This window comes from Rhizobium sp. H4 (genome assembly GCF_003013335.1).
Taxonomy (GTDB): domain Bacteria; phylum Pseudomonadota; class Alphaproteobacteria; order Rhizobiales; family Rhizobiaceae; genus Rhizobium; species Rhizobium sophoriradicis.
Genome location: NZ_PSOW01000005.1, coordinates 1 through 56,869, shown reverse-complemented (window position 1 = coordinate 56,869; position 56,869 = coordinate 1). Strand labels below are relative to the sequence as shown.

The 56,869-nt window shown below is 61.7% G+C and carries 54 protein-coding genes (1 of these 54 cut by a window edge); 25 read left to right on the top strand and 29 right to left on the bottom strand.

Annotated elements, in window-relative coordinates; genetic code table 11:
• The 5 genes from C4N04_RS09115 to lysS form a co-directional block, all read left to right on the top strand.
• On the top strand, positions 1 to 63 hold the 3' end of the coding sequence (locus C4N04_RS09115) for a TetR/AcrR family transcriptional regulator (protein WP_106795904.1). The gene continues 618 nt to the left of window position 1, outside the view; the window shows 63 of its 681 coding nt (coding positions 619-681); its start codon lies beyond the left edge, outside the window; it ends in the stop codon at positions 61 to 63.
• Positions 64 to 171: 108 nt separating this feature from the next.
• Positions 172 to 1,011, top strand: a complete 840-nt coding sequence (locus C4N04_RS09110; RefSeq protein WP_106795903.1) for an AraC family transcriptional regulator — start codon at positions 172 to 174, stop codon at positions 1,009 to 1,011.
• A gap of 219 nt (positions 1,012 to 1,230) precedes the next feature.
• Positions 1,231 to 1,980 (top strand): TerC family protein, encoded by a 750-nt coding sequence (locus C4N04_RS09105; protein ID WP_039622327.1) that lies wholly within the window; start codon positions 1,231 to 1,233, stop codon positions 1,978 to 1,980.
• Between the two features lie 244 nt (positions 1,981 to 2,224).
• Positions 2,225 to 3,691 (top strand): glutamate--tRNA ligase, encoded by a 1,467-nt coding sequence (gltX, locus tag C4N04_RS09100; RefSeq protein WP_106795902.1) that lies wholly within the window; start codon positions 2,225 to 2,227, stop codon positions 3,689 to 3,691.
• A gap of 22 nt (positions 3,692 to 3,713) precedes the next feature.
• On the top strand, positions 3,714 to 5,210 hold the full coding sequence (gene lysS, locus C4N04_RS09095; RefSeq protein WP_096763723.1) for a lysine--tRNA ligase: 1,497 nt from the start codon (positions 3,714 to 3,716) through the stop codon (positions 5,208 to 5,210).
• Between the two features lie 66 nt (positions 5,211 to 5,276).
• On the opposite strand, the gene C4N04_RS09090 is transcribed toward lysS, so the two are convergent.
• A complete protein-coding gene (locus C4N04_RS09090; RefSeq protein ID WP_106795901.1) occupies positions 5,277 to 6,023 on the bottom strand; it encodes a hypothetical protein in 747 nt (248 codons plus the stop codon).
• A gap of 179 nt (positions 6,024 to 6,202) precedes the next feature.
• Here C4N04_RS09090 and C4N04_RS09085 point away from each other — a divergent pair, with 179 nt between their 5' ends.
• From C4N04_RS09085 to C4N04_RS09055, 7 genes are all read left to right on the top strand, one after another.
• The gene (locus C4N04_RS09085) at positions 6,203 to 7,111 is read left to right on the top strand and encodes a LysR family transcriptional regulator (protein ID WP_038691418.1); all 909 of its coding nucleotides are present in this window, start codon (positions 6,203 to 6,205) and stop codon (positions 7,109 to 7,111) included.
• Between the two features lie 120 nt (positions 7,112 to 7,231).
• Positions 7,232 to 8,392 (top strand): ABC transporter substrate-binding protein, encoded by a 1,161-nt coding sequence (locus C4N04_RS09080; protein WP_106795900.1) that lies wholly within the window; start codon positions 7,232 to 7,234, stop codon positions 8,390 to 8,392.
• A gap of 230 nt (positions 8,393 to 8,622) precedes the next feature.
• Positions 8,623 to 9,609, top strand: coding sequence for an ABC transporter ATP-binding protein (locus C4N04_RS09075; RefSeq protein WP_106795899.1), 987 nt, complete (start codon positions 8,623 to 8,625; stop codon positions 9,607 to 9,609).
• Positions 9,606 to 10,568 carry an ABC transporter permease gene (locus tag C4N04_RS09070; RefSeq protein WP_106795898.1) on the top strand — a complete coding sequence of 321 codons (963 nt, stop codon included), beginning with the start codon at positions 9,606 to 9,608 and terminating at the stop codon, positions 10,566 to 10,568. The genes C4N04_RS09075 and C4N04_RS09070 overlap by 4 nt, the downstream gene beginning before the upstream one ends.
• Positions 10,558 to 11,370, top strand: coding sequence for an ABC transporter permease (locus C4N04_RS09065; protein ID WP_039622341.1), 813 nt, complete (start codon positions 10,558 to 10,560; stop codon positions 11,368 to 11,370). Before C4N04_RS09070 ends, C4N04_RS09065 begins: the two co-directional genes overlap by 11 nt.
• A gap of 13 nt (positions 11,371 to 11,383) precedes the next feature.
• Positions 11,384 to 12,811, top strand: a complete 1,428-nt coding sequence (locus tag C4N04_RS09060) for a gamma-aminobutyraldehyde dehydrogenase (protein ID WP_106795897.1) — start codon at positions 11,384 to 11,386, stop codon at positions 12,809 to 12,811.
• 186 nt (positions 12,812 to 12,997) lie between these two features.
• On the top strand, positions 12,998 to 13,171 hold the full coding sequence (locus tag C4N04_RS09055; protein ID WP_004678026.1) for a DUF1328 domain-containing protein: 174 nt from the start codon (positions 12,998 to 13,000) through the stop codon (positions 13,169 to 13,171).
• A gap of 79 nt (positions 13,172 to 13,250) precedes the next feature.
• Here C4N04_RS09055 and C4N04_RS09050 read toward each other — a convergent pair whose 3' ends face one another.
• The 3 genes from C4N04_RS09050 to tal form a co-directional block, all read right to left on the bottom strand.
• Positions 13,251 to 13,694, bottom strand: a complete 444-nt coding sequence (locus C4N04_RS09050) for a DoxX family protein (protein ID WP_106795896.1) — start codon at positions 13,692 to 13,694, stop codon at positions 13,251 to 13,253.
• Positions 13,695 to 13,788: 94 nt separating this feature from the next.
• Positions 13,789 to 14,457: a DUF1345 domain-containing protein gene (locus tag C4N04_RS09045; protein WP_086156474.1), complete on the bottom strand. Its 669-nt coding sequence runs from the start codon at positions 14,455 to 14,457 to the stop codon at positions 13,789 to 13,791.
• A gap of 93 nt (positions 14,458 to 14,550) precedes the next feature.
• Positions 14,551 to 15,513, bottom strand: a complete 963-nt coding sequence (gene tal, locus C4N04_RS09040; RefSeq protein WP_106795895.1) for a transaldolase — start codon at positions 15,511 to 15,513, stop codon at positions 14,551 to 14,553.
• Between the two features lie 422 nt (positions 15,514 to 15,935).
• On the opposite strand from tal, the gene C4N04_RS09035 reads away from it, so the two are divergent.
• A complete protein-coding gene (locus tag C4N04_RS09035) occupies positions 15,936 to 16,916 on the top strand; it encodes a sugar-binding transcriptional regulator (protein ID WP_096763731.1) in 981 nt (326 codons plus the stop codon).
• Between the two features lie 22 nt (positions 16,917 to 16,938).
• On the opposite strand, the gene C4N04_RS09030 is transcribed toward C4N04_RS09035, so the two are convergent.
• Both C4N04_RS09030 and C4N04_RS09025 read right to left on the bottom strand, forming a co-directional pair.
• Complete coding sequence (locus C4N04_RS09030; protein ID WP_106795894.1) at positions 16,939 to 17,811, bottom strand: bifunctional helix-turn-helix domain-containing protein/methylated-DNA--[protein]-cysteine S-methyltransferase; 873 nt, start codon at positions 17,809 to 17,811, stop codon at positions 16,939 to 16,941.
• 77 nt (positions 17,812 to 17,888) lie between these two features.
• Positions 17,889 to 18,386 carry a DUF2244 domain-containing protein gene (locus C4N04_RS09025; protein ID WP_096763733.1) on the bottom strand — a complete coding sequence of 166 codons (498 nt, stop codon included), beginning with the start codon at positions 18,384 to 18,386 and terminating at the stop codon, positions 17,889 to 17,891.
• Between C4N04_RS09025 and nth the strand changes: the two genes are divergently transcribed.
• Positions 18,385 to 19,191 (top strand): endonuclease III, encoded by an 807-nt coding sequence (gene nth / locus C4N04_RS09020; RefSeq protein WP_170961445.1) that lies wholly within the window; start codon positions 18,385 to 18,387, stop codon positions 19,189 to 19,191. The genes C4N04_RS09025 and nth overlap by 2 nt on opposite strands.
• Here the strand turns inward: nth and C4N04_RS09015 are convergent.
• Complete coding sequence (locus tag C4N04_RS09015; protein ID WP_096763735.1) at positions 19,156 to 19,734, bottom strand: TetR family transcriptional regulator; 579 nt, start codon at positions 19,732 to 19,734, stop codon at positions 19,156 to 19,158. The genes nth and C4N04_RS09015 overlap by 36 nt on opposite strands.
• Before the next feature lie 80 nt (positions 19,735 to 19,814).
• Here C4N04_RS09015 and C4N04_RS09010 point away from each other — a divergent pair, with 80 nt between their 5' ends.
• On the top strand, positions 19,815 to 20,240 hold the full coding sequence (locus tag C4N04_RS09010) for a VOC family protein (RefSeq protein ID WP_096770572.1): 426 nt from the start codon (positions 19,815 to 19,817) through the stop codon (positions 20,238 to 20,240).
• Between the two features lie 3 nt (positions 20,241 to 20,243).
• On the opposite strand, the gene C4N04_RS09005 is transcribed toward C4N04_RS09010, so the two are convergent.
• On the bottom strand, positions 20,244 to 20,957 hold the full coding sequence (locus tag C4N04_RS09005) for a sulfate transporter family protein (protein WP_039622358.1): 714 nt from the start codon (positions 20,955 to 20,957) through the stop codon (positions 20,244 to 20,246).
• Positions 20,958 to 21,192: 235 nt separating this feature from the next.
• Here C4N04_RS09005 and C4N04_RS09000 point away from each other — a divergent pair, with 235 nt between their 5' ends.
• Positions 21,193 to 22,047, top strand: a complete 855-nt coding sequence (locus C4N04_RS09000) for a MurR/RpiR family transcriptional regulator (protein WP_038691442.1) — start codon at positions 21,193 to 21,195, stop codon at positions 22,045 to 22,047.
• 137 nt (positions 22,048 to 22,184) lie between these two features.
• On the opposite strand, the gene C4N04_RS08995 is transcribed toward C4N04_RS09000, so the two are convergent.
• From C4N04_RS08995 to C4N04_RS08955, 9 genes are all read right to left on the bottom strand, one after another.
• Positions 22,185 to 23,768 (bottom strand): FGGY-family carbohydrate kinase, encoded by a 1,584-nt coding sequence (locus tag C4N04_RS08995; protein WP_077990803.1) that lies wholly within the window; start codon positions 23,766 to 23,768, stop codon positions 22,185 to 22,187.
• On the bottom strand, positions 23,768 to 24,457 hold the full coding sequence (locus C4N04_RS08990) for an HAD family hydrolase (protein WP_038691446.1): 690 nt from the start codon (positions 24,455 to 24,457) through the stop codon (positions 23,768 to 23,770). Before C4N04_RS08990 ends, C4N04_RS08995 begins: the two co-directional genes overlap by 1 nt.
• A 58-nt stretch (positions 24,458 to 24,515) precedes the next feature.
• Positions 24,516 to 25,997, bottom strand: coding sequence for a mannitol dehydrogenase family protein (locus C4N04_RS08985; RefSeq protein ID WP_077990804.1), 1,482 nt, complete (start codon positions 25,995 to 25,997; stop codon positions 24,516 to 24,518).
• An 83-nt stretch (positions 25,998 to 26,080) separates the two neighbouring features.
• Positions 26,081 to 27,079, bottom strand: a complete 999-nt coding sequence (locus C4N04_RS08980) for an ABC transporter ATP-binding protein (RefSeq protein WP_077990806.1) — start codon at positions 27,077 to 27,079, stop codon at positions 26,081 to 26,083.
• Between the two features lie 16 nt (positions 27,080 to 27,095).
• Positions 27,096 to 27,926: a carbohydrate ABC transporter permease gene (locus tag C4N04_RS08975; protein WP_039622366.1), complete on the bottom strand. Its 831-nt coding sequence runs from the start codon at positions 27,924 to 27,926 to the stop codon at positions 27,096 to 27,098.
• Between the two features lies 1 nt (position 27,927).
• Positions 27,928 to 28,800 (bottom strand): sugar ABC transporter permease, encoded by an 873-nt coding sequence (locus C4N04_RS08970; protein ID WP_038691454.1) that lies wholly within the window; start codon positions 28,798 to 28,800, stop codon positions 27,928 to 27,930.
• 135 nt (positions 28,801 to 28,935) lie between these two features.
• Complete coding sequence (locus C4N04_RS08965) at positions 28,936 to 30,246, bottom strand: sugar ABC transporter substrate-binding protein (RefSeq protein ID WP_077990808.1); 1,311 nt, start codon at positions 30,244 to 30,246, stop codon at positions 28,936 to 28,938.
• A gap of 145 nt (positions 30,247 to 30,391) precedes the next feature.
• Positions 30,392 to 31,345, bottom strand: a complete 954-nt coding sequence (locus tag C4N04_RS08960; protein ID WP_096763740.1) for a sugar-binding transcriptional regulator — start codon at positions 31,343 to 31,345, stop codon at positions 30,392 to 30,394.
• A gap of 114 nt (positions 31,346 to 31,459) precedes the next feature.
• Positions 31,460 to 32,038: an exopolysaccharide biosynthesis protein gene (locus tag C4N04_RS08955; RefSeq protein ID WP_170961448.1), complete on the bottom strand. Its 579-nt coding sequence runs from the start codon at positions 32,036 to 32,038 to the stop codon at positions 31,460 to 31,462.
• 280 nt (positions 32,039 to 32,318) lie between these two features.
• On the opposite strand from C4N04_RS08955, the gene C4N04_RS08950 reads away from it, so the two are divergent.
• Entirely contained in the window at positions 32,319 to 33,236 is a 918-nt protein-coding gene (locus C4N04_RS08950; protein ID WP_106795893.1) for an ROK family protein, read from the top strand.
• 259 nt (positions 33,237 to 33,495) lie between these two features.
• Here the strand turns inward: C4N04_RS08950 and C4N04_RS08945 are convergent, their stop codons facing one another.
• From C4N04_RS08945 to C4N04_RS08905, 9 genes are all read right to left on the bottom strand, one after another.
• Positions 33,496 to 36,645, bottom strand: coding sequence for an efflux RND transporter permease subunit (locus tag C4N04_RS08945; RefSeq protein ID WP_096763742.1), 3,150 nt, complete (start codon positions 36,643 to 36,645; stop codon positions 33,496 to 33,498).
• A gap of 24 nt (positions 36,646 to 36,669) precedes the next feature.
• On the bottom strand, positions 36,670 to 37,809 hold the full coding sequence (locus C4N04_RS08940; RefSeq protein ID WP_106795892.1) for an efflux RND transporter periplasmic adaptor subunit: 1,140 nt from the start codon (positions 37,807 to 37,809) through the stop codon (positions 36,670 to 36,672).
• Positions 37,810 to 37,858: 49 nt separating this feature from the next.
• Complete coding sequence (locus C4N04_RS08935) at positions 37,859 to 38,467, bottom strand: TetR family transcriptional regulator (protein WP_077990815.1); 609 nt, start codon at positions 38,465 to 38,467, stop codon at positions 37,859 to 37,861.
• A gap of 227 nt (positions 38,468 to 38,694) precedes the next feature.
• Complete coding sequence (locus C4N04_RS08930) at positions 38,695 to 39,126, bottom strand: OsmC family protein (RefSeq protein WP_004668726.1); 432 nt, start codon at positions 39,124 to 39,126, stop codon at positions 38,695 to 38,697.
• A 146-nt stretch (positions 39,127 to 39,272) separates the two neighbouring features.
• Positions 39,273 to 40,052, bottom strand: a complete 780-nt coding sequence (locus C4N04_RS08925) for an SDR family oxidoreductase (RefSeq protein WP_106795891.1) — start codon at positions 40,050 to 40,052, stop codon at positions 39,273 to 39,275.
• Positions 40,052 to 40,942, bottom strand: coding sequence for an aldose 1-epimerase (locus C4N04_RS08920; RefSeq protein ID WP_106795890.1), 891 nt, complete (start codon positions 40,940 to 40,942; stop codon positions 40,052 to 40,054). Before C4N04_RS08920 ends, C4N04_RS08925 begins: the two co-directional genes overlap by 1 nt.
• Positions 40,939 to 41,889, bottom strand: coding sequence for an L-arabinose ABC transporter permease AraH (gene araH, locus C4N04_RS08915; RefSeq protein ID WP_106795889.1), 951 nt, complete (start codon positions 41,887 to 41,889; stop codon positions 40,939 to 40,941). The genes C4N04_RS08920 and araH overlap by 4 nt, the downstream gene beginning before the upstream one ends.
• 17 nt (positions 41,890 to 41,906) lie before the next feature.
• On the bottom strand, positions 41,907 to 43,412 hold the full coding sequence (gene araG / locus C4N04_RS08910; RefSeq protein ID WP_106795888.1) for an L-arabinose ABC transporter ATP-binding protein AraG: 1,506 nt from the start codon (positions 43,410 to 43,412) through the stop codon (positions 41,907 to 41,909).
• A 68-nt stretch (positions 43,413 to 43,480) separates the two neighbouring features.
• The gene (locus C4N04_RS08905; RefSeq protein WP_106795887.1) at positions 43,481 to 44,464 is read right to left on the bottom strand and encodes an arabinose ABC transporter substrate-binding protein; all 984 of its coding nucleotides are present in this window, start codon (positions 44,462 to 44,464) and stop codon (positions 43,481 to 43,483) included.
• A 210-nt stretch (positions 44,465 to 44,674) separates the two neighbouring features.
• Between C4N04_RS08905 and C4N04_RS08900 the strand changes: the two genes are divergently transcribed.
• The 4 genes from C4N04_RS08900 (at position 44,675) to C4N04_RS08885 (ending at position 47,993) form a co-directional block, all read left to right on the top strand.
• Entirely contained in the window at positions 44,675 to 45,430 is a 756-nt protein-coding gene (locus tag C4N04_RS08900; protein ID WP_106795886.1) for a FadR/GntR family transcriptional regulator, read from the top strand.
• 65 nt (positions 45,431 to 45,495) lie between these two features.
• Complete coding sequence (dgoD, locus tag C4N04_RS08895; protein ID WP_106795885.1) at positions 45,496 to 46,644, top strand: galactonate dehydratase; 1,149 nt, start codon at positions 45,496 to 45,498, stop codon at positions 46,642 to 46,644.
• 94 nt (positions 46,645 to 46,738) lie between these two features.
• Entirely contained in the window at positions 46,739 to 47,134 is a 396-nt protein-coding gene (locus tag C4N04_RS08890; protein WP_077990828.1) for a DoxX family protein, read from the top strand.
• A 79-nt stretch (positions 47,135 to 47,213) separates the two neighbouring features.
• On the top strand, positions 47,214 to 47,993 hold the full coding sequence (locus tag C4N04_RS08885) for an SDR family NAD(P)-dependent oxidoreductase (RefSeq protein ID WP_106795884.1): 780 nt from the start codon (positions 47,214 to 47,216) through the stop codon (positions 47,991 to 47,993).
• 18 nt (positions 47,994 to 48,011) lie between these two features.
• Here the strand turns inward: C4N04_RS08885 and C4N04_RS08880 are convergent, their stop codons facing one another.
• The gene (locus C4N04_RS08880) at positions 48,012 to 49,232 is read right to left on the bottom strand and encodes an adenylate/guanylate cyclase domain-containing protein (RefSeq protein ID WP_106795883.1); all 1,221 of its coding nucleotides are present in this window, start codon (positions 49,230 to 49,232) and stop codon (positions 48,012 to 48,014) included.
• 199 nt (positions 49,233 to 49,431) lie between these two features.
• On the opposite strand from C4N04_RS08880, the gene C4N04_RS08875 reads away from it, so the two are divergent.
• The 4 genes from C4N04_RS08875 to C4N04_RS08860 all read left to right on the top strand — a co-directional run bounded on the left by C4N04_RS08875 (position 49,432) and on the right by C4N04_RS08860 (position 55,120).
• The gene (locus C4N04_RS08875) at positions 49,432 to 50,601 is read left to right on the top strand and encodes a phytanoyl-CoA dioxygenase family protein (RefSeq protein ID WP_106795882.1); all 1,170 of its coding nucleotides are present in this window, start codon (positions 49,432 to 49,434) and stop codon (positions 50,599 to 50,601) included.
• A 191-nt stretch (positions 50,602 to 50,792) separates the two neighbouring features.
• Positions 50,793 to 51,614: an SDR family oxidoreductase gene (locus tag C4N04_RS08870; protein WP_106795881.1), complete on the top strand. Its 822-nt coding sequence runs from the start codon at positions 50,793 to 50,795 to the stop codon at positions 51,612 to 51,614.
• Positions 51,615 to 51,708: 94 nt separating this feature from the next.
• Positions 51,709 to 52,620, top strand: coding sequence for an SMP-30/gluconolactonase/LRE family protein (locus C4N04_RS08865; protein ID WP_106795880.1), 912 nt, complete (start codon positions 51,709 to 51,711; stop codon positions 52,618 to 52,620).
• A 253-nt stretch (positions 52,621 to 52,873) separates the two neighbouring features.
• On the top strand, positions 52,874 to 55,120 hold the full coding sequence (locus C4N04_RS08860; RefSeq protein ID WP_106795879.1) for a glycoside hydrolase family 2 TIM barrel-domain containing protein: 2,247 nt from the start codon (positions 52,874 to 52,876) through the stop codon (positions 55,118 to 55,120).
• 49 nt (positions 55,121 to 55,169) lie between these two features.
• Here C4N04_RS08860 and C4N04_RS08855 read toward each other — a convergent pair whose 3' ends face one another.
• Positions 55,170 to 56,285: an ABC transporter ATP-binding protein gene (locus C4N04_RS08855; RefSeq protein WP_106795878.1), complete on the bottom strand. Its 1,116-nt coding sequence runs from the start codon at positions 56,283 to 56,285 to the stop codon at positions 55,170 to 55,172.
• 3 nt (positions 56,286 to 56,288) lie between these two features.
• Positions 56,289 to 56,869, bottom strand: a 581-nt coding sequence (locus C4N04_RS08850) for a carbohydrate ABC transporter permease (RefSeq protein WP_158775534.1), incomplete at its 5' end; no start/stop codon positions are given.

Below are 56,869 nucleotides of genomic sequence, written 5' to 3'. Positions count from 1 at the left end.
ATCCGCGGTGCGATCAAGGTCTTCATGGCGGCCTATGGCGCCCGCCGGCCCGCCACCGTCTGACGTCCTTTCTTGACGGCCGCCCTCCATCGGCCAAAACTCCGCAACAACGATCAAACCCGGCCGGCAGCTTTTTTCTAAGAAGGAAGCCGCAACCAGGAGAGATAAGGGATGAGCGCCATCGCACGGGCGATCTGGTTCATAGAGAGCCATTTCGAAAGCGATATATCGCTGGAAGAGATATCGGAAGCAGCCGGATTGTCGCGCTACCATCTGTCGCGGGTCTTCGGGCTGGTCACCGGCCACTCGATCAGCGGCTACATCAGGGGGCGGCGCCTCAGCCGCGCCGTGCCCGACTTGGTCAGCGGCTCATCCACCATCCTCGAGGTTGCGCTTTGCGCGGGCTACGGCTCCCACGAAGCTTTCACCCGTGCCTTTCGTGACCAGTTCGGCATGACGCCGGATGCGGTGCGCAGACAGGGGCACACCCGTAACCTCGTCTTACTGGAGCCGATCAGAATGGACCCCGCCCACCTCAGCGACCTCGAAGCGCCCCGCTTCGAAACCCTTCAACCACTGCTTCTTGCCGGCTTGGAGGAAACCTATCCCTATGGCGGCAATGCGGCCATCCCCTCTCTCTGGCAGAAGTTCAATGGCCATTTCGGCCATATATCAGGCCAGAAGGGCAACGTCGCTTACGGCATCTGCACACATATCGACGGCGAAGCGGAAAAATTCCGCTATATGGCCGCGGTCGAGATCTCCGATGCCGGCGATCTGCCCGCCGATTTTACCACGCTCAAGCTTCCCGGCCAGCGCTACGTCGTCTTCACCCATCGCGGTCATGTCTCCGGCATTTCCGCGACGATGAACCGGATTTTCGGCACATGGTGGCCGACCTCCGGCCTGGAGCACGGCGAGACGCCGGACATGTTCGAACGCTACGACGAGCGCTTCGACCCCTATACCGGCACGGGCGTCACCGAAATCTGGTTGCCGATCAGAACATGATGCCGAAAAGTGTGAGCGGTTTTCGGACGAAAGCATGCTCTAACTCTTTAAATTAGAACGGGATTCAAATTTAAGGCCGACCCGGCCTTAAATCATCCCGTTAGAGGGAATAAAAGTCACATCGATTTCGTATATCCCCTTGCGGCGCTTGCGCGGCCAGCCGCCGACACTACATTGCGGGGCGTCATCGCTCATGTGACGCAAAGGGGAAATACGCTGATGCAGGAAATTATGACGCTCATTCAGGATCCGGCCGCCTGGGTGGCGCTCATCACGCTGGTGGTGATGGAAGTCGTTCTCGGCATCGACAATCTGATCTTCATTTCCATCCTCACCAATAAGCTGCCGCCCGAGCATCGGGAGAAGGCACGCAAGATCGGCATCGGTCTCGCCCTCATCATGCGCCTGGCGCTGCTGGGCACCGTCGCCTGGATCGTGCAACTGACCGAACCGCTTTTCGAGGCCTTCGGACACGGCTTCTCCTGGAAGGACCTGATCCTGATCGCCGGCGGCCTGTTCCTCGTCTGGAAAGCCACCAAGGAAATTCACCACAGCGTCGATCCGATCGATCATGAGGAGGATTTCATCGCCACCTCGGCCACCACAGGCTTTGCATCGGCCATCGGCCAGATCCTGCTGCTCGACCTGGTCTTCTCCGTCGACAGCATCATCACCGCCGTCGGCATGACACCGCATCTGCCGATCATGGTGATCGCCGTCATTGCCGCCGTCACCGTGATGCTGGTCGCGGCAACTCCGCTCGCCAACTTCATCGAGAGGAATCCGACGATCGTCATGCTGGCGCTCGCCTTCCTGCTGATGATCGGCACGACGCTGATCGCCGAAGGCATGGGCTTCCACGTGCCCAAGGGTTACGTCTACGTCGCCATGGCCTTCTCGGCGCTGGTCGAGGTGCTGAACATGTTCGCGCGCAACGCCCGCAAGCGGAAACGCGAAGGCGCTCACTGAGAATGGGATTGGGAGGGCGCGTCGCAATCGCCGCGCCCTCCCTCGCCGTCATCGGGCCTGTGCGGGCGCGGTTTTTCTTGACGCGCCGAATTGAATATGGCCTAAGGCCAGCCGAACGGACGATCGGCGGATAGTGCGGGCGCATGCCCTTTTTCCGGCCGGTTTGCCGAAGATATCTGCATCCTTCCGGCCGAACGTCGCTTTCCCGCGAAAACCGTCCGGCATTCATTGACGGGCACACACAATGACAGTTTCCGGCACAGCTACCGGCGTTCGCGTCCGCATCGCTCCCTCGCCGACCGGCGAGCCGCATGTCGGCACCGCTTACATCGCTCTCTTCAACTACCTTTTCGCCAAGAAGCACGGCGGCGAGTTCATCCTGCGCATCGAGGATACCGATGCGACGCGCTCGACCCCTGAATTCGAGACGAAGGTGCTGGACGCGCTGAAATGGTGCGGGCTGGAATGGAAGGAAGGCCCCGATATCGGCGGCCCCTATGGCCCCTATCGCCAGTCCGACCGCAAGCCGATGTACCAGCCGTACGCGCAGGAGCTCCTCGACAAGGGCCACGCCTTCCGCTGTTTCTGCACGACCGCGCGGCTGGAGCAGATGCGCGAAGCGCAGCGCGCCGCCGGCAAGCCGCCGAAATATGATGGTCTCTGCCTCAGCCTGACGGCGGAGGAAGTGACGTCGCGCACCGCCGCCGGCGAAGCCTCGGTCATCCGCATGAAAATCCCGGCCGAAGGCTCCTGCGATTTCACCGACGGCGTCTATGGCGATGTCTCCATCCCCTGGGATTCCGTCGACATGCAGGTGCTGATCAAGGCCGACGGCATGCCGACCTATCACATGGCCAACGTCATCGACGACCATCTGATGCAGATCACCCATGTGGCCCGCGGTGAGGAATGGCTGGCTTCGGTGCCGAAGCACATCCTGCTCTATCGCTATTTCGGCTGGGACCAGCCGGTCTTCATGCATCTGTCGCTGATGCGCAATGCCGACAAGTCGAAGCTGTCGAAGCGCAAGAACCCGACCTCGATCTCCTATTATTCCGCGCTCGGCTATATCCCCGAAGCGCTGATGAACTTCCTCGGCCTGTTCTTCATCCAGATCGCCGAAGGCGAGGAACTGTTGACGATGGATGAGCTGTCGGAAAAGTTCGATCCCGACAACCTCTCCAAGGCCGGCGCCATCTTCGATATCCAGAAGCTCGACTGGCTGAACGGCCGCTGGATTCGCGAAAAGCTCTCCGAAGAGGAGTTCCAGGCGCGCGTGCTGACCTGGGCAATGGAAAACGATCGCCTGAAGGAAGGTCTGCGCCTGTCGCAGACACGCATTTCCAAGCTCGGCGAACTGCCCGATCTCGCCGGCTTCCTGCTGAAATCAGATCTCGGCCTGCAGCCGTCAGACTTCGCCAAGATCAAATCGCCGCCGGAAGAGATTCTCGAGATCCTCAACACCGTTCAGCCGGATCTCGAAAAGATTCTGGAATGGAATGTCGAGACGATCGAGGCGGAACTGCGCGCCATCTCCGACCGCATGGGCAAGAAGCTGAAGGTCGTGGTCTCCCCGCTCTTCGTCGCCGTCTCCGGTTCGTCGCGCTCGCTGCCGCTCTTCGATTCCATGGCGATCCTCGGCCGCTCGGTCGTGCGCCAGCGCCTGAAGCTCGCCGCGCAGGCGGTCGCCGCCCTCGTCGGCTCGAAGTAAGAACAGTCAGAGGATTTCGACAGTGGCTGACAACAAGACCGAAAACACTCTTTCCTCCGACGCGACCGAAGTGCGCGCCCAGAAGCTGAAGCTGCTGCGCGAACAGATCGGCGACGTCTATCCGGCGCATTTCCACCGGACGATGACCAATGCCGAGCTGACTGCGAAATACGAGAACCTAGAGCCGGATGTCGAGACGCAGGATGTGGTCACCGTCGCCGGCCGCGTCTATTCCTCGCGCAATTCCGGCATGTTCATGGATATCCATGACGCCTCCGGCAAGATCCAGATCTTCTCGCACAAGGACGTCACCGGCGAGGAAGCCCGCGCCCTGCTGCCGATGATCGACATCGGTGACATCATCGGCGTCACCGGCGTCGTGCGCCGCACCAAGCGCGGCGAGCTGACGATCAACGCCCAGAAGATCGAAATGCTAACCAAGTCGCTGCTGCCGATGCCGGAAAAGTGGCATGGCCTTTCCGACATCGAGCTGCGTTATCGCAAGCGCCATCTCGACATCATGACCAACGAGGATTCGAAGCTGCGTTTCCAGCAGCGCTCGAAGATCGTCTCCGGCATCCGCCGTTTCATGGAAAATGACGGCTTCATGGAAGTCGAGACGCCGATGCTGCAATCGATCTATGGCGGCGCCACCGCCGAGCCGTTCAAGACGCATCACAACACGCTGAAGCTCGACATGTATCTGCGCATCGCGCCGGAACTGTTCCTGAAGCGCACGCTGGTTTCAGGGTTGACCGACAAGGTCTTCGAGATCAACCGCAACTTCCGCAACGAAGGCGTCTCCACCCGGCACAATCCGGAATTCACCATGATGGAGTGTTACTGGGCCTATGCCGATTACGAGGACATGATGGACCTCGTCGAGCGGCTATTCGAGACCCTGGCGCTCTCCATTCACGGCACGACGGAATTCGACTTCGGCGACAAGCGGTTGTCCTTCAAGGGACCGTTCAAGCGCGTGCCGATGCCCGCTGCCGTCAAGGAAGCGACCGGCATCGATTTCCTGGCGATCAAGACCGACGAGGAAGCGCGCGCCGCCGCCAAGGCTGCCGGCTTCGCGGTCGAAAAGGATTGGACCTGGGGCGAATGCCTTGCCTTCATTTTCGAGGAAAAGGTCGAAGCCACGCTGATCCAGCCGTCGCATGTCATCCATTTCCCGAAGGACATCTCGCCCTTCGCCAAGGAAGTGCCGGGCGAGCCGCGCCTGGTCGAGCGCTTCGAAACCTATTGCAACGCCTGGGAACTCGGCAACGCCTTCTCGGAACTCAACGATCCCGAAGAGCAGCGCCGCCGCATGGTTGAGCAGCTCGAACAGGCGCATGCCCGCGGCGAAAAGGAAAAGCAGCTGGATGAGGAATTCCTCGATGCGATCGACCAGGGCATGCCGCCGGCCGGCGGCCTCGGCATCGGCGTCGACCGCCTCATCATGCTGCTGACCAATGCACCGTCGATCCGCGACGTCATCCTCTTCCCGGCCCGCCGCAGCAAGGCCGACTGACCCTCAGAAACACGGAAAAATAAAGCGGAGTGCCGGCTGGAGCTCCGCTTTTTTCATGCCGCCGGTTCAGTGTGTCTTGGGGGCATCCGCCGGCGGTTCTTCTGCCGGCGCTTCGGCTGGGGCGTCGGCACCGTGGCCGCCTTCGGCGGCAGGCGCCGCTTCGGTTTCGGCCGCTGGCGCTACGCCATGCCCGCCGCCTTCGGCCTTCTTCGCCTTCTCTCCGCCCTTGGTGGAGGCAACGGCAACCGGATCGACGCAATCCTCCGGATCCTTGAAGGAAGCGCTGATCATGGCAATCTCGTCGGCCGGCATGTCGATGCGCTCGCCGAAGAACAGCCCATTTTCGCTGGCCTTGCCGTCGTAGTAGCGCGCCGTATAGGGTTTGTCGTCGAGGCCCGGAACGGTCTTGTCGGGATGCGGGATATAGACGACGTCGGCGCCGATTGCCCGGCCGCGAATATCGGCGCGCAGCGTCGGGCCGTTCTCGTCGAGCACCACCACCTGTACCAGATCCGGTTTCTGCGCGGCATAAACGGCCTGGGCGACACGCAGCGCGGTCCTGACACGCGTCATGCCGTCGGTCGGTTCGGTCTTGATGTATTTCCGCACCCAGACGTGATCCTGCTTCTTGATCGTCACCAGGTTGACGTCGGAGCATTTGAGCCCGGAACCGCCGCCGGCGGCAACACCCATCAGCCTGTCCTTGCCAACATAGACGGCTGCGCCGCCGGAAACGCCCATGAGAAGAGCGACTCCACCGATGATGATTGCCAATTTCCGGGAAGGCCGGAATATGCGCAGTAAGGCCTTCACGCCAACTGCTCCGCCATCTCAAACTCCAACGCAGGACAGGTGCTGGGAATGCTAGAGAAATGACGTTTCCGAAAGTTTAAGTGAGCCTGCCAAGCCTGCCCCATTTTGAAAAAACACCAAAAAAGGTCCGCCTTTTTCAACCGCTTGCCACTGCACATTCCGCCATGCTCTAAACGCTGATGGCCTTCACGCTTCGCCAGATCCAATATTTTGTCGCCGTCGCCGAACAAGGTTCGGTGACACGCGCCGCGCAGAACCTTTCGATCTCGCAATCCTCGGTGACCGAGGCACTGAAGGAGCTCGAAACCGACCTCGGCGTCGAGCTCTTCGAGCGCCATCCGCGCGGCCTAACGATCACCCACAACGGACACCAGTTCCTCCGTCACGCGACGAAGATCCTAGCCTCGGTTTCCGACGCGCGCACCAGCTTCTCCGGCCGGCAGAGCGCCCTTTCCGGCACTTTGAACATCGGCGTCACCTCGCTGGTCGCCGGCTACGTCCTCTCCGATTTGCTGGCGCGATACCGGCGCGCCTGTCCTGGAGTCGAGGTCAGTGCGATCGAGGACAATGGCGGCTATCTCGAACACCTCCTGGTCGGGGGCGAACTCGATGTCGCGGTCATGGTGATATCGAACCTGCGCGACCGCATGGCGCTGCAGGCGGAAATCCTCGAAACCTCGCCCTATCGCCTATGGCTGCCGATGGGCCATCCGCTGGTCTCGGCCGATATTATCTCGGTCGCCGATATCGCCCGCGAACCGCTGATCATGCTGACAGTCGACGAAATCGAGGAAAATACCGGCAAGCTGCTGTCGGCCCTTGGCGCCCGCCCGCATGTCGCCTTCCGCACCCGCTCGGTGGAGGCGGTGCGCAGCCTGGTCGCAACGGGCGCAGGCGTGGCGTTGCTTCCCGATCTCGTCTACCGCCCATGGTCGCTGGAAGGCGACCGCATCGAGAGCCGCGACGTCTCCGGTTCGTTGCCGGTCGTGCAGGTTGGCATGGTCTGGCGCAAGGGCTCCAGCCTGCCGCAGGCGGCACGGGATTTCGTTGGTATTGCCGAAAGCATGCGCTCCGGCCGCATGCGTTGAAATCGGAATTTCCGATATCGCCTTTCTGATAAATGAATTTGCGAAAGCGGCTTTTTCGGATCACCTTCGTAATCGGGAACGAACGGCCACGAAAAGTGGCACCAAACCGGGAGACGGATGATGACGAATCTCTTGAAATCCTGCACGGCAGCGCTCGCCTGCCTGAGCTTCGCGACACAGGTGGTCGGAGCCGAACCGCTGAAGGCCTTGGGCAAGGGTGAAGGCGCTGTCAGCATCGTCGCGTGGGCCGGCTACATCGAACGCGGCGAAACCGACAAGAATTACGATTGGGTCACCGGCTTCGAAAAGGAGACCGGCTGCAAAGTCTCGGTCAAGACCGCCGCCACCTCCGATGAAATGGTCTCGCTGATGAACGAGGGTGGCTTCGATCTCGTCACTGCATCGGGCGACGCATCGCTCCGCCTTATCGCCGGCAAGCGCGTCCAGCCGATCAACACCGACCTGATTCCGAGCTTCAAGAATGTCGACCAGCGCCTGCAGGACGGCCCGTGGTACACGGTCGGCGGCGTGCATTACGGCGTGCCCTATCTCTGGGGCCCGAATGTGCTGATGTACAATACCGATGCCTTCAAGGACAAGGCGCCGACCAGCTGGAACGTCGTCTACGAGGAGCAGACCCTGCCGGATGGCAAATCGAACAAGGGCCGCGTCCAGGCCTATGACGGCGCGATCTATATTGCCGATGCCGCCATGTATCTGATGGCCCACAAGCCGGATCTCGGCATCAAGGACCCCTACGAGCTGACCGAAGATCAGTACAAGGCCGCTCTCGACCTGCTGCGCGGCCAGCGCAAACTGGTCTCGCGCTATTGGCACGACGCCATGATCCAGATCGACGACTTCAAGAACGAAGGCGTCGTCGCCTCCGGCTCCTGGCCCTTCCAGGTCAACCTTCTGCAGGCAGACAAGCAGAAGATCGCCTCCACCTTCCCCGAAGAAGGCGTCACCGGCTGGGCCGACACGACGATGCTGCACGTCGACAGCGAACATCCGAACTGCGCCTATATGTGGATGGAACACTCGCTGCAGGCCAAGGTCCAGGGTGACGCAGCCGCCTGGTTCGGCGCCGTGCCCTCCGTTCCCGCCGCCTGCAAGGGCAATGAACTCATGGGCGAAACCGGCTGCGCCAACAACGGCTTCGATCACTTCGACAAGATCAAGTTCTGGAAGACCCCGGTCGCTAAATGCACGACGCAGGGTGAATGCGTGCCGTACCACCGCTGGGTCTCGGACTATATCGGCGTGATTGGCGGGCGGTGAGCTAATTCCCCTTCTCCCCAGCGGGGAGAAGATGTCCGAAGGACAGATGAGGGGTGAGCGACGAAGGAGCGAACGACCGAGCCAAGCGAGGTCGTACATGCCTCACCGTCCCCCTCATCCGACCCTTCGGGCCACCTTCTCCTCGCTGGGGAGAAGAGGAAAGCCCAGCACTCCCTCGGCGTTCAGCTCTCCTACCAGGGAGAAGCCAGATGACAATATCCGGAGCTCCAATGACCTCAGCCGTCCGTTTCCAGCAGGTATCGCGCTATTTCGGCCAGGTTTGCGCCGTCGACGACGTCGACCTTGAGATCGCGTCCGGCGAATTCTTCGCCATGCTCGGCCCCTCCGGCTCCGGCAAGACGACGTGCCTGAGATTGATCGCCGGCTTCGAGCAGCCGAGCGCCGGACATATCCAGATCTTCGGCGAAACGGCCGATGGCGTGCCGCCCTATCGCCGCAACGTCAACACCGTGTTCCAGGACTACGCCCTCTTCCCGCATCTGAACATCCTCGACAATGTCGCCTACGGGCTGATGGTCAAGGGCGTCGGCAAGGCGGAACGGCTGAAGGCGGCGAACGATGCGCTCGAGCTCGTCAAGCTGCCGGGCTACGGCGCCCGCAGGCCCGGACAACTGTCCGGCGGCCAGCGGCAGCGCGTGGCGCTCGCCCGCGCGCTCGTCAACAAGCCGAAGGTACTGCTGCTCGACGAGCCGCTCGGCGCCCTCGACCTGAAGCTGCGCGAGCAGATGCAGGAGGAATTGAAGAGCCTGCAGCGCGCGCTCGGCATCACCTTCGTCTTCGTCACGCATGATCAGGGCGAGGCATTGTCCATGGCCGATCGCGTTGCCGTCTTCAACGACGGCAACATCGTCCAGCAAGGCACGCCTCAGGATATTTACCGCCGCCCGAGGACGCGCTTCGTCGCCGATTTCGTCGGCTCCTCGAATGTGATCGCGCCGGATCTGATGGCCGCGCTCGGCGGCCAGAAACGCTGGGCGAGCCTGCGGCCCGAGGCGATCCACCTGGCAGGCGACGGCATCGAGGCCACAGTCGAACATGCGAGCTTCCTCGGCGCCGCCACCCGTCTCGGCGTCGATCTCCGCGGCAGCCGGCTGCATGTGATGCTGCCGGCCGGCGCGCCCGTGCCCGACGTCGGCGCCGGTATCCGCCTTGCCTGGCAGCCTGCCGATATCCACTATATGGACGATGCGGCATGACCGCGCTCACCCTCTCCAGCGCCAAGACATCGATCCTGCCGGGACGCAGCGGGCTCTTCGGCCGTCTTTCGGATGTCTTCTGGCGGCATCCGAAGCTCTTACTCTTCCTGATGCTGACGCCGCCGCTGCTCTGGCTCGGCATCATCTATATCGGCTCGTTGATTGCCCTGCTGCTGCAGAGCTTCTTTTCGATCGACGATTTTTCCGGCCTGGTGAATTACGAATTCACCCTTGCGACCTATGCCCAGCTTCTGAGCCCAACAAATTTCGACATCATCATCCGCACCGTCGTCATGGCCGCGCTGGTCACCATCGCTTCCGCGCTGATTGCCTTCCCGATTGCCTATTACGCGGCGCGTTATGCGCAGGGTAAATGGAAGGCGCTCTTATATCTCGGCGTCATGCTGCCGCTCTGGTCGAGCTATCTCGTCAAGATCTACGCCTGGAAGCTGATCCTCGCCAAGGAAGGCATCCTCACCTGGATCTTCGAGAAACTCTCCCTCTCCTGGCTGCTCGACGGCATCCTTAATCTGCCCGTCGTCGGCGGCAATTCGCTGTCGGTGAGCTACATCGGCACCTTCATCGTCTTCGTCTATATCTGGCTGCCCTATATGATCCTGCCGACGCAGGCGGCCCTCGAGCGTGTCCCCCGCAACCTGATCGAGGCCTCGGCCGATCTCGGCGCAACGCCGCGCCAGACCTTCCGCACCGTGCTCCTGCCGCTCGCGCTCCCCGGCATCGTCGCCGGTTCGATCTTCACCTTCTCGCTGACATTGGGCGATTACATCATCCCGCAGATCATCGGCTCCTCCAGGCTGTTCATCGGCCAGGCCGTCTATGCCCAGCAGGGAACGGCCGGCAACGTGCCGCTCGCCGCCGCCTTCTCCGTCGTGCCGATCGTCATCATGGCACTTTATCTGTCGCTCGCCAAAAAGCTGGGAGCCTTCGATGCGCTCTGATCTCAAGACATCGCCGCTGCCCTTGAAGATCGCCGCCGCCAGCGGACTGCTCTTCCTGCACCTGCCGATCCTGCTGATCTTCGTCTATGCCTTCACGACGGAGGAAAAGAGCTATCAATGGCCGCCGCCCGGCCTGACGCTGCAATGGTTTGCCGTCGCCTGGAATCGGCCGGATGTCTGGTCGGCGCTCGGTCTTTCCGTCCAGGTCGCCGCCATCGCCACCGCGATCGCGCTGGTGCTTGGCACGCTCTGTGCGGCGGCCGTCAGCCAGACGAAGTTCTTCGGCCGCGAGGCGATCTCGCTGCTGGTCATTCTGCCGATTGCGCTTCCCGGCATCATCACCGGCATTGCGCTGCGCTCCGCCTTCAGTCTGTTCGACATCCCGTTTTCGGTCTGGACCATCGTGCTCGGCCACGCCACCTTCTGCGTCGTCGTCGTCTACAACAATGCCGTCGCCCGCTTCCGCCGCACTTCCGGCTCGCTGATCGAGGCCTCGATGGACCTCGGCGCCGACGGCTTCCAGACCTTCCGCCATGTCATCCTGCCCAATATCGGCACCGCCCTTCTGGCCGGCGGCATGCTGGCTTTCGCGCTTTCTTTTGACGAGGTCATCGTCACCACCTTCACCGGCGGCCAGCAATCGACCTTGCCGATCTGGATGCTCGAAGAACTCATCCGCCCGCGCCAGCGCCCGGTCACCAATGTGGTCGCCATGGTCGTGGTGCTCGTCACCTTCCTGCCGATCCTGGCAGCCTATTACCTCACCCGCGACGGCGACCAGATCGCCGGCGGCGGCAAATAACAGGGAGAACGTCATGGATACCCAGATGCTGATCGGTTCCCGCTTCGAAAAGGGCACGGAGACGGAAGAGCACATCCTGAACCCGAAGACGGGCGAGACGGTGATCGACCTTCCCGAGGCCTCGCTGTCCCAGATCGACGCCGCCGTCGATGCCGCCGAGAAAGCCTTCGCAGGCTGGTCGCAGACGACACCGGGCGAGCGCTCCGCCTACCTCCTGAAGATCGCCGACGCCATCGAGAAGGATGCCGCAGGCTTCGCTGCGCTGGAGGCTTTGAACTGCGGCAAGCCGATCAATTCGGTGCTGAACGACGAAATCCCGGCGATCGTCGATTGTTACCGTTTCTTCGCCGGCGCCGTGCGCAATCTGCACGCACCTGCCGCCGGCGAATATCTGCCCGGACATACCTCGATGATCCGCCGCGATCCGATCGGCATTGTCGGCTCGATCGCGCCGTGGAACTATCCTCTGATGATGATGGCCTGGAAGCTGGCGCCGGCCATCGCCGGCGGCAACACCGTCGTCTTCAAGCCATCGGAACAGACGCCGCTGACGTCGCTGAAGATGGCAAAGCTGCTCTCGGAAATTCTCCCCGAGGGTGTCGTCAACGTCATCCTCGGCCGCGGCGAAAGCGTCGGCAACGCGCTGATCAATCATGCCAAGATCGGCATGATCTCGATAACAGGCGATATCGCCACCGGCAAGAAGGTGCTGCAGGCCGCCGCCAAGACGGTCAAGCGCACCCATCTGGAACTCGGCGGCAAGGCCCCGGTCATCGTCTTCGACGATGCCGATATCGATGCCGTCGTGTCAGGCATCCGCACCTTCGGCTATTACAATGCCGGCCAGGACTGCACCGCCGCCTGCCGCATCTATGCCGATGCCAGGGTCTACGACAATTTTGTCGCCGATCTCTCCTCGGCCGTCGCGAGCATTCGCTTCAACCAGGCCGACGATACCGAAAACGAAATCGGCCCGCTGATCTCCAGGCGTCAGCGCGACCGCGTCGAAAGCTTCGTCGCCCGCGCTTCCGAACACAAGCACATGGAGATCACCACCGGCGGCAAAGTCTCCGGCGACAGAGGCTTCTTCTTCACCCCGACCGTCATTGCCGGCGCTCTGCAAGACGACGAGATCGTCCGCCGCGAGGTCTTCGGCCCTGTTGTCTCGGTCACCCGCTTTTCCCAAGCCGACGATGCCGTCGCCTGGGCAAACGACAGCGATTATGGCCTCGCCTCCTCGGTCTGGACCAAGGATATCGGCCGCGGCATGAAGACGGCCGCCCGGCTGCAATATGGTTGCACCTGGATCAACACGCATTTCATGCTGGTCAACGAGATGCCGCATGGCGGCGTCAAACAGTCGGGCTACGGCAAGGACATGTCGGTCTATGCACTGGAGGACTACACCGCCGTTCGCCACGTGATGATCAATCACGGCTGACAGCGGAAGGCAGGGAGGCTCGGGGGCGGCCTGGCTGTGAACGCTGCGCAATAGCCGGCCGCCGCGCAAACACATTGTCCGGCAACATCGAGACTCCGCCAGCATCATCCGGCCGATCGCCTGGCGACGATCTGGAACAATTTCCCGGCTGCCGCGTCTTCTCATGCAAAAGCAAAGGATTACGCCATGCTGAAATGGGCTCTGATATTTTTCGTGATTTCGATCATCGCCGGCTTCTTCGGTTTCTCCGGCGTTTCCGCAGCCACTGCGACCATCGCCCGCGTGCTGTTCGGCATCGCCCTGGTGATCTTCCTGATCTTCCTCGTCCTTGCACTGATGGCTGGGCAGGCAGTTCTGTAAGCGCTTGCGGCCCGGCATTTGGCAAGCCGCCCCCTGAAGCCACGCCGGCCTTTCTATCGCAGCGGGCATGATCCCGCCCCTATATCATCGCCCTTAGCCAGCGGGGCATACGCTCCGTCCCCTTTTTCAGCAGATGACCGATCGATATCGATCCCGCGCCCGCAGCCACCAGGACGAACATGCCGCCGGCAATCGCCAGATCCTTCTCGAAATGCAGGAGTTCGTTCTGGCTCGCCAAGTCGGTGTGGAAGAGAAAGGCGGTTGCCAGACAAAAGAGCGCCAGCGCCAAGGCGCCGAGCCGGCTGAGGAAACCGGTCGCGATGCAAAGGCCGGCGCCGATCTGAAGGACGATGGTGGCAAAGGCAATCGGCGCCGAAAGACCCAGTTTTTCGAAGGTTTCCACCGTCGCGGCGAGATTGGCCGCAAGCGAAAATCCCTCGTGCAGGAAGATCAGCGACAGCAGAAGCCGGCCCAGAAGAAGAATGAGATCGGCCGGCCAATGCCGGCTTGAGGCACTTTCCATCTTACCCTCCGGTCGAAGAGCGGCGATCGGCCAGCCGCTCTTTCCTCGTGGCCCAGCCGGTTCTCCGATTTTCGCAGCCGCTGCGACACGCGCATTATAGCAGGCTTGCGCCAACATTGATCGCCAGCGCCAGGATCGTCGTATTGAACAGGAAAGACAGCACGGCATGCAGCAGCGTCAGCTTGCGCATGCCGGTCGACCCGACGGCGACATCCGCGGTCTGCGCCGCAACACCGATGGTGAATGAGAAATAGAGGAAGTCCCAATAGCCGGGCTCTTCGATTCCGTCGGGAAACTTCAAGCCGCTCCCTTCGTCCATCCCGCCATAGAAATAATGGGCATAGTGAATGGTGAAGAGCGTGTGCAGAAAAACCCAGGAGATCAGGATCGTCAGCACCGCGCCGCCTGCCCGCGCGAGCGCCACGTCGGGTGTAGCCTCCTTGATCGAATGAAGCTCGAGGCCGATGCCGGCGATGCTCGCAAGGGCTGCGCCGATCGAAAGCGCCAGAAGAACCGTATCGGAAAAATCGAGATCTTCGGCGCGTTCGCGAATGCTTTCGACCGTCGCCCGCAGCATCTTGCGCCAGCTGAGCACGATAAACACGCCGGCGCTCGCATTCCATCCGAACAGGATGTTGCGGGCGCTGACCTCACGCGATGTCATCAGCAAAAAGACCGCCAGCCCAGCCAGGAAAGCGATGATGAAGCTTGCATGTCTTCGGAAAAATGTCGCCAAAGGAATTGCCCGCTCCTCTTGCACTATCGTCGCCTCCGGCCGCATAGGCCGTTGATATCAGCACGAAAAAGGCGCGGAGGCCAGCCGGCCTCCGCGCCTCCAATTGTTTGCGCGCCTCGATCAGGCGGCGGCGAGCTGCAGTTCTTTCTGCACCATGGTGCGCAGCGTCGTCAGGTCCTTGGCGAAGGCACGGATGCCTTCGGCGAGCTTTTCCGTCGCCATCGCATCTTCGTTCATCATCCAGCGGAAGGTCTTCTCGTCAACCGAAACCTTGGCGTCGGGCTTGCGGCTCTCCGGCGAGAGCTTGCGCTCCAGCTTGCCTTCATCCTTGGAAAGCTCGTCGAGCAGGGCCGGGCTGATGGTCAGCCGGTCGCAGCCGGCAAGGGCTTCGATTTCACCGGCATTACGGAAGGAGGCGCCCATGACGATCGTCTTGATATCGTTCGCCTTGTAGTAGTTGTAGATATCACGGACGGAGATGACGCCCGGATCTTCCTCGGCGGTATAGTCCTTGCCCGTCGATTTCTTGTACCAGTCGAGAATGCGGCCGACGAAGGGCGAGATCAGGAAGACCTTGGCATCGGCGCAAGCGATCGCCTGGGCCTTGCTGAAGAGCAGCGTCAGGTTGCAGTCGATGCCTTCCTTCTGCAGCACTTCGGCGGCGCGGATGCCCTCCCAGGTGGAAGCGAGCTTGATGAGAATGCGGTCCCGTTCGATGCCGCGATCCTTGTAAGCGGCAATGATCGAGCGCGCCTTGGCAAGTGAAGCCTCGGTGTCGAAAGACAGATCGGCGTCGACCTCGGTCGAGACACGGCCGGGGACGAGCTTCACCAGCGCAGCGCCAACCGAGATGGCGAGGCGATCGGCGACGGCGGAGACGGCTTCGGGATTGCCGCCCTGATTCTTGCCCCAGGCGACGGCTTCCTTGATGGCGTCCGCGAACATCGGCGTGCCGAGCGCCTTCAGCACGATGCTCGGATTCGTCGTGCAATCCACCGGCTTCAGGCGCGCGACGGCCTCGATGTCGCCGGTATCGGCGACGACCGTGGTAATCTCGCGGAGTTGGTCAAGCTTGGATGTCATGGTCAATAATCCTTGTTGAACTTGGGCTGCGACCGGCGCGAGTTCCGCCCGGCAAAGGTGATCTACCGACAGGTTGTCTGCATGCTGCAGGCGAAAATGCGCACATCCGTCTCGGATGATTCATCAACGTCAAGGACAGTGGCCGTGTTCCCGCAGGCAAACCGCAGGCCGAACGCAAGCGATGTCGCCTGCGGCCGGAAGGCCGGTCGTGACTTTCGGTATGCCCGCACTATGTCCTCCTCGGACGGACAGAACGACTTCGTGTCGGCCGGACTATCGCCATTCGCCCGATGAAAAGTCAAGGACATTTGTGCATTTCAATTGACATAAGTGTCACACCCGTCATTATCCCGGCAACAAACGCGCCGCGACAGCCGTTCATCCCTGATGGGATTTAGGGCAGGAATTCGGCTGGAGGAGAAGTGGTCAAGCTCAAACGCGGCACGCACACCGCCTATTCCGAGGCATCCTCGCTGCGGCTGCGAGCCGCATGGCTCTATTACAACGAGGGCCTGACCCAGAAGGATGTCGCCGAACAGCTCGGCATCAGCCGCACCACCGTCATCCGCCTGCTCGACGAGGCGATGAAACGCAGCGAAGTCCAGATCTGGATCAACGATTCGATCGGCGACTGCGTCGAGCTTTCGGTGAAGCTGGAGCGCGCCTACGGCCTCGACGAGGCGATCGTCGTCCCGGCGACCATCCAGGGCGACGTCGATTCGCTGGCAAAGAATGTCGGTCTGGCGCTTGGCCAGTTCCTCTCCGAAGCCATCCCCGATGACTATACGATCGGCGTCGGCTGGGGCCGCACCATGACCGCCTCGCTGGCGAGCTTTCGGCCGCCGCGCCGGACCAATTGCAAGGTCGTCTCGCTGCTCGGCGGCATCGTCGCCGTCCACCAGACGAACCCGATCGATTACACGTGGCGGCTGGCCAATCAACTCGGCGCCGAATGTTACATGTTCCTGGCGCCGCTTCTGGTCGATTCCGTCGAAACCAAACGCAATCTCATCGAGAAGTGCGGCTTGGACACGATCTACCGTCTCGCCGAGAATCTCGACCTGGCGATCGTCAGCTGCGGCGATATCGGCCCGCATTCGACCTCGCTGTCGGAAGGCTGGATATCGAAGGCGGAACTGCAGGAACTGATCGATGCCGGCTGCGTCTGCGACACCATGTTCAACTTCCTCGACAGAGATGGCTATTCGGTCGACCACTCGATCAATCGTCGGGTGATGTCCGTCGATCTCGATACGCTGAAGGAAGCCAAGCACATCGTCCTCTCCTCCGGCGGCGCCCACCGCGCCGTCGCCATCCGCGCCACGATCAAGCGGATCGGCTGCAACACGCTGATCACCGACGAAAGCGCGGCGCGAGCGCTACTGGAATTGGCGGAGCGATAGGCGACGAACGACCTGCGCCCGCTCAGGCGTGCGCCGATTCCCAGCCGAGCATCGCCCGCTTGCGAGTGAGGCCCCAATGGTAGCCCGTCAGCGCGCCGTTCTTGCCAAGCGCGCGATGGCACGGCACGACGAAGGAAATCGGATTGGCTCCGACGGCGGCGCCGACAGCGCGCATGGCGGTCGGCCGACAGATATCCCTGGCGATATCGCTATAGGTTACCGCCTTGCCGAACGGGATCTTCAGCAGGCTCTGCCAGACGCTGACCTGGAAATCCGTGCCGATCAGGACGACCCGCAGCGGCTGGTCCGAGGTCCAGCGCCCCGGCTGGAAGATGCGCTCGGCATAGGGAGCCGTCGCCTGCCGGTCCTCGATGTATTCCGCATTCGGCCAACGGCAGGTCATGTCATCCAGGCAGGCCTTTTCGTCGCCGCTGTCGCTGAAGGCAAGGCCGGCGAGACCGCGATCCGTGACCATGACGAGAGCCACGCCGAAGGGGCAATTGTGGAAGCCGTAGCGGATCGTCAGGCCGCCGCCCTTCGCCTTCCATTCGCCTGGAGACATCGCCTCATGGGTGACGAAGAGATCGTGCAGGCGGCTCGGGCCGGAAAGCCCGACCTCGATCGAGGTTTCGAGCAAGGGCATCTCTTCCTTGCGCAACAGCCGCTTGGCATGGTCGAGCGTGACGGCTTGCAGAAAGGCCTTGGGAGAGAGGCCGGCCCAGCGGGTGAAGGTCTTCTGAAGCTGCGTTGGAGACTGGTTCAGCCGCGCCGCGATCGCTTCCAGCGAGGGCTGGTCGCGATATTCTTCGCTGATGAGTTCGATGACCCGACGGACGGTGTCGTAGTCGGGGCCGCCGGGGGTGATATCTGTGTCGAGCTTCGCGATCATATTCATCGTTTTTCTCCTTTAGACAGGAGATAATCAAGGGCCGGCGGCCAAACCACCCGATTCTTGCGCCTCTGGTGATCGGTTCAGAGACGCTGCTTGACCGTGGCAAGCGCCCCTTTGAAAGCCTTGGCGAAACTCTCGCGATCATCAGGGTTCAGGAAGGAGCCGATATCCGTGCGCCGGCCCTCGCCGAAAATATGCATGGAGAGGATGCCGATTTCCTGATGCCGGCGGACGAGGAAACGCGCCCAGAACGGGTTGAAATGATGCTCCACCATCCGCCCCGACGGCGCAAACTTACGCACCGATACGTCGGTGCGCGACACCGTGACTTCCTCGCGCGCCCTTCCGGAGCGGTAACTCAGCCAGAAAGCACCGTAAAGCAGGAGGAAATCCAGCCCGAAGAAGAAGCCGATCGGCCAGGCGCCGGTCGCGGTGAAGAACATGCCGTAGAGAAAGCAGACGGCGCCCGACAAAAAAAGCAGCACCTTGAAGCCCTTGCGCCCGAGCGATCGGTGGGGAAAGAGTTCGGCTGCGAAAACAGGCTTTTCGTTGAAGCTGTTGGCGTTGCTTTCCATCATGGCCGTTGAGTATAGATTCTCCATGGCGAATCCGAAACTCAAATCCGTTGGCAAACCCTCGCAAAACTCGAATGTCATCACACGCCGCAAACCGGCAGCGGCGGTGAAAACCGCCTATTCCGTGGCTGAGCGCGAGGAGATCTTCCGCCGTTTCTCGGTGCAGCGGCCGGAACCGAGGGGCGAACTCGAGCACACCAACCCATTCACCCTCGTCGTCGCCGTGGCGCTCTCCGCCCAGGCTACCGATGCCGGGGTCAACAAGGCGACGCGAGCGCTCTTCAAGGTCGCCGATACGCCGCAGAAAATGCTCGAACTCGGCGAAGAGAAGGTCCGCGACTACATCAAGACGATCGGCCTTTATCGCAACAAGGCCAAAAACGTCATCGCGCTCTCGCAGATGCTGGTCGACGAATTCGCGGGCAAAGTACCGGAAACCCGCGAGGAACTGGTCCGCCTGCCCGGCGTCGGGCGCAAGACCGCCAATGTCGTGCTGTCCATGGCCTTCGGCCAGGCGACGATGGCGGTCGACACCCACATTTTCCGCATCGCCAACCGCATCAGGCTCGCCCCCGGCAAGACCCCCGACGAGATCGAGGCGCGGCTGATGAAGGTGGTTCCGAAACAGTACCTCTATCACGCTCATCACTGGCTGATCCTGCACGGCCGCTACACCTGCAAGGCACGCCGCCCCGAATGCGAGCGCTGCGTCATCGCCGACATCTGCAAATCGCCGGAGAAAAGTTGGGATATTCCGGCGCCCCTCGTCGAGCTACCGCCGCAGGTGATCGGCGAGGCCGTCGAGTAAGACGGCGATCGCCCGCTCGTAATCCCGCCTGTCCCCGCCGGCGTCGATCGCGATCGCGGCGCGGTCGAAAGCCGCCGACAGCAGCGATGTCAGCGGGTCGAGCAAGGCGCCTGCCTCCGGCAGAAACGCCGCAAGTCCTTCGCGTAAACTCTTTTCCGCATTCTCCGCATCCAGTGCGGCGGCCGCCGGCAATCCGAGAACGGCAGGCGCCTCCATCAACAGCAGCTGTGTTCGTCCTGGCTGCCCCATTGCGGCGAAATAGGCCGAAGCGCCGGCGATCAGCGCAGCCCGCGGCCCTTGTTTCGGCGCCGAAGACGCTTCGATTGCCTTGGCCACGTCCTGGGCCTCGCACTTTATCACCGCTTGAAACAGTGCCTTCTTGTCTTCGAAATGATGGTACAGCGCCCCGCGCGTCACCCCTGCCGCCGCGACGATCTCAGGTGTAGCCGTTTCGGCATAACCCTTCTCGACGAAGATGCGCCGCCCGGCGTCGATTAGCGCCTGCCTTGTCTGCTCGGTTCTCTCGCGATTGCTGCGGCTCATACCGTCTCTTTACATACAAACTGCATGTATGTTAATACGCAAAAACATACAGACTGTATGTAAAAGGAGGGAAGCAAGAGATGAAATCGACCAGCTACTATCCTGTCATCATGACGCGCGACGTTGAGGGCACCGCCGCCTTCTACTGCGCCCACTTCGGCTTCAAGGCGCTTTTTGAAAGCGACTGGTACGTTCACCTGCAATCAGCCGAGGCGGAGCATGTCGCGCTCGCCATCCTCGACGGCAGCCACGAGACCATCCCTGCCGCCGCGCGTGGCGAGGTTCGCGGCTTGCTGCTCAATTTCGAGGTCGAGGATGTCGATCGTATCTACGAGGCCTGCCGGAACGCCGGCCTGCCGATTTTGAGAGAGATCCGCGATGAGGATTTCGGCCAGCGGCATTTCATCACCGCTGACCCCAACGGCGTGCTGATCGACATCATCAAGCCGATCCCGCCGAGCGCGGAATTCGCCGCGATGTACGACGCCTCCGCCCTGCCCGGCTGAGACTCAGGCTCGCGAACCGGTGTCGCGAGCCGCAATCAGCTTGTGCAGATGCACCATCATGCCGGCGGCAAACAGCGGCGTCAGCAGATTGACGAAGGGGATCATCAGAAACAGTGCAATCAGCAGCCCGCCGAGAAACACGGTGGGCGCATGCTTGGCGCGAAAAAGCCGCGCCTCCTGCGGCGGACGGAAGCGCATGGCGGCGAATTCGAAGAATTCCCGTCCAAGCAGGTAGCCGTTCACCAGAAAGAAGGCGACCAGATTGACGCCGGGGATGAACAGCAGCAGCAAGGCGACGATATTGCCGAGGATCACGACGCCGAGGAACTTGATCGAGCTTGCCATGGCAGGACCGAGCGGCATGGCGGTGCCCGGCGCGTCCGTGGGATAATCGCGCTTCTCGATGACATCGGCGACGTCGTCGAGAAACAGACCGGCGATCAGCGCCGTTACCGGCGACAGCAGCAGCGCTAGCATCAGCGCAAGGCCGATGCCGGCAAGGATTGCGAAGATCAGCGCGAACCACCCCGCCCAGTCCGGCATATCGGGAAAGAAACTCGTCAGCCAGGGAAAGAGGAAGGCCATGAAGACCCCGCGCAATGCAAACCAGAGACCGACCAGCACCAGAATCGTCAGGCCGAGCACTTTCCAGAAGACCGAACGCGTTTCCGGCGCGAACAGGTTGGCGAGCGATAGTCGAGCGGCGTCAAGGATCATTTCTTCAGCGTCTCCAGTTGCGCAGAAGATGTAGGAAAGGCGAATGCCACCGACAAGAGAGAATAAAATTGCAGGCAGTAATAGAAACTTGTCGCAATATAAGTGCTAATATAATATTATGCCCCATAGAATTAAGCATGGGCCTGAGAAGCAGCTTCCGAAAATAGTTGCAAAGACAAGGGATCGCCATAGCGCATCCACGGAACGCCTCTGAGGGAAGACGGGGGAGGCTGATGTGGAAGATTTTGTGCACAAACTCAGGCAATACGTTAAAAGCGGCACACCGGCCGAGCGTCGTATTGCGAAATATTTCTCCGAACACCTGAATGACCTGCCGTTTGAAACGGCCGCGTCGGTTGCCGACCGGCTGGACCTGTCGCCCATGACCGTCGGGCGTTTCCTGCGCGCGCTCGGTTACCAGGGCCTGGACAGCGTCAAGGTGGAGATCCGCGAGACCGTGACGACATCGCCGGCGCAGTTGCAGAGCGCCATGAGTGAACTGCATGCGGATGCTGCGGAAGGCAAACCGCTCGCCGTGCTGGTCGCCGAACAGATCCAGGCGCTCCATCATATCTATCATCTGACGGCGCAGCCGCACTGGTCCGAAGCTGTCAGCCTGATCAGTACCGCTCGTGAAGTCTCGATCGCCACCCACGCGCGGCTTGCAAGCCTCGCCAATCACTTCTGCCAGCGGCTGATACAGGCCCGCGACGGCGTACGCACGCTCGACGGCGCCGACAACCGTTTTGCCGACCTCTTTGCCCGGCCGGCGGTCGACGACGCCCTGCTCGTGATCATCGACTGTCGCCGCTTTGCCAAGGCGCGCCTGCTTGCCAGAACCGCGCGGCGCTACGGCTACAAGGTCGTCCTGATTTCACCGCAGCAGGCGGATTGGATGGCGGATCAATCCAACGTCATGCTGCCCCTGCCGCCCGCCCGCGCCCCCGATCTCGACAATCTTCCGCCGCTGATCGCCTTGCTCGATTGCCTGTCGGAGTCGGTCATCCTCGAAGTCGGGGAAGAGGCCGCGCTTCGCCGCCGCCGCATGCTGGAATTCGCAACCGTCCTCGGCGAGACGGCCAACCACTGATACAGATTTAAACTGCGCTTTCGGCGGCTAGAGCATGATGCCGAAAAGTGTGAGCGGTTTTCGGACGACATCATGCTCTAACTCTTTAATTTAGAACAGGATGATTTTAGGCCGACCGGGCCTAAAATCATCCTGTTCTAGCGCATCGCTTCGAGTTCCGCGCGGTGTCGATACATCGCCAGAAGACGGCGATAATCGTGATCGTAGAGCGCCTGCTTCGCCCTGTCGGGCAGCCGTTCCTGGCCGCCCGGATACATCGCCTCGCCGGCTGCCGCCAAATCCTTGTGCAGGCCGCAGGCGACCGATGCGGCGATCGCAGTGCCGAGCAGCACCGCCTCATTCATCTTCGGCACCACGACCTTGCAGCCGGTGGCGTCGCTATAGAGTTCCATCAGCACCGGGTTTTTCACATGCCCGCCGGCGACATGCAGTGTATCGGGCACATAGCCATATTCCTTCATCTTCTCCAGGATATGGCGAATGCCGAGCGCAATGGCCACTGCCGACCGCCAATAGAGTGCACACAGCCCATCGAAGGAGGTATCGAGCGTCAGCCCGCTGATGGCGCCGACCGCATGCGGATCGGCGCGTGGTGAACGATTGCCGTGAAAATCCGGCAGCACGAAAATGCGCTCCCCGAAAGCATCGCCTTCCTCGGCCCGCAATTCGGCAATGCGTGCGACGATCCTCTGGTGCAGCGCCGCTGTCGGCTCGCCGCCCGCCGCATGCATGCGGACCATATGGTCGAGCAGTGCCCCGGTCGCCGATTGTCCGGCCTCCACCAGCCAGGACTGCGGGAAGACCACTTCGTAATAGGGACCCCACATGCCATGGCTCGGTTTGCGGTCCTGCGAAAAGGCGACAATACAGCTCGACGTACCGGCGATCAGCGCCAGCTGATGCTCGCGTTTGATGGGATCGGCCGCATAACCGCCAAGTGCGCCGAGCGCGCCGGCATAGGCGTCGATCATCCCGGCCGAGACGTGGCAATCGGTGGTCAGCCCAAGGGCCGCCGCCGCCTCCGGTGTTAGCCGGCCGACGCTGCCGCCGACCGGCGTCGTCTCATCCGGCAGGCGCCCGCGCGCCTGAAGATCTTCGAGACCGATGCGCTGCAGGAAATCTTGCTGCCAGCCCTTTTCGAGATGGGCGAGATAATTCCATTTTGCCGTCAGCGTGCAGCGCGAGCGAGCCGGCGATCCGGTCGATTTCCATGTCATGAAATCGGCGAGATCGAAGAAGTAACCGGCCTTTTCCCATGTGGCGGGCAGCTTCTTCTTCAGCCACATCAGCTTCGGCATTTCCATTTCCGGCGACATCACGTGGCCGGAATGCTCAAGCACCGCATGCTCCGTCGCCGTGCAGAAATCGGCTTCCTTCAGCGCCCGATGGTCGAGCCAGACGATCGTATCGAAACGCTGCTCGCCGCCGGTGGAAACGCTGATCTGCCGGCCCTCGACGTCGCGCACGACTAGCGAACAGGTGGCGTCGAAACCAATCGCGCCGATCGAGGCGGCGGCAATGCCGGATTGCGCCATCGCGCTGCGCACCGCCGTGCATGCGGCCGACCAGATGTTTTCGGAATCGTACTCGGCGTGGTTTTCGCGCGGCCGGTTCATTGCAATCGGATGTTCGGCCTTGGCGAGCAGACGGCCGGCGGCATCGAAGACACCGGCGCGCGCGCTGCCGGTGCCGACATCGACCGCAACCACATGATCACGCATCAAATCTTGGTCCCGTCCAGCTTATGGTTGCGGACAAGGTGTATCAAATCCGGCATCGCGTCAAACACCACTTCCGGCGAAAGCCGGTCGAGTTCGGCACGATATCCGGCGAAATTCGCGTGCGATCCGCCGGTGAAGGCAAAGACAGTCATACCCGCCGCCTTGGCGGCGGCAATGCCGGCCGGACTGTCCTCGACGACCACGCAGGAGTGGGGTTCGACCTGCATCTCGCGCGCCGCATGCAGGAAGAGATCGGGCGCCGGTTTGCCGCGCTTGACCATCGTTGCGCTGAAGATGTCGGGCAGCCTGTCGAGAAGGCCGGTGACCGAAAGCGACAGCCGGATTCGCTCCATCTGGCTGGACGAGGCGACGCAACAGGGAATGCCGAGCCCGTCGATCGTCGCGGCGATGCCGTCGATCGGCTTCAATTCCGTGCGGAAGCGTGCGTAGAGATCGGTGCGGATTCGTTCGAGGAATTCCTCGCTGGCATGGATGTTGAATTCGGTTTCCAGCGTATCGATGAGCGTCGACAGACTGCGGCCGAGAAAGCGCTCATAGGCCTGATCTTCGTTGATCGAGACGCCGAGATCGTTCATCGCACCGACGAGGACGCTGATCGAGATCGGCTCGCTGTCGACGAGCACACCGTCGCAATCGAAGATGACCAGCCGTGGTTCAGCATCAGCCATGGAAGATCCAACCTGGGTTCAATTCGGACGCGCAGCAGATGCCGCCATCCAGTTTCCCTTACACTGCCAGCTTGCCGTCGAGATAGAGTTGCAGCGTCTCCCGCGTGCCCTTTTCCCACAAGGTTTTGAGTGCATGGGCGAAACGCTTGCGGAAGAGTTCGGATTTCGCCACCTCGCCGAAAATATCGTCGAAGACGAGAAAGGCCGACGGATCGTCCTTGGCCTTCAGCGCCGCCGCATGCAGCCGCTCGGCGCTGGCGTCGTTGAAGACGATATCCTTGCCGCTGTCGGTCTTGCCGGCGAAATAGCGGCACCAGAGTGCCGAGACCAGCGCCAGGCCGACGACGTCCCTGCCCTGACGCAGATTGTCGAGCGTTGACGGCAGGATAAATTTCGGCTGGCGGTTCGAGCCGTCCTGCGCCAGACGCGGAATTGTGTCGGCAATCTTCGGATTGAGCAGGCGATGCTCGATCAGGGCGAAATAATCCGTCAGCGACGTGTTCGGCACCGGCGGCACGATCGGAATGATCTCATCTTTCTCGAGCTTGGCCAGGAAGGCGCGAATCAACGGATCTTCCATGGAGTCATGAACGAAATGAATGTCCATCAGCGCCGCCGGATAGGCGATCGCCGCATGTCCGCCGTTGAGGATTCGGATCTTCATATGCTCGTAGGGTGTGACATCGGGTACGAAGGTCACGCCGACTTTTTCCAGCGCCGGACGGCCGGCGGTGAACTTGTCCTCGAGCACCCACTGCTTGAATTCTTCGCAATAGACCGGCCAATTGTCTTCGATGTCGAAATTGTCCCTGAGGAAATCGACCTCCCGCTGGCCGGTCGCCGGCGTGATGCGGTCGACCATCGCATTCGGGAAGGCGACGTTTTCCCGGATCCAGTTGGCGAAGGCCGGATCCGAAAGTGCCGCCGTGCCGACCACCGCATTGGCGGTGACGATGCCGTTGTGGGGAATATTGTCGCAGGACATGACGGTGAACGGACCGACGCCCTTTTCCCTACGCGCCTTCAGACCGGCGACAATCAGGCCGAAGACCGTCTTCGGCGCGCCGGGATTTTGCCCATCGGCGGCAATATCAGGATGGGCCGGATTGAACGTGCCCGACGCGTCGATGAAATAACCGCCCTCGGTGATCGTCATCGAGACGATGCGGATCTCAGGATCGGCAAGCCTGGCGATGATTGCGGCGGCATCGCCGACCGGCAGGATATCGATCATCGGCGCGGTGACGCGTGCCGCCGTCTTGTTGTTGTCCTGCTCGACCACCGTCGTCAGGAAATCCTGGGCCGCAAGCTTCTCCCGCATGGCGGCATCCGACGGCAGCACGCCGGCGCCGACGATCGCCCAGTCGTGATCCGTGCCCGCGTTGAAGAGATCGTCGAGATAGATCGCCTGGTGGGCGCGGTGGAAGTTGCCGACCCCGAAGTGCACGATGCCGGCTTTCAGCGACGCCCTGTCATATCCCGGGATGGCGGCAGTGCGCGCCGCGTCCGGAAGCGTTGCCAGCGATAATTTGCACGTCATGTTTCAGTCCTCTTGAAGGTCTTGCCGAAACGGCCGGGCGCCATCGCCCGGCTCGCATGCCTGCCCCCAGCCGGTTGCCTGCCTCAGACGGCGAGGCCGCCCTCGTTGAATTTATGAATGCGTGAACGGTCCGGCGTCAGATAGACCGTATCGCCGGCCTTGGCGGCAAAATCGCCGCTGCCGCGCGCCGTCACCATGCCGATGCCGTCGACATCGATATGCAGGAAGGTGTCGGAGCCGAGATGCTCGGCGACCACCACCCTGCCCTTCCAGTCACCGCTCTCCATCGACAAGAGCAAATGTTCGGGACGGATGCCGATCGTATGGGCGCCGAGCTGGGCGGCGTTCTGGCCCTTGATGAAATTCATCTTCGGCGATCCGATAAAGCCGGCGACGAACAGGTTGCGCGGCCGGCTGTAGAGCTCCAGCGGCGAGCCGACCTGTTCGATATTGCCGCGGTTCAAGACGACGATTTTGTCGGCCATGGTCATCGCCTCGACCTGGTCGTGGGTAACATAGACCATCGTCGTCTTCAGTTGCTGATGCAGTTCGCTGATTTCAAGGCGCATGTTGACGCGCAGTGCGGCGTCGAGGTTCGACAGCGGCTCGTCGAAAAGGAAGGCCGAAGGCTGGCGCACAATGGCACGGCCGATCGCGACGCGCTGACGCTGGCCGCCGGAAAGCTGGCGCGGCTTGCGCTCCAGATAGTCAGTGAGGTTAAGCACGCGGGCGGCATCCGTCACCTTGCGGTCGATCTCGGCCTTGTCGACGCCCGCCATCTTCAGCGGGAAGGCGATGTTGTTGCGCACGCTCATATGCGGATAGAGCGCGTAGGACTGAAACACCATGGCAAGGCCACGTTCCGACGGCGCCTTTTCAGTGGCGTCCCTGCCGTCGATGACGATCTTGCCGCCGGAAACATCCTCGAGACCGGCGATCAATCTCAGCAGCGTGGACTTGCCGCAGCCCGACGGGCCGACGAAGACGACGAACTCGCCGTCCTTGATGTCGAGATCGATCGAAGGGATGACCTTGGCTTCGCCGAAGACCTTGGAAACCTTCTGAAGGGTAATGCTGCCCATGTTTGTCTCCCTTTTCTTATTTCACTGCGCCGAAGGTCAGGCCGCGGACGAGTTGCTTCTGGCTGAACCAGCCGAGGATCAGGATCGGCGCGATCGCCATGGTCGATGCCGCCGAGAGCTTGGCGTAGAACAGGCCCTCCGGGCTGGAATAGGAGGCGATGAAGGCGGTCAGCGGCGCCGCCTTGGAGGCGGTGAGGTTGAGCGTCCAGAAAGCCTCGTTCCAGGCAAGGATGATGTTCAGGAGCAGCGTCGAGGCAATGCCGGGCACCGCCATCGGCGTCAGCACGTAGATGATCTCCTTCATCAGCGACGCTCCGTCCATGCGCGCCGCTTCGAGGATCTCGCCGGGGATTTCCTTGAAATAGGTGTAGAGCATCCAGACGATGATCGGCAGGTTGATCAGCGTCAGCACGATCACCAGCCCGGTGCGTGTGTCGAGCAGGCCGGAATTGCGGAACATCAGGTAGATCGGAATCAGCGCGCCCACAGGCGGCATCATCTTGGTCGACAGCATCCACATCAGCACGTCCTTGGTCCGCTTGGTCGGCGAAAACGCCATCGCCCAGGCGGCCGGGATTGCGATGATCAGGCCGATCAGCGTCGAGCCGAAGGAAATGACCACCGAATTCATGAAGTGGCCGAGATAGTTCGACCGGCTCTGCACCTCCGCATAGTTCTCCGTCGTCCAGTGGAAGAACAGGAACTGCGGCGGCGAAGCGATGGCGTCGGCTTCCGACTTGAAGCTCGTCAGGAAGGTCCAGAGGATCGGGAAGAAGATCAGGATGCCGAGCGTCCAGGCAATCGCGGTGACGATGACCTTGCGCTGCGTTGTGACTTTTCTGGCCATCTCAAGCCTCCAGATTCTTGCCGACGAGGCGCACGAGGAAGATCGCGACGATATTGGCAAGCACGACCGCGACGATGCCGCCCGCCGACGCGCCGCCGATATCGAACTGCAACAGCGCCTGCGCATAGACGAGATAGGTGAGGTTGGTACTGTCGGTGCCCGGCCCGCCATTGGTGGTGACGAGGATTTCGGCAAAGACCGAAAGCAGGAAGATCGTCTGGATCAGGATCACCACGGTGATGGCGCGGGCCATGTGCGGCAGGATGATATAGATGAATTTCGAGATCGCCCCGGCGCCGTCCATCTCGGCCGCCTCCTTCTGCTCCTCGTCGAGCGACTGCAGCGCAGTCAGGAGGATGAGGGTGGCAAACGGCAGCCACTGCCAGGCGACGATGAGAGTGACCGACAACAGCGGCGCATTCGCGAGCCAGTCGATCGGCTGCAGGCCGAACGCCTTGGCCAGATGCGCGAAGAGGCCGTTGACCGGGTTCATGAACATATTCTTCCAGACGAGCGCGGCGACCGTTGGCATGATGAAGAACGGCGCAATGACAAGGATGCGCACGATGCCCTGTCCGTACATCGGCTGGTCGAGCAGCAGCGCAAAGGCGATGCCGCCGATAACGGTGATGACGAGAACGCCGGCGACAAGCAGCAGCGTATTGATCAGCGCGGCGACAAAGGCCGGATCGGACAGGAAATATTCGTAATTCAGCAGACCGACGAAGCTCTCCATGCCCGGGCTGAGCAGATTGTAGTTCAGCGTCGAGAAATAGATCGTCATCGCGAGCGGAACGATCATCCACGCAAAGAGGAACAGCACGGAGGGCGCAATCATCAGGCGCGCGGAAGAGCGAGTGTGCAAGGTTGCCATAGCAATCACCGATCTGGTCTGAAGCGGGGAGCGGCCGCAGGAAAGCTTTGTCTGGAAAAGAGGCCGCCGATGCGGTTCGGGCGATCGGCGGCCAGAGGGGCGGATTGTCAAGGATCCGCCTCTTCTCAGGAGGTTTTATTTGATGTAACCGGCCTTGGTCATTTCCCGGGTCGCCAGCTGCTGTGCGCTCTTCAGCGCCTGATCGACCGAAATCTGGCCGGCAAGCGCTGCCGAAAACTGCTGTCCCACCGCAGTGCCGATGCCCTGGAATTCCGGGATCGCCACGAACTGAACGCCGACATAGGGGACCGGCTTGACGGTCGGCTTGCTCGGATCGGCCGCATTGATCGAGTCGATCGTCGTCTTGGCGAAGGGCGCTGCCTTCTGGTACTCCGCATTCGCATAGAGCGAGCTGCGGGTGCCGGGAGGTGCATTCAGCCAGCCTTCCTTTTCAGCGACGAGGTTGGTGTAGTCCTTGCTCGTGGCCCAGGCGACGAATTTCTCGGCAGCTTCTGCCTTCTGCGAACCAGCCGGGATGGCGAGGCTCCAGGCCCACAGCCAGTTGCCGCGTTTGCCAAGACCCTTGTCCGGGGCGAGCGCGAAGCCGACCTTGTCGGCGACGGTTGATTCCTTGGGGTTGCTGACGAAGGACGCCGCAACGGTCGCATCGATCCACATGCCGCACTTGCCGGTCTGGAACAGCGCCAGGTTCTCGTTGAAGCCGTTGGAAGAAGCGCCCGGAGGGCCGGCATCCTTCATCAGCTTGACGTAGAAATCGAGCGTATCCTTCCACTCGGGCTGATCGAACTGCGGCTTCCAGCTTTCATCGAACCAGCGGGCGCCGAAGGAGTTGGACATGGCCGTCAGGAAGGCCATGTTCTCACCCCAGCCGGCCTTGCCGCGCAGGCAGATGCCGTAGACTTCCTTGTCCTTGTTGGTGATCTTGCGGGCAGCGTCGGCAATGAAATCCCAGGTCGGAGCGTCGGGCATCTTCAGGCCGGCGGCGTCGAACAGGTCCTTGCGGTACATGACCATCGAGCTTTCGCCGTAGAACGGCGCCGCATAGAGCTTGCCGTCCATGGTCAGGCCGCTGCGGATTGCCGGCAGCAGGTCGTCGACGTCGTAATTGGCGCCGAGATTGTCGAGCGGCAGCAGCCAGCCCTGTTTTGCCCAGATCGGAACTTCATAGGTGCCGATCGTCAGAACATCGTACTGGCCGCCCTTGGTCGCGATGTCGGTCGTGACCTTCTGGCGTAGCACGTTTTCTTCGAGGGTGACCCATTCGAGATCGATGCCAGGATTCTTCGCCTTGAAGTCATCAGTCAGCTTCTGCATCCGAATCATGTCGCCGTTGTTGACGGTCGCGATTGTCAGCGTCTCGGCCGAAGCCATGCCGGCAAACGCCAATACTGAGCAGGCGCCCAGCAAAAAGGTTCTCAATGTCATATCTTCCTCCCAGAAGACGAGATGTGAGCATTCGCTTTGCTCATGAGCAATTACTCACCAAGAGGCAATAAATGTCAATCGGCAATCGTTGCTGCGATGCCGAACAGCTTACCTATCCAATTGATTTAGAAAAAGAATTTTTTGCTCAGTTCTTGAGCAAAAACTCAGCAGTCTCTTCGTCTGTGATTAATCCATTGATCTGATGGCCGACGACGGCAGCCTTGATCGCCTTGAATTTACGTTTGCCCTTGGCGAGCCCGATAACCATCGACGCCTCGCGGGACGGGATCGGCGCCGACGCGACACGCTCGTTAATCGGGTTGTCGAGCAGCCGCCCGTCTACGTCGAAAATCCAGCCGCAAATCTCGCCGACCGCGCCACCGCGCATCAGCTCCATCATCTCGTCCTTCTCGAGAAAACCATCGACGCAGAGCGGCCCGTCGATGCCGAGTTCGCCGATGCCGACGAAGGTGACGTCGGCCTGTGCGCTCATGTCGAGCGTCGAACGCACAAGCTGCTGGCCGTGCAGCAGTTCCCGCTCCTCGGCTGAGGTGACGAGAACCGGCAGCGGCATCGGAAAATGCCGCGCCTTCACCGCATCCGCCATGCTGAAGATGACGTTGTAATAGGCGGCCGAGCCGTCTGGCGCGATATTGCCGGTCAGCGAGACGATACGGTGATTGGGACATTCGATGGCCGGAAGCTGGTCCACGGCCGCCTTCAGCGTACGGCCGGTGCCGACCGCAAGCACGATCGGCTCCGGCCGCTTCAGCCAGCGCTCGATCTCGGCCGCCGCCGCCTCGGCGATGCCGATGGTGGTCGACGAGGAGCCCGGATCGCTCGGCACCACCTCCACATGTTTCAGTCCGAATTTCCGCCGCAGCTGATTGGCAAGCTCGAGGCAGGCGGCAATTGGATGATCGAGCCGCACCTTGATCAGACGCTCGGCAACCGCAAGCGACACCAGCCGCTGCGCCGACTGCCGCGAAATGCCCATTGCGGCGGCGATTTCATCCTGCGTGCGCCCGGCGACGTAATAAAGCCAGCCGGCACGGGCCGCATCGTCGAGCCGTGCAGGGGTCTCGGATCTTTTTGCCATATGATGCCTACCGCGCAAAATGAGCCGGCTTGCCGACGCCGGCATGAGGTGAGTCTCTGTCGCGCCAGATCAAAACAAAATTCGCGAAAATGTCGAGCCTGTTGAGACCGACACTCAAGCGAACCATTGCATGACGAAAAAGATCGACGCCTTGGCGAGACCGTAAATTACGCCGCCGGCGATGACTAGTGACACGGTTGTCATGATAAAGCCGATAAGCGCGAAGAGCCCGTCACGCCCCATGATGCCGAAAGCGAAAACCGAGATGGTGATCGCCGGCAGGATGTTGCCGAGCGGAACCGGCAGCACCAGCACGATCGAAAGCAGCAGGCAGGCGAGGCCGGCGAAATATTCCGCCGGCGGCTCGGCGAAAATCGCAAGCCTCGGCTTCAGCATGCGTTCCGCCCAGGCGAGCCAGCGGTGGATGCGGCCGACGATCGTCTCGAAGTCTTCCCGCCGCATCGAACGGTTTGCAATCGCCTTCGGCAGCCAGGGTTTGAGTCCGAAAGTCAGCTGCACCGCCAGGAAGACCAATGGCGCACCGAGCACGGCAGACGTGCCGGGCGGCGTCGGGAACGCATTTGGCAGGGCAAAAATCAGCATCAGAGCGCTGATCGCCCTGTCGCCCATTGTCTCGAACAGATCGCCGATCGAAACCCATTCCCGGCTTCGGTCGCCTGCCAGCTGCCGCAGGACGGCTGAGAGGCGGCGACCCTTGGGGCGTGGTGGACGTGGTCTTCTGCGTCTATCGGAATCGGCGTTTTCGGTGGTCATGTTACCGGTGAATGATGGAAGTGCAGGTTCTGATTTTGGCCGCGCAATATGCCAATTGAATGACTTGTGGGACGAATAGCTGCTGGAGGCGATGCCGCTTCTCTTTTAGCAACAAGTCCACGGCGGGCGGCGAAATGAAGGCTTGTAATTCCCCGCCAACAGTGCGAGCACCAAAGACCAGAGAAACGGCAGAGTGGCAATGATCATTTCATTCGATATCGGCGGCTCCGCCATCAAGGGCGGCATCGCCCACTCCGAGACGGACATTGTTCCCCTCGGCCGCCGCCCGACGCCCAAGAACGATTTCACCGCTTTTGTCGAGACCCTGCGCGCCATCATCGCCGAAACCGGCGAAGCGCCGAACCGCATTGCGCTGTCCATCGCCGGCGTCGTCGATCCCGAAACGCAGCGGCTGATCTGCGCCAACATTCCCTGTATCCATGGCCGCACGCTGGCCGCCGATCTTGAAGCCGATCTCGGTCTGCCGGCTCTGATCGCCAACGACGCCGACTGTTTTGCAATGGCCGAGGCCGGGCTCGGCGCCGGCGTTGGCCACCGCATCGTTTTCGGCGCCATCCTCGGCACCGGCGTCGGCGGCGGCCTGGTTGCCGATGGGCGCCTCGTCAACGAAGCCGGCGGCTTTGCCGGCGAATGGGGTCATGGCCCGATCATCGCGTCAGCAGCCGGCAATCCGCCTGTCGCCACTCCCGCCTACGCCTGCGGCTGCGGCCAGAAAGGCTGCGTCGATACCGTCGGCGGCGCCCGCGGTCTAGAGCGGCTGCACAAGACGCTGCACGACCTCGACCTTTCCAGCGAAGAGATCATTGGCCAATGGCGGCAAGGCGAGGAAAAGGCGACACGCACCATCGACGTCTATGTCGATCTCGTCGCCTCGCCCCTGGCGCTGACAATCAACATTACCGGCGCGACCATCGTGCCGGTCGGCGGCGGCCTGTCCAATGTCGAACCCTTGCTTGCCGAACTCGACCACGCCGTGCGCGCCCGCATCCTGCGCAAGTTCGATCGCCCGCTGGTGGTGCGCAGCCAATGCCGCATCGAACCCGGCCTGATCGGCGCCGCACTGCTGGGACTGAAGGCTGAGGCAGCCGCTCATTAGATGTGAGCTTTCAGGAGGTTGTCGCCATTCGGTGCTGATCGAGAGAGCGAGGCCTTCGAGCCCGAGATCGCTGAAATCGACCGCAACGCGGCGGCTGTCGCCGAGCGTCAGACAGGCCGATTTGATGCCATCGGTCCTGTTTCTTGGGGCGTTTCACGGAAGCGCGGATCGCCCGACTCGCTACTGCGCTTTTATTTCCACGCACGCTTTGACAGGATTACCAACAAAGGAAAACGGCGCGGCTTTCGCCGCGCCGCCTTCACTCGGCTGCCAACGCCGGCGGATGTCGGTCATCCGCCTCTTCCTGGATGGCGTCGGCATCCCGACCTGGCTCATCCTTTGCCTTCGGCTCGCGGCCGAAGAAAAGGGCGTAACCGGCGGGCAGAACCAGAATGGTGAGCACTGTCGCAACGAGGATGCCGCCCATCATCGCGTAGGCGAGCGGACCCCAGAAGACGCCGCGCGAGATCGGAATCAGCGCCAGAACGGCGGTCAGCGCCGTCAGCATGATCGGCCGGAAACGCCGCACGGCCGCACCGACGATCGCCTCCTGGCGGTGCATGCCGGCCTTGATATCCTGGTCGATCTGATCGACGAGGATGATCGAGTTGCGCATGATGATGCCGAGCAGCGCGATGACGCCGAGGATCGCCACGAAGCCGAAAGGCGCCCCGCTGATCAGCAAGGCGGCGGCCGCGCCGATAATGCCGAGCGGTCCGGTGGCGAGCACAAGCATGGCCTTGCCGAAATGCTGCAGCTGTATCATCAGCAGCACGATGATGACGGCCAGCATGATCGGCGCCTTGGCGGCGATCGACATCTGGCTTTCCGCCGCATCCTCGGCGCCGCCCTGGATTTCGACGTTGTAGCCGGCTGGTAGGCTGTCGCGCAGGTCCTTCATCTCGGCATACATCTTCATCACCACGTCGTTCGGCTGCACGCCATCCGGCAGCGTCGCCCGCACGGTGATCGTCGGCAGCCTATCGCGCCGCCATTCGATGCCCTGCTCCATGATAGGCACGACCTTGGCGACCTGCGAGACCGGCACGAAGCCGCCGAAATCGGTGGGCACATAGACCGAATTGACCGCCGACAGCAGCGAGCGGTTGGCATCCGGCTCGCGGGCGACGATCGACACCGTCTCCTCGCCGTCGCGGAAATCGTCGAGCGCAGCACCCGACATGGCGGTCTGCAGCATCTGGCGCACACGCTGCGAGGTGACGCCGAGCGCGCGGGCGCGGTCCTGGTCGATCACCAGCTTCATCGCCGGCACCTGTTCCAGCCAGTCGTCATGGATGGCGCCGAGCATCGGATTGGCCTGGAACCGCGCTTTCACCTGATCGGCGATCTCACGCACTTCCTTGCGGTCCGGCCCCATGACGCGCATCTGCACCGGCCAGCCCGTTGGCGGCCCGAGGAACAGGCGGTCGACCTTGCCGCGGATGTCAGGAAAATCTTCCGCAAGGATCGTGCGCAGCTTGACGATCAGCCGTTCACGCGCCGGTTCGTCATTGGCCATGACGAGAAGCTGGGCGAAGTTCGGATTGCGCAGCTGCTGGTCGAGCGGCAGGAAGAAGCGCGGCGCGCCTTCGCCGATATAGGTGGCAATGAACTTCTTGTCGGGATCATCCATCATCTTGGCTTCGAGCGCCTTTGCCTGCACCTCGACTTCCCTAATGCTGGTGCCCTCGGGCAGCCAGAGATCGACGAGGATTTCCGGCCGCGAGGATTGCGGGAAGAAATTCTGCGGAATGAACTGGAAGGCCCAGAGGCTGGTGGCGAAGGTGCCGAGCGTCAAGACCAGCACGATGACCCGGTGGCGAACCGCCCAGCCGACCGTGCCGCGCAGTCGGCGATAGAAGCCGGTGTCGAAGGCATCATGATGCTCGCCGCCGGCGTGATGGCGCTGCTTGAGGATCATGTAGCCGAGCCATGGCGTGAAATAGACCGCGACGAACCACGAGGTCACCAGCGCGATGCCGACGACATAAAACAGCGAACGCACATATTCGCCGGCCGTCGATGCGGCGAAGCCGACCGGAATGAAGCCGGCCGTGGTGATCAACGTTCCCGTCAGCATCGGGAAAGCGGTCGAGGAATAGGCAAAACTTGCCGCTTCGATCTTGACGAGCCCCTCCTCGAGTTTTCGCTCCATCATCTCGACGACGATCATCGCATCGTCGACGAGCAGGCCGAGCGCGATGATCAGCGCCCCGAGCGAAATGCGCTGCAAGTCGATGCCGAGTTCGTACATCAGCGCGAAGGTGGCGGCGAGCACCAGCGGAATGGCGATGGCGATGACGAGACCCGAGCGCCAGCCGATCGACAGAAATGAGACGACGAGCACGATGACCAGGGCTTCGCCGAGCGCATGCATGAATTCGCTGATCGCATCCGTCACCACGTCGGGCTGGTTGGCGATCTGGTCGACGGCGACGCCGTAGGGCAGCGCCTCCTCGAAGCGCTGATAGGTCGCCTCCACATCCTTGCCGACATCGGTGACGTTGAAGCCCTTGGCCATCACGACGCCGACCTGAACGCTGTCATGGCCGTTGAAGCGGTACTTGCGCTGATAGGGGTCCTCGAGGCCGGAACTGACGGTTGCGATATCGCCGAGGCGCGTCACCTGGCCGCCGGCACGAAGGCGCAGCTCGCGGATATCGGTCGCCTTCTTGACGTCGCCCTCGACGGAGATGCGGACCGAGCGCAGGCCGGTATCGACGGAGCCGGCCGGATCGACATTGTTCTGGCCCTTGACGGCATTCTGCAGGTCGAGGATCGTCAGGCCGCGCTCGGCGAGCGCCTTGGACGAGACGTCGATATAGATCTTCTCCGGCTGGTCGCCGATGATGACGGCCTTCTCCACGCCCGGCGTCGTCAGCAGCATGTCGCGCGCCTGGATGGCGAATTTCTTCAGTTCCGGATAGGAGTAGCCCTCGCCGCTGATCGAGTGCAGCGTGATGAAGGTATCGCCGAATTCGTCGTTGAAATAAGGGCCGAGCAGGCCCTGCGGCAGCTCGCTGGAGATATCGCCGACCTTCTTGCGCACTTGGTAGAAGGCATCCGCCACGTCTTTCGAATTCGTGTCGCCCTTGACCTGCAGGGTGATGATCGCGCTACCCGCCCGCGTATAGGACTTGACCCAGTCGATATGCGGGGTTTCCTGCAGCTTGCGCTCGATCTTGTTGACGACCTGGTCTTCCATCTCCTGGATGGAAGCACCCGGCCAGATCGCCTGCACGACCATGACGCGGAAGGTGAATTCCGGATCCTCGCGCTGGCCCATACGCATCAGGCCGAGTACACCGGTGATGATGATGAGGCCGAAGAGGAAGCGGGCGATGCTCGGATGGCCGATCGCCCAGCGCGACAGATTGAAGGGCCGCTTTTCGGTGGTGTTGGCGTCCATGGTCATGTTCCCTTTACGACGCGATCAGCGGACGGTCTGGTCCGTGGCGGCCAGGGCCGACTGCTGGTCCGGCACCTTCACCTTCAGGTTCTCGCTCATGAATTGCGTGCCGGCAGCAACGACGAGATCGCCGGTATCGAGGCCTTCGGTCACGTGCACGCCGTCGCCGGTGAAATCGGCGACCTTGATGTCGCGGCTATGCACGGTCGCCGTGTCGCGGTCGACGGTCCAGACCATCTGCTTGCCGTCCTTTTCAGCAAGCGCGCTGAGCGGGATCGAGACATAGCTGTTGCCATTGCTGATATCGGCTTCGATCGTCGCCGTCATTCCGAGAAGCACGCGCGGATCGTTCGGCAGGCTCACCCGAACCGCAAAGGTGCGCGACTGCTGGTCGGCGCTGCCGGAGACTTCACGCACCGTGCCGTCGAGTACCAGTTTGTCGTCGGCCCAGAAGCTTGCCTTGACCGTCTTGCCGGGCTTGAATTCGGCGATGTCGTTTTCCGGAACCGCGATCTGCACTTCCTTCTCACCATCGACGGCAACAGTGATAACGGCGGTGCCGGAGCCGACGACCTGGCCGATGTCGGCATTGATTGCGGTCACGATGCCGTTCTGGCCGGCCTTGAGATCGGTATAGCTGACCTGGTTCTTCGCCTGGTCGAGCGCGGAAAGCGCGGCATCGCGCTGCGAAACTGCCTGGTCATGGCTGAGGGCGGCCTGTTCGAGCTGCGACTTCGGAGCGACGCTCTTGTCGAAGAGCTGCTCGGCGCGTTTGTTGGCAAGATCGGCGGTTTCAACGCCCCTTTCGGCTGCCGCGAGATTGGCTTCCGCCGTCTTGACCGCCAGTTGGTAGTCCGTGGCATCGATGCGGGCGAGAGTGTCACCCGGCGTCACCCGATCGCCAATATCGACGAGGCGTTCGGTGATCTTGCCGGCGACCCGAAATCCGAGGTTCATTTCCGTGCGCGCCTTGACCGAGCCGGAATAATCGAGTTTGCGGGTGTCGCCGGCCCTGGCGATCTCGACGACCTTCACCGGCCGGATGACCTCTGTCACCTCGGCCTTCTCCTCCGAGCAGGCGGAAAGGCCGATGCCGAGGGCGCTGACGAGCACGAGGCCGGCGGCGGACGGCATGCGGTGGCTGAGGGTCTTGAGCGAAAACATCTTCCGCACTCCTGGATCGTTTCGGGGATTTGACGGCGGCTGCCGTCCACTATTTCTTCAGCGCCCTGATCACATAATCGATCAGTTCGTCGACGCTCGCGCGGTTGGTTTTGGCAAGACATTGCGCCACCATCTGCGGGTGGACGAGATTGATCGTCGCGGCACCGAAGCAACGCGAGGCAACGACCGGGTCCTGCTCGGCAAACTCACCGGCAGCGATCCCTTCGGCAATGATTTCGGCAATGAGATCATGGACGCGATCGATATGTTTTTCGATGACATGCCAGTCGCGCTCGATCGCGACGATAATCATCTCGTGCACCTTCATCTCGTCGAGCATCAGATCGAGCGTCAACTGATGCTGGGTCTTGACATAACGGCGCAGCCGCTCGCTGGCGCTGACCGGCTGATGGCGGATGTCGTAGGCGATCTGATATGCGGTCGCGAGCATGCGCCCGCAAAGTGCCTGGTGGATCTCCACCTTCGACGCGAAGAACCGATAGATATTGGCCGGCGACATGCCGAGATCACGGGCAATGTCGGCCACCGTTGTCTTGCTGTAGCCATAGTGGCGAAACAGCCGCTCGGCCGCATCTAGAATGCGCGTGACATTCTCCTGCCGCGTGACGTCGAGTGTATTTTCCGCGATGTCGTTCATGGTTTTCGGCGTCCGAATTACGAATGACGATTTTTGAATTTCGTCAGTCGTAAAATATCAGTCGTCATTTGTCAACATGCGGGCACGCGAATGCGGCGCGAAGGGCTGCCATGGGAGCAGCAAAGCTGCATCAAACATAGCGAAGTTTCGGAAGGGTGAAGATCGGCGCCGGGAAATTGGAAAGTGCCGCGACAACTGAGCGCGGCACCTCGTCGGCGGTAGAGGAATTAGGCGAGCTTGACGTCAAGCGTAATCGGAACGGCGGCGAGCGCCTTGGAAATCGGGCAGCCGGCCTTCGCCTTATTGGCGAGTTCGGTAAAGGTCGCCTCGTCGGCGCCGGGGATGCGACCGGAGAGCGAAAGATGGATGGCGGTGACGGCAAAGCCGCCCTCGACGCTTTCGAGCGTCACCTTGGCGGACGTCTCCATATGTTCGGCTGTGAAACCGGCTTCACCAAGGATCAAGGACAGCGCCATGGTGAAGCAGCCGGCATGGGCAGCTCCGATCAGTTCTTCCGGGTTGGTGCCGGGAATGCCTTCGAAGCGGCTGGCAAAGCCGTATGGATAATCCTTCAGGGCGCCGCTCTGCGTCGAGATCAGCCCTTTGCCATCCTTGAGACCGCCGCTCCAATGAGCCGAAGCCGTGCGATTGATCTGCATGCCGTCCTCCTGTTTTCGATTGTGCTCTCAGCAAGCGGCAGGGCGCCGCTCCGTGCCTGCGGGAGATCAGATAGCCCCCGACGGGCAATATAATGCTCTATCTCGAGAAGACGACAGGCTTGTAAAAATCGACGCGCCTGAAGCGTTCAGACGGGATGCTGTAGGACGCTGAGGCCACCATCGATCGTCAGGCAGGTGGCATTCATGAACGGGCATTCGTCGGAGATCATGAAGACGGCCGCCATGGCGATCTCCTCCGGTGTGGCGATCCGCCCGCCCGGATGCAGTTTCATCGTCTCGGCCTTGGCGCCCTCCGGATCGGGGAAGCTGTTCCAGTAATCGACCACCTTCTGCGTCGAGACATAGCCCGGCGCCAGCGCGTTGACGCGGATATTGCGGGCCGCATATTCGAGGCCGAGCGATTTCGTCATGCCCAGCAATGCATGTTTTGCCACCGGATAAGGAAATGTGTGCGGGATGATGGTGAAGGCATGGGTCGAGGCAATGTTGAGAATGACACCGCCGCCCTGCTCGATCAGGCCCGGCAGCACCGCCTTGCAGCAATTCCATGCGCCCTTTAGGTTGATATCGAAACAGCGGTTCCATTCGTCGTCGCTCGTCGCGAGCGGCTCGGCAAAAACATTGACCCCTGCATTGTTGACGAGCGCATTCAGCGGACCGATCTCCTCATTCGCCTCGGCAACCACCCGCGTGATCGTTCCGGCATCGGTTATATCGGCTGGAAGATAACCGAGCCGGGCGCCGGTGCTCGCGAGATCCGCCGCTGCCCGAGCCAGCAGCGCCGCATCGCGGTCAACGAGATAGACGGCCGCATTTTCGCTAATGAACGCCTTCGCGATCGCAAGGCCGATACCTTGCGCAGCACCCGTTATCAGGATGTTCTTGCCGTGCAGGCGGTTGCTCATCATCTTCCCTCCGGCTGAACCGGCAGCGCCGACAGCTCGATCGTGACCTTGCCGGAAAGAATCTCACCCGGCGAAAGCGGTATGAGGCCTCCGAGCTCAGGCAGGTGATGGCCGTTCGGCAGATGGCTCATCGGCTCGAGGCAGAAGAAATCGCTCCGGTCGGCCGGCATATAGAGCATGAAGCGGTCGAGCGCGCCGTCGGCTTGCAGTGCCGCCTGAATTCCAAGCTCCGGCCAGGTGATGGCCGCCCGCCCGTTCCAGCCCTCGAAGGCATTGTTCATCCATCTCTGCGGCAACAGCCTTTCCGATCTGAAATCGAAATAGCCGGGCACGGGGCCTGGCACATCAGGCAGATGGTCGGGCCGCTCGCTCCAATATCGATCGGCCGCAATGGTCATTCTCGTCTCTGGCGTCCGCACGAAGAAGGGATGCTGACCGAGACCGAATGGAAGCGGCGCTTCGCCGCGGTTTTCCACCGAAAGCGTCAGCACCAGCGCATCGCCGGCGAGACGAACCTCCTGCCGGGCAAGATAGGCATAGGGGGAAATCCGATCGGCGCGGCGGGAAAAGGCAAACTGCGCATGCGCTGGACTGCGGTCTTCAATCTGCCAGAGGCCGAGCCAGCCGTCGCCGTGCCGATAGAGCGGCTCGGCAGTATTCGGCTGGAAGGCATAGTCGCGTCCGGCAAAGGACATCGCGTTGCCGTTTACGCGGTTGCCGAAGGGAACCATAGGAAAATTCGCGAACGTCCCGTCCAGCCCTCCGGCCGGAACGAGAAAGGGTATATTTCGAAACGTCGCGGCGACAACCGCCGCACCCCGGGAGCTGACCCGGACGGCGACATCTCCGTTCTTCAGTTCAATGTCGCTCCCGGCTCGTTCCTGGTTCATCCACGTCGTCCCGCGGCCGAAGACCGCAAATTGTCGAGCAGCACCGCGATCAGCAGGATCAGCCCGCGCACGACATACTGATAGAATGCCTGGATATTGAGGAGATTCATAACGTTTTCGGCAATGCCCATGATCAGCACGCCGACAATGACGCCGCTCATCGCCGCCCGGCCGCCGGCCAGCGAAACTCCGCCGAGGACGCAGGCGGAAATGACCGACAGCTCGAGCCCGGTCGCCGCATTCGGCTGGCCGGAGGTGATCCGCGAGGCAAGCAGGATGCCGGCAATGCCACAGATGAGGCCCTGCAGCGCAAAGATCCAGATGCGCGTGTTGACGACATTGACGCCGGCAAGCCGCGAGGCCTCGGGATTGCCGCCGATCGCCAGCGTGTTCTTGCCGAAGACTGTGCGATTGAGGACGAATCCGAAGAAGAGGAAGAGAATCAGCATGATCCAGATTGGCGTCGGCACAGTGAGAAAGCGCGACAGGGCGAGTTGGTAGAAGGCGGGATCGTTAATGCCGACGGCACGGCCATCCGAGGCGATCAGCGCCAGCCCGCGCACGATCTGCATCGTCGCAAGCGTGGTGATCAGCGCATTGACGCGAAAGCGGGCAATGACAATCCCGTTGACGAAGCCGACGATGGCGCCGCACAGTAGGGCGGCCAGCAGACCGACCGGAATGGAGCCCGTGGCGTTCGAGACCATCACGGCGATCATGCCGGAGAAGGCGACAATCGAGCCGACCGATAGATCGAAATCGCGCGAAGCCAGGCAGAACATCATCGTGCAGGCGACGATGCCGATCGTGACGACCGACTGCAAAAGCCCCAGCATGTTTCGCTCTGTCAGGAAGTTCGGGACGAAGAGCGAGACGATCACGAAGGCGGCGGCGAAGATCACTACCAGCCCCTGTTCGCCGAGAAGGGTTTTTTTCAAGGCATTCATTGTCCGTATTCCTGATCCTAAGTGGTGCCGGCGGCATTCTTGTCGGGCAGTGCCGCCGTCAGGATGCTGCGCTCGTTGAAATCCGGCCGGGCGACATTCGCCGCCACCCTGCCCTGGCACATCACCATGATGCGATCGCAGATGCCCATGACCTCGGGCAACTCGCTTGATATCACCACGATCGCCATGCCGTCGGCCGCCAGCTCATAGAGGATGTCGTAGATTTCCGACTTCGCCCCGACATCGATACCGCGAGTCGGCTCGTCGATGACGAGGACCTTGATGCCCTGCTCGGAAAGCCAGCGCCCGAGAATGACCTTCTGCTGATTGCCGCCGGAGAGATTGACGATGTCCTGCCGGCGCGTCGGTGTGCGCACTCGAAGCCTGGCGATAAATCGGTCTGCCTGTGCGGCCTCCATCTTCGGCTTCAAAAGGCCGAAGGATGAATAGTGCCGGCGTGAAGAAATGGCGATATTCTCTTCGACCGACCGACCTTGGATGATGCCGTCGAACTTGCGATCCTCGGGGCAGAGCACCATGCCGGCCTTGATCGCCGCTTTCGGATTGTCAGGAGAGACGGCAATGCCGTCGATCGTAACTTGGCCTTGATGTCTGGCATCGGCGCCGTAAAGCAGCCGCGCCATCTCGCTGCGGCCGGCGCCGATCAGCCCGAAGAAACCGAGGATCTCGCCTCGGCGAACTGAAAAGCCGATAGGGGTGCTCAGTCTCGGCCCGGACAGACCCTTGACCTCCAGCCTGATGTCGCCGAGCGGACGCCCGCGCCATCCCCAGATATCGCTGATCTCACGTCCGACCATTTCCGAGATGATCTGTTCGCGCGTCGTCTCGGCAATGGCGGGATGATGGGCGGCAAGCCTGCCGTCGCGCAGCACCGTCAGACTGTCGCAAAGCCGAAAAATCTCGTCCAGTTGATGCGAGACGTAGAGAATGACCGTCCCCTTTGCCTTCAGCCTGTCGATAAGCGAGAACAGGATTTCACTTTCACGCGAGGAAAGCGAGGAGGTCGGCTCGTCGAGCGCGATCACTCGCGCGTCGAGCATGATGGCCTTGGCGATCTCGATCATCTGCCGAGCGCCGATCGAAAGCGAGCTGACCTTTGCGGAAGGATCGACGTCGATGCCGATCTCCTCGAGCTTCACCCGCACCGTCTCGATCAGCGTCTTCGAATGGATGACGCCGCCCTTGGCCGGAAAGCGGCCGAGCCAGAGGTTTTCGGCAACCGTCAATTCCGGAACGAGCTGCAGCTCCTGGTGGATGACGACAATGCCGGCGTGGAAGGCGTCGCGCACGGAGGTGTATTTCTGCTCCTCGCCGTCGATGAAGATGTCACCGTCATCGGCGGCCTGATCGCCTGAAAGCACGCGGATCAGCGTTGATTTGCCGGCGCCGTTTTCGCCCATCAGGCCATGGACGGCGCCCTTCTCGACGGTGAAGGAAACATTCGCCAGCGCCTGCACGCCGGGATAGCCCTTGGAGATATTGTTGAATTCGAGGAAAGCCATCACCGCTCCGCCGACACGGATCCGGCAGCCCGCTTGGGTGCTGCCGGATTGACATCATCCGGAGATGATCACTCGATGCCAAGATCCTTGCGGACCTTCTCGTAGTCGCCGCGCAGCGCCAGCGAGCCGGAGGTCAGCGTCAGTTTTGCCGGCTCCTTGCCGTTGGCGATCCACTCATACATGTTCAGCGCCGTTTCATAGCCGTGACGCTTCGGCGAGATGATGACGGTGCCGAAGAACCCCGTCGCTGCCGGCTTCTTGAATTCGTTGATCGCCGATTCCGCTCCGCCTATGCCGACGCCGATGATGTTGGTCGCCGGAATGCCGACGGATTCGGAAGCACGGACGGCGCCGAGAACGGCTTCGTCGTTGAGACCGAAGGCGACCCAGTATTTTACATCGGCATGTTTGTTGAGAACCGTGGTCGCGGCATTGAGCGCCGCTTCCGTATCCGTCTTCGCCTGCGGCGCGTCATAAATATTCTCGGCCGGGAAGCCGGCGGACTTCAGTACCGAAATCGCGCCCTCGACGCGGTCGACGGCGGTCGGCAGCTGATCGTAAGAAACCCGGATCGCGCCGACATTCTTCAGGTCCCAGCCACGCTTCTTGATCTCGTCGACGATGGCCTGACCGACGGTCTCGCCGATCTTGGTGGCCGAGATGCCCATATGCGGAACCTCTTCCAACGGCTTGCCGTCGGCGCTGACTAGGCGGTCGTCGACCGTCATCAGCTTCAGTTGGTTGGCTTCCGCCTTGGCGACGATGCCCGGGCCGAGCTTAACGTCGGGCGTGCAGATGATGAAGCCCTGCGCGCCCTGGGCGCCGAGATTGTCGATCGCCGACTGAACCTTCTCGCCGTCTTCAGCGCCGATCTTGACGACGGTGAAGCCTTTTTCCTTTGCTGCCTGGTCGGCGAATTTCCACTCGTCCTGGAACCACGGCTCCTCGGGCTGCTTGACGATGAAGCCAATCTTCACGTCCGCGGAAAATGCCGAGCCGGCCGCCAACACGGCGAAAGCGCCAGCCACGATGGCTGCTTTGAACAAGCGCATGTCTCTCTCCCTAAACTCTGAAATCGAGCAACTGCCTCCCCGGCAGTGTCTAATGAATTATGTTAAATCATCATACCAGTCAATTGCCAATGTATGATGATTGGAATAATAGGATAGCAACGGGAGCCGGGAGGACCCGTCGCAAAGCCGATGGAATTCGGATAATGAGGTTCGGTTTCTTTCGCGGAAGAGAGTTGCGGAGAGGTGAAGTTGGAATCTGAGGGACAAAGCCGAGCGGAAACCTCCAGAAGCAGCGAACGCCGGCCGCGCGTACGCCGTAACGTTACGGCGGCAATCGCTCAGGATATCTGTGCGGATCGCTATCCCTCGGGCTCACCGCTGCCCCGTGAGAATGATCTCTGCGAACTCTACGGCGTCAGCCGCACCGTCATTCGCGAATCATTGAAAGTGCTGGAGTCCAAGGGGCTCGTTCGCGGCAAGCCGCGGGTCGGAACGACCGTTTGCGACAGGGACGAGTGGAATATCCTGGACGCCGAGGTGCTCGACTGGATGGGGCCTTACATCAAGGACCTCGACCTGTTGGGCTGCATTCTCGAAGCCCGGCGCACGATAGAGCCGGCAGCCGCCGAATATGCCGCCGAACGCGCCAGCGCCCAGGAGATCGCCGATCTCGACAGGGCCTGGCGGCAGATGCGCGACAGCGCCGGCGAACCGGAAAGCTTCACCGATGCCGATGTGATGTTTCACACCGTGCTGCTCACCGCCAGCCATAACCAGGTGTTCCGCCGCCTGTCGAGCGCCATCCATGCGGCGCTGAAATATGCATTGCATGCCTCCAACATCGCCGTCGAAAACCGGGAGGATGCTGTGCTCGTTCACGGCGAACTCGTCGAGGCTTTGCGCATGCGGGACAAGACAGGCGCCCGCGAATGCGCCAACCGCATGCTCGACCTTGCGGTACGCGACCTTGCCGCCGCCGAGAAGGTGATCGGCAGAACGAAGTAATCGATCCCACCCACCTCTGCGGAAATGCCGCCGATCTCAACCACAGGAAAAGCTGAAGAACCGCGATGAAGATCACCAAACTCACTACCTATATTGTTCCGCCGCGCTGGCTGTTTCTGAAGGTCGAGACGGACGAAGGTATCGTCGGCTGGGGTGAGCCGGTCGTCGAGGGCCGCGCGCTGACCGTCGAGGCCGCCGTCCACGAACTCGAAGACTACCTGATTGGCAAGGATCCCTTCCTGATCGAGGACCACTGGACGGTGATGTATCGCGGCGGCTTCTATCGCGGCGGTGCCGCCCATATGAGCGCGATCTCCGGCATCGATCAGGCGCTCTGGGATATCAAAGGCAAGGCCCTTGGACAGCCGATCCATTCGCTGCTCGGCGGCCAGCTGCGCGACCGCATCAAGGTCTACTCCTGGATCGGCGGCGACCGTCCCGCCGATGTCGCCAACAATGCCAGGGAGGTGGTCGTCCGCGGCTTCAAGGCGATCAAGCTCAACGGCTGCGAGGAGATGCAGATCGTCGACACCAATGAGAAGGTGGAGAAGGCGGTCGAGACGATCGCCGCCATCCGCGAGGCGATCGGCCCGCATATCGGCATCGGCGTCGATTTCCACGGCCGCGTCCACAAGCCGATGGCCAAGGTTCTCGCCAAGCAGCTCGAACCTTACAAGCTGATGTTCATCGAAGAGCCGGTGCTCTCCGAAAACAAGGAAGCGCTGCGCGATATCGTCAACCACACCTCGACACCGATCGCGCTCGGCGAACGGCTTTATTCCCGCTGGGACTTCAAGCAGGTGCTTTCCGACGGTTACGTCGACATCATTCAGCCGGATCTTTCGCATGCCGGCGGCATCACCGAATGCCGCAAGATCGCAGCCATGGCTGAAGCCTATGACGTGGCGCTGGCGCCGCATTGCCCGCTCGGCCCGATCGCGCTCGCCGCCTGCCTGCAGGTCGACGCCGTCAGCTACAACGCCTTCATCCAGGAGCAGAGCCTCGGCATCCATTACAACACCGGCAACGACATCCTCGATTACATCTCCAACAAGGAGGTGTTCCACTATGCCGATGGTTTCGTCTCGATCCCGCAGGGCCCAGGTCTCGGCATCGACGTCGACGAAGCCTATGTCATCGAACGCGCCAAAGAGGGCCATCGCTGGCGCAACCCGGTCTGGCGCCACGCCGACGGCAGCTTTGCCGAATGGTAAAAGGGAAAGGGTCGCGCGAGCGGCCCTTTTTTATTCGCCGTGTCGGAGATCAGGCCGCTCATCCGTCATAGTGGAAGCCCAAGAGGAGGTTTTCATGGCCAGAGCAATCGCAATTTTCGCCGCCCGCATTATCTTCAGTTTTATCTTCTTCATGGCCGCCGGCTTCAAATTCGCCGATGTCGGCGCGACTTCCGGCTATATCGCCGCTGCCGGTTTCCCGATGCCGACCTTCCTGACCTGGATCGCAGCCTTCTTCGAGATCGCGCTGGCCCTCGCCTTCATATCGGGCGCATTTTTCCGCGAGGCCAGCCTGCTCGCAGGCATCTACGTGATCTTTCTCGCCTTCGCCTTCCACGGGCCGTCCCATTGGCAGCAGAACCAGGCCGAGTTCGGCTTCTTCGTCGATCATTTCACCTTCCTCGCCGGCCTGCTCTTTGCCGCCGTCCATGGACCGGAGAAATGGGCCTTCAAGCAGACGCTTCTCAGATAAGCGCGAACAACCCGCTCTCATCCGGAACCAACTGCTGCGCCGGACATTGGCATACGGCGGAACGTCAAGGAGAGCGTCCATGGAGCTGAAGGGAAAGATCGCGTTGGTAACCGGCGCCGGTTCCGGCATCGGCAAGGCAGCCGCGTTGAAGCTCGCTGCCGAGGGAGCGAAGGTCGCTGCACTGAGCCGGACGGCAGACGAAGTCGAAAAGACCTGCGCCGAGATCAAGTCGGCCGGCGGAGAGGCGATCGCGCTGACGGCCGATACCAGCGACGAGGCTCAAATGCGAGCCGCGGTGCAGAAACTCACCAATACCTTCGAGGGCCTGGACATCGTCGTCGCCAATGCCGGGATCAACGGCGTCTGGGCACCGATCGATGATCTGAAACCGGACGAGTGGGACAAAACGATCGCCGTCAATCTGCGCGGCACCTATCTGACCCTGCATCTGACGGTTCCGCATTTGAAGCAACGCGGCGGTACGATTATCGTCGTCTCCTCGATCAACGGGACCCGCACCTTTACCACGCCGGGCGCCACCGCCTACACCGCCACCAAGGCCGGCCAGGTCGCGATGGTCCAGCAACTCGCTCTGGAACTCGGGCGACACGACATCCGCGTCAATGCCGTCTGCCCCGGCGAGATCGAAACCAATATCAACGCCAATACCGCCAGTCGTGGTCGTGAAGAAACCGAGGTTCCGGTCATCTGGCCGGAAGGCGATATCCCGATCGCTGGCGGTAAGGCGGGCAAGAGCGAGGATGTCGCCGAAGCCATCCTCTTCCTCGCCTCCGAGCGCGCCCGGCACATTACCGGCACTCCGATCTGGATCGACGGCGGCCAGGGCCTGCTGCGATAGCCGCGCGTCGTTTGACGGTCAGTCGGCTGCCAGCCGTGCGCTGTCCAAGGTGTAGAGTTCCTGTGCACGCTGCACTCCGCGCAACGCATAACGCCCGACGCAGGCGAGCGCGGCGCGCTCTTCCTCCGGAATGGCCGCAGCAAAATCGGAGGAGATCAACAGGTTGAGATCGACCGAACGGCACATCGAAGCAATCCGGCTGACTTCGTTGACGGCGGGGCCGATGACGGTGAAGTCCAGCCGGTCCTGGCTGCCGATATTGCCGTAGAAGACATCGCCGATATGCAGACCAATATAGACGTCCGTCGTCGGCCTGCCATCGGCCGCGCGCGCGGCATTCAGGGTGACGAGCTTTTCCCGCAGCAGCGATTCGGCGCTGAGCGCCGCCCGGCAGGTCTCGGCCGGCACCTCGCCCTTGAATATGGCAAGCACGCCGTCGCCGATCAGCTTCAGCACATTGCCGCCGGCCTCGTGGATCGCCGAGATCGCCACCTCGCTGTAATCGTTGAGCAGCGGGATGATTTCCTCCGGCGGCACGCGGTCGGAAATCTTGGTGTAGTTCAACAAATCGGAAAACCAGAGGGCCGCCGAAATCCGCTCCGATTTGCCGCGGCTGATCTTGCCTTCCATCACCTGGCGCGCCGCATCCTCGCCGAGATAGACTTCCGCGATGGTGCGGGCGATGCGTCCGAGCGCGATGCACTTGATCGCCAAACCGAGGACCGGCACCAGCTTGCGCAGAATGGCCAGATCGTGATCAGAAAAACCTTGCGGGTGTTTGGTTGCGAAATGCGAGAAAAAGCAATCCATTTCGCCGATCGTGCCGGCTTCGCTGAAACGATGCATCATCGCCACGAAATCCGTATGGCCGGCTTCGGCGATCTTGTCGAGCATGGCGAAATCGATCGGATCGCCGAAGCCCAGACGTCGGCGCACCTCCCGCTCGTTGCCCGACCAAAGATGGTAGAAGGCCGAGCGCTGCCAATTCGCCGCCGCTTCGCCCGAACTCGTTGGACCATACTCGAATTCGGCTTGGATCTCCTCCACACTGTCCCAGCGGAAGGCGCGGCCTTCATGCACGGGGTGCAGTGTATCCATCAGCGCTAGGCCGCGGTCGAGCGGCAGGCCGGCCTTGCGGCAGGCCGCGCAAAAACCAGTCATGAGTTCGGCTTCCGAAACGCCCTTCAGTCCCTGCTCCGTAACCCAGGCCGCAATCGTGCTGACGTCGCTGTAATCCATGCCGCTTACCTCGCTCATATCAAGCTTTAGCCCAAATCCGGCACCGATGGAAATCCGATTGGCTCAATCGCCGGCCGGCATGTTGGCGTGATGATTTCAACCGCCGACAGCAAAGCGATGGGTTTTTGATGGATTCCTGATCTACATCACCTCGCATCGCGGCGTATAGTGCCTCATCGAAAACAGGGAGGAGCCTGGGATGAAAACCGATAACCAGCAGAAATTGCGCGCCTACCGTGTCTGGCTCTCCGAAGATGCCTGCGATCTTGCCGACTTTCGCCGTCTTGCGGAAAAGACGACCGCTCTTGCCGATTACCCCACCGCGTCAGCGGTCGAGAAGAACATCCTGATTTATGACAGCCGCAAGGTGATGGCGGCGGTAACTGAAGACCGGCGCGCCGTGCTGGCCGAGATCTGCGAGGCCTTCGGCGAAGGCCCCGGCGTCATCCTATTCAAACATGCTTACGAGGATACCGGCATCATCGACCGCGCCAGCGCGATCTTCGCTCAGATCATCGAGGAGCAGCACGTCACATCGACCGGCGGCGGCGATCACTTCGCCAAGCCCGGCGCCAACGACCGGATCTGGAATTCACTGGAAAAACATTGCCTCGCCGATCCGATAAATTTCGCCAACGCCATCGTCGCACTGGCACGCGAAGCCTGGCTCGGCCCGAGCTATCAGATGACGGCGCAGGTCAACCGCGTCAATCCAGGCGGCGCCGCACAGTCGGCCCATCGCGACTATCATCTCGGCTTTCAGTCGTCTCAGGTGATCGAGCAGTTTCCAGCGCATGTGCACCGGCTTTCGCCGGTGCTGACGCTACAGGGCGCGGTCGCCCATTGCGACATGCCGCTCGAAACCGGCCCGACGCTCTTCCTACCGCACAGCCAGACCTATGTGCCGGGTTATCTCGCGCTGAAGCGCCAGGAGTTCCGCGATTATTTCGAAGCCAGCCACGTGCAGCTGCCGCTCGAAAAGGGCGACGTCGCCTTCTTCAATCCCGCCCTCTTCCATGCCGCCGGCACCAACCGCTCGACCGACATCAAACGCGTCGCCAACCTCCTGCAGGTCTCGTCCGCCTTCGGCCGGGCCATGGAAACCGTCAATCGCGAGAGGATGAGCGCCAGGCTCTTTCCCGCGTTGAAAACGTTGCAGGGCAGGCTTACGCCCGATGAAATCACCAACGCCGTCGCCGCTTGCGCCGAAGGCTATTCCTTCCCGACCAATCTCGACCGCGACCCGCCGCTCGGCGGGCTGGCGCCGAAGACGCAGGCACAGCTGATGCACGAGGCGTTGCGGGAAGGCTGGAGCGACGAGGCCTTTACGGCAGCGCTTGCCGAGCACGCGAGGAAAAAGTTGAGCTGAACTTGGAGACTGGAGCCCCCTCATCCGCCCTGCGGGCACTTTCTCCCCGAGGGGAAGACAGGCGGCGCGGCATATCCCTTTTCCCCTCGGGGAGAGGTGGCGGCAGCCGGTTGAGGGGGCCACACACGTTGACATAATCGCTTCCCGCACCCGCGGGGGCCATTCGCCTATCACCACCAAGGAGGAACAACATGAGCACGAACCACGGCCGCCTTGACGGCAAGATTGCGATCGTCACCGGCGGCACGCAAGGACTGGGCGCCACCATTGCCCGTCTTTTCGCCGAGCGCGGTGCGGAAGGCATCGTCATCTGCGGTCGCAATGAAACCAAGGGCGAGGCGAAAGCCGCGGAGATTGCGGCCGCCACCGGCGTGCGAGTCGTCTATGTCAAGGCCGACCTCGGCAAGGTCGAAGACGCGCGGAATGTCGTGCACGCCTGCGACGAGGCCTTCGGCCGGGTGGACGCGCTGGTCAATGCCGCCGCCATCACCGATCGCGGCACCATCCTCGATACCAGTCCTGAACTCTTCGACGCCATGTTCGCCGTCAATGTGCGCGCGCCGTTTTTCCTGATGCAGGAGACGCTGAAAGTCATGCGCCGCGAAAAGACCGAAGGCACCATCGTCAATATCGGCTCGATGTCGGCCAAAGCCGGCCAGCCCTTCATCGCCGCCTATTGCGCCTCCAAAGGCGCGCTCGAAACGCTGACGAAGAACACCGCCTATGCGCTGCTGCGCAACCGAATCCGCGTCAACGGCCTCAATATCGGCTGGATGGCGTCCGAAGGCGAGGACCGCATCCAGCGCGAATATCACGATGCCCCCGCCGACTGGCTGGAGAAGGCGGCGGCCAGCCAGCCCTTCGGCCGCCTCGTCGATCCGCATGAGGTTGCGCGCGCCTGCGCTTACCTGTCGTCAGCCGAATCCGGGCTGATGACCGGCTCGGTCATCTGCTTCGACCAGTCGATCTGGGGGGCTTATGACGGCTCGCCGCATCCGGTCGCCGCCCTCTGAAAAACCGGAGGCCGGGCATTTCAGCTCGCCGGGCTCTGGCACCTCCCGGCATTTGCCGCTAGGAAGAAAATGGCAGCATTGAGGAGGAACTGGCGTGGCCGACAATCCGCTTTACGACATCCGCGATGAACGTTTCGGCGCTCTGGTCATCGGCAGCGCCGCGCTCGAGGAACTCTATTGCGGCTGCCGCTGGACGGAGGGGCCGGTCTGGTTTTCCGACCTCAACTGCCTGCTCTGGAGCGATATCCCGAACGAACGCATGATGCGCTGGACGCCCGACGGCACGGTCTCGATCTTCCGCTCGCCCTCCAATTACGTGAACGGCAACACCCGTGACCGGCAGGGCCGGCTTATCTCCTGCGAACATGGCGGCCGCCGCGTCACCCGCACCGAGATCGACGGCAGCATCACCGTTCTCGCCGACAGCTACAAGGGCAAACGGCTGAACTCGCCGAACGATGTCGTCGTCCATTCCGATGGCGGGATCTGGTTCACCGATCCGACCTACGGCATCCTGTCCGATTACGAGGGCCACAAGGCCGTTCCCGAGCAGCCGACCCGAAACGTTTACCGGATCGACCCTTCAAGCGGCGCAATCGAGGCCGTCGTCGAGGATTTCATCCAGCCGAACGGCCTTGCCTTCTCGCCCGACGAAAAGAAACTCTACATCGCCGATTCCGGCTCGGCAAAACATGACGTGCCACGCCATATAAGAGTTTTCGACATCGTCGACGGCAGGAAGCTCGCAAACAGCCGCTATTTCTGCAGCCTCGATGTCGGCAATCCCGACGGCTTCCGCTTCGACATCGGCGGCAATCTCTGGACGAGTGCCGGCGACGGCGTTCATTGCTTTTCGCCCGACGGCACGCTCCTCGGCAAGATCAGGGTACCGCAGACGGTCTCCAACCTCACCTTCGGCGGCCCCAAGAAAAACCGACTCTTCATCACCGCGACGCGCTCGGTCTATTCGATCTATACGAAGACCAACGGCGCCCAATTTCCATGAGGATCCGGACCGGCTTGAAGATCGCCGTTTCGGGATGACGACTTGCACAAAAAAAGCTAAAGCGCGTCACACGAATGAGATTCGATGTGCGTGCTTCAGAGCGTGAGGCAGAAGCCTGTGAGCGGTTTCGGACACCATCCTGTTCTGGCAGCCCGCAGATCCATTGCATCAAGAAGGGATGTTCCGATGACCCGATTTTCACGCGTCGAAGGGCGGCGCACCACTTCTGATGCCACGACCGGGAGAGCCTGAGATGCGTTCCGTCGTTTCCTTCAACGAAGGCTGGAGTTTCCATGAGGGCTTCGGGCAGCGCCTGCTCGAAAGCTTCGACCCCGCCAAATCGGTCAGTCTGCCGCATACCGCCGTCGAACTGCCGTTCAATTACTTCGACGAGAAAAGCTATCAGCGCGCCTTCACCTATCAGAAAGTGCTGCGCTGGCTGCCCGAATTCGAGGGCCGCGAGGTCTCGCTGGTGTTCGACGCCGCCATGGCCGACAGCGTCGTCTATCTGAACGGCGAAGAAATCGTCGCCCACAAGGACGGCTACACACCCTTCGAGGCCCGCCTCACCGGCAAGCTCCTCAAGGGCGAGAACCTCATTACCGTCAAGATCGACGGCAGCGAAAACCCTACCATTCCACCCTTCGGCGGCCGCATCGATTATCTCACTTATGCCGGCATCTATCGCGACGTCTGGCTGAAGGTCACCGACCCGGTGTCGATCCGCAATCTGAAGATCGAAACCACGGACGTCCTTGCCCTGGAAAAGTCGGCAACCGTCCGCGTCTATATCGCCAATCCCGAGGGCCGCAGCTTCTCGGCCACCGTCACTGCCACGCTGAAGCAGGCCGACGGCACGGTGATCGCCACCGCAGCAACCGAGACGATCGGCGACCGCACCAGGCTTTCCTTCGGCGGCCTTACCGGCATCGCGCTCTGGGACATTACCGATCCCACGCTCTACGAAGTCGCTGTCGAGCTCCGGACCGAGCACGGCTCCGACCGTGTCTCCAGCCGCTTCGGTTTCCGCACCGCCGAATTCACGCCGGAAGGTTTCCTCTTGAACGGCAGGCCGCTGAAGCTGCGCGGCCTCAACCGTCATCAGTCCTTCCCCTATGTCGGTTATGCCGCCGGCCGGTCCGCCCAGGAACGCGATGCCGATATCATGAAGAGCGTGCTGAAGTGCAATATCGTCCGCACCTCGCATTATCCGCAGTCGAAATGGTTCCTCGACCGCTGCGACGCCATTGGCCTGCTGGTCTTCGAAGAGATCCCCGGCTGGCAGCATATTGGCGATGCCGACTGGCAGAAGGAATCGATCGAGAACGTCCGGCGCATGATCGAGCGCGACTGGAACCATCCCTCGATCATCATCTGGGGCGTGCGTATCAACGAGTCCCAGGATAGTCACGATTTCTATGTCGAGACCAATCGCCTCGCCCGCGAACTCGACAGCACCCGCCAGACCGGCGGCGTGCGTTACATCACCGAGAGCGAGCTGCTCGAAGACGTCTATACGATGAACGACTTCATCCTCGGCAACGAGGAACTGCCGGGCGCCAACCGCCCGCGAACCGTGTTACGCGGCCAGCAGGAGAACACCGGCCTGTCCCGCAAAGTGCCGTACCTCATCACCGAGTTCAACGGCCACATGCACCCGACGAAGATCTATGACCAGGAGCAGCGCCAAGCTGAGCATGTGCGCCGGCACCTGGAGGTGCTGAACGCCGCCTATGGCGATCCCGATATATCGGGCGCGATCGGCTGGTGCATGTTCGATTACAACACCCACAAGGATTTCGGCTCCGGCGATCGCGTCTGCTATCACGGCGTCATGGACATGTCCCGCGAGCCGAAATTCGCGGCCTATGCCTATATCAGCCAGTGCGACCCGTCCGACGAGATCGTCATGAAGCCGGTAACCTTCTGGGCGCGCGGCGAGCGCAATATCGGCGGCGTGCTGCCGCTGATCATCCTGACCAATTGCGATGAGGTGGAACTGCAATATGGCGGTCTCAGCAAGCGCATTGGCCCGGACCGCGAGAATTATCCGCATCTGCCGCATCCGCCGGTGGTGCTCGATCATCGCCACTTCACTGCCGACGAGCTCGGCACCTGGGGTCTCGAATGGATCGACGGCACCCTGACCGGCTATATCGGCAGCGAGCCGGTGGCGAGCCTGACGTTGGCGGCCGATCCCTTGCCGACGACGCTGGAAATCGTCGCCGATAGCCTGACGCTGAAGGCGCGCGAACGCGACAGCACCCGCGTCATCCTTCGCGCCCTCGACCAATGCGGCCAGCGCCTGCCCTTCATGAACGACAGCATTGCGCTGAAAGTGCATGGACCTGGAAAAATCGTCGGCCCGGCCAATGTGCCGCTGCAGGGCGGCACCGCCGGCTTCTGGCTGGAGGCGACGGGTCTTGTCGGCGAGATCACCGTCGAAGCGATCTCCTCGCGCTTCCCCCCCGTGTCCCTCAGCGTGACGGCGGCAGCCTAATCAGCATATAGCCCGCGCGTCTTATCAGGCGCGCGGCGCTCCGATAGCATCACGCAATCCGCATCTGGCTGTCTGGATCGAAGAAGACGGCCTTGTCGAGATTGAAGGCAAGGCGGGTGTTTTGTCCCGGCGCGATGCCGGCATCGGCGCGCAGGCGGGCGACGACGGATTTGCCGCCGAGCTTGGTGACGGCGAAGGTGTCGGAGCCTGCCGGTTCGACGACTTCGATCAGGCAGTCGTCCTCGGTCAGCGAGCGCGCCTTGCGGTCGGCGCCGTCAGGATCTGTCAGCGCTTCCGGGCGGATACCGAAGATCACCTGCTTGCCGGCATAGGCGGAGAGACCGTTGGCGCCGGCGACGACAGGCAATCGCAGCGGTGCGCCGTTCGGCCGTTCGAGCGAGACGGCAAGCCCGGACGCACCGGCCTCGACGGTGGCGGTGAGCAGGTTCATCGCCGGCGATCCCATGAAGTCGGCGACGAAGAGATTGGCCGGGCTGTTATAGATCTCGGCCGGCGTGCCGAACTGCTGCAGCACCCCGTCCTTCAGCACGGCGATCTTGGTCGCCAGCGTCATCGCCTCGATCTGGTCGTGGGTGACATAAACGAAGGTGGTGCCCATGCGCTGATGCAGCCGCTTGATCTCGGTGCGCATGTCGACGCGCAGCTTGGCATCGAGATTGGAGAGCGGCTCGTCGAACAGGAAGACCTGCGGATTGCGCACCAAAGCCCGGCCCATGGCGACGCGCTGGCGCTGGCCGCCGGACAGCTGGCTCGGCTTGCGGTCGAGCAGATGGCCGATCTGCAGCATGTCGGAGACCTGCTTGATCGCCTTGGCCCGCTCCTCCTTCGGCACGCCGCGGATCTCCATGCCGAAGGCGATATTGCCCGCCACCGTCATGTTCGGATAGAGCGCATAGGACTGGAACACCATGGCGATGTCGCGCTTGGAGGGATGCAGACCGCTGATGTCGCGCCCGTCGATCTTGATATCGCCTGAGGTGATCGTCTCCAGCCCGGCAATGGTGTTGAGCAGGGTCGACTTGCCGCAGCCGGACGGGCCGACCAGCACCAGGAAGCCGCCCTTTTCGAGTTCGAGATCGATGCCCTTGAGGATGTCGACGGCGCCGAAGCGTTTTCTGAGACCGGAGATTTCGAGGAAGGCCATGACTTACCCTTTGACTGCGCCCGCCATCAGGCCGCGCACGAAGTAGCGGCCGGCGAGGATGTAGACGATGAGCGTCGGAACGGCGGCGATCATCGCCGCCGCCATGTTGACATTGTATTCGACCACCCCGGTCGAGGTGTTGACGACATTGTTGAGCGCCACCGTCATCGGCATGGCGTCACCGGTGCCGGCGTAGGCCGAGGCAAACAGGAAGTCGTTCCAGATATTGGTGAACTGGTAGATGACGGTGACGACGATGATCGGCAGCGAGTTCGGCAGCATGATGCGGCGGAAGATCTGGAAGAAGCTGGCGCCGTCGACCTGGGCGGCCCGGACCAGTTCGGTCGGAAAGGCCTCGTAGAAATTGCGGAAGAACAGCGTCGTGAAGCCGAGGCCGTAGACGACATGGACGAAGACCAGGTTGATCGTGGGATTACCGAAGCCGAACGAAAAGCCGGTGGCGTTCTGCAGCGTCATGCCGAAGCGGCCGAGCGAGCCGAGGATCGTCGCCATCGGCAACAGCACCGACTGGAACGGGATGAAGCAGGCAAACAGCATCAACCCGAACACCAGCGTATGGCCGG

Bases quoted from the DNA above. Each gene is read 5' to 3' on its own strand.
- C4N04_RS09105 (WP_039622327.1), top strand. From the start codon at position 1,231: ATGCAGGAAATTATGACGCTCATTCAGGATCCGGCCGCCTGGGTGGCG.
- C4N04_RS09050 (WP_106795896.1), bottom strand. From the start codon at position 13,694: ATGGAAAGTGCCTCAAGCCGGCATTGGCCGGCCGATCTCATTCTTCTT.
- gltX (WP_106795902.1), top strand. From the start codon at position 2,225: ATGACAGTTTCCGGCACAGCTACCGGCGTTCGCGTCCGCATCGCTCCC.
- C4N04_RS09080 (WP_106795900.1), top strand. From the start codon at position 7,232: ATGACGAATCTCTTGAAATCCTGCACGGCAGCGCTCGCCTGCCTGAGC.
- dgoD (WP_106795885.1), top strand. From the start codon at position 45,496: ATGAAGATCACCAAACTCACTACCTATATTGTTCCGCCGCGCTGGCTG.
- C4N04_RS08860 (WP_106795879.1), top strand. From the start codon at position 52,874: ATGCGTTCCGTCGTTTCCTTCAACGAAGGCTGGAGTTTCCATGAGGGC.
- C4N04_RS09075 (WP_106795899.1), top strand. From the start codon at position 8,623: ATGACCTCAGCCGTCCGTTTCCAGCAGGTATCGCGCTATTTCGGCCAG.
- C4N04_RS08985 (WP_077990804.1), bottom strand. From the start codon at position 25,997: ATGACGTGCAAATTATCGCTGGCAACGCTTCCGGACGCGGCGCGCACT.
- araH (WP_106795889.1), bottom strand. From the start codon at position 41,889: ATGAATGCCTTGAAAAAAACCCTTCTCGGCGAACAGGGGCTGGTAGTG.
- C4N04_RS08935 (WP_077990815.1), bottom strand. From the start codon at position 38,467: ATGAACGACATCGCGGAAAATACACTCGACGTCACGCGGCAGGAGAAT.
- C4N04_RS08945 (WP_096763742.1), bottom strand. From the start codon at position 36,645: ATGGACGCCAACACCACCGAAAAGCGGCCCTTCAATCTGTCGCGCTGG.
- C4N04_RS09065 (WP_039622341.1), top strand. From the start codon at position 10,558: ATGCGCTCTGATCTCAAGACATCGCCGCTGCCCTTGAAGATCGCCGCC.
- C4N04_RS09060 (WP_106795897.1), top strand. From the start codon at position 11,384: ATGGATACCCAGATGCTGATCGGTTCCCGCTTCGAAAAGGGCACGGAG.
- C4N04_RS09110 (WP_106795903.1), top strand. From the start codon at position 172: ATGAGCGCCATCGCACGGGCGATCTGGTTCATAGAGAGCCATTTCGAA.
- C4N04_RS08960 (WP_096763740.1), bottom strand. From the start codon at position 31,345: ATGGCAAAAAGATCCGAGACCCCTGCACGGCTCGACGATGCGGCCCGT.
- C4N04_RS09005 (WP_039622358.1), bottom strand. From the start codon at position 20,957: ATGATCCTTGACGCCGCTCGACTATCGCTCGCCAACCTGTTCGCGCCG.
- C4N04_RS08990 (WP_038691446.1), bottom strand. From the start codon at position 24,457: ATGGCTGATGCTGAACCACGGCTGGTCATCTTCGATTGCGACGGTGTG.
- C4N04_RS08950 (WP_106795893.1), top strand. From the start codon at position 32,319: ATGATCATTTCATTCGATATCGGCGGCTCCGCCATCAAGGGCGGCATC.
- C4N04_RS09025 (WP_096763733.1), bottom strand. From the start codon at position 18,386: ATGATGGAAAGCAACGCCAACAGCTTCAACGAAAAGCCTGTTTTCGCA.
- C4N04_RS08890 (WP_077990828.1), top strand. From the start codon at position 46,739: ATGGCCAGAGCAATCGCAATTTTCGCCGCCCGCATTATCTTCAGTTTT.
- C4N04_RS08975 (WP_039622366.1), bottom strand. From the start codon at position 27,926: ATGGCCAGAAAAGTCACAACGCAGCGCAAGGTCATCGTCACCGCGATT.
- C4N04_RS09070 (WP_106795898.1), top strand. From the start codon at position 9,606: ATGACCGCGCTCACCCTCTCCAGCGCCAAGACATCGATCCTGCCGGGA.
- C4N04_RS09015 (WP_096763735.1), bottom strand. From the start codon at position 19,734: ATGAGCCGCAGCAATCGCGAGAGAACCGAGCAGACAAGGCAGGCGCTA.
- C4N04_RS08875 (WP_106795882.1), top strand. From the start codon at position 49,432: ATGAAAACCGATAACCAGCAGAAATTGCGCGCCTACCGTGTCTGGCTC.
- C4N04_RS08855 (WP_106795878.1), bottom strand. From the start codon at position 56,285: ATGGCCTTCCTCGAAATCTCCGGTCTCAGAAAACGCTTCGGCGCCGTC.
- araG (WP_106795888.1), bottom strand. From the start codon at position 43,412: ATGGCTTTCCTCGAATTCAACAATATCTCCAAGGGCTATCCCGGCGTG.
- tal (WP_106795895.1), bottom strand. From the start codon at position 15,513: ATGACATCCAAGCTTGACCAACTCCGCGAGATTACCACGGTCGTCGCC.
- C4N04_RS08905 (WP_106795887.1), bottom strand. From the start codon at position 44,464: ATGCGCTTGTTCAAAGCAGCCATCGTGGCTGGCGCTTTCGCCGTGTTG.
- C4N04_RS09055 (WP_004678026.1), top strand. From the start codon at position 12,998: ATGCTGAAATGGGCTCTGATATTTTTCGTGATTTCGATCATCGCCGGC.
- C4N04_RS09010 (WP_096770572.1), top strand. From the start codon at position 19,815: ATGAAATCGACCAGCTACTATCCTGTCATCATGACGCGCGACGTTGAG.
- nth (WP_170961445.1), top strand. From the start codon at position 18,385: ATGGCCGTTGAGTATAGATTCTCCATGGCGAATCCGAAACTCAAATCC.
- C4N04_RS09085 (WP_038691418.1), top strand. From the start codon at position 6,203: ATGGCCTTCACGCTTCGCCAGATCCAATATTTTGTCGCCGTCGCCGAA.
- C4N04_RS08995 (WP_077990803.1), bottom strand. From the start codon at position 23,768: ATGCGTGATCATGTGGTTGCGGTCGATGTCGGCACCGGCAGCGCGCGC.
- C4N04_RS08965 (WP_077990808.1), bottom strand. From the start codon at position 30,246: ATGACATTGAGAACCTTTTTGCTGGGCGCCTGCTCAGTATTGGCGTTT.
- C4N04_RS08970 (WP_038691454.1), bottom strand. From the start codon at position 28,800: ATGGCAACCTTGCACACTCGCTCTTCCGCGCGCCTGATGATTGCGCCC.
- C4N04_RS08980 (WP_077990806.1), bottom strand. From the start codon at position 27,079: ATGGGCAGCATTACCCTTCAGAAGGTTTCCAAGGTCTTCGGCGAAGCC.
- C4N04_RS08925 (WP_106795891.1), bottom strand. From the start codon at position 40,052: ATGAGCAACCGCCTGCACGGCAAGAACATCCTGATAACGGGTGCTGCG.
- C4N04_RS08940 (WP_106795892.1), bottom strand. From the start codon at position 37,809: ATGTTTTCGCTCAAGACCCTCAGCCACCGCATGCCGTCCGCCGCCGGC.
- C4N04_RS09030 (WP_106795894.1), bottom strand. From the start codon at position 17,811: ATGAATATGATCGCGAAGCTCGACACAGATATCACCCCCGGCGGCCCC.
- C4N04_RS08920 (WP_106795890.1), bottom strand. From the start codon at position 40,942: ATGAACCAGGAACGAGCCGGGAGCGACATTGAACTGAAGAACGGAGAT.
- C4N04_RS08880 (WP_106795883.1), bottom strand. From the start codon at position 49,232: ATGGATTACAGCGACGTCAGCACGATTGCGGCCTGGGTTACGGAGCAG.
- C4N04_RS08870 (WP_106795881.1), top strand. From the start codon at position 50,793: ATGAGCACGAACCACGGCCGCCTTGACGGCAAGATTGCGATCGTCACC.
- C4N04_RS08930 (WP_004668726.1), bottom strand. From the start codon at position 39,126: ATGCAGATCAATCGCACGGCTTCGGCTCATTGGAGCGGCGGTCTCAAG.
- C4N04_RS08885 (WP_106795884.1), top strand. From the start codon at position 47,214: ATGGAGCTGAAGGGAAAGATCGCGTTGGTAACCGGCGCCGGTTCCGGC.